Here is a 57671-nt window from a genome sequence, read left to right as displayed (position 1 = left end):
CAGACGTACTCGAACGGCGATCCGCAGCGCGCGAGCCAGCAAGCTTACCGCGTGATCGAGGCGACCTTTCAGCAGCAGCGGCAGACCCATGTGCCCATCGAAACGCGCGGTTGCGCAGCAGTCTGGGATGCCGGGCGCGACCACCTGACGTTCCACATCGGAACCCAGGTGCCGCATCCTTTGCGCACTCAGCTCGCGCAACGGCTCAGGCTCAGCGAGTCCCAGGTGACGGTGATTTCGCCCGATGTCGGCGGGTCGTTCGGCCAGAAAATCGCCTTGTACCGCGAAGAGTTGACCGTGGCTGCACTCGCGCGTCATCTGAAGCGGCCGGTGCGCTGGCGCGAAGACCGTCTCGAGAATCTGACCGCAGCGGCCAATTCGCGCGAAGACTTCTGCCGCACGCGCGCCGCGGTGGATGAGCATGGCACGTTGCTCGCGCTCGATCTGGAGATGCGCGAAGACTTCGGCGCGTATTGCTTCTTTCCGGCGAACTACCTCGCGCGCGTCGTCGCGATGGTGTTGAGCGGACCGTACCGGCTGCAGCACTACGCGTTCGACGTGAAGATCGTGCTCAGTCACAAGTGCGGCAATGCACCCATGCGCGCGCCGATGTCCATCACCAGCTGGGTCATGGAAGGCACGATGGAAGCGATTGCGCGCGAACTGAAGCTGGATCCGGTCGAAGTACGCCGCCGCAACCTGTTGACGCCGGAAGAATTGCCGTACCGCACGGCCACCGGCGAATTGCTGGCCGACATCACGCCGTCGCAAACCTTTGAGGCGGTGCTGGCGGCCTTCGACTACGACGCGTTTCGCGCACGGCAGCAGGCCGCGCGGGCGGCCGGCCGCTATCTTGGGCTTGGCTTGTGCAATGTGGTCGAGCCGACGACGTACGGTTCGCGCTTCTATAAATCGGCCGGCATTCCGGGCTCGGGACACGAGGCAAGCTGGATCCGTATCGAGCCGAGTGGTGTCGTGAACGCCTCGGTGGGTCTCGGCCCCAGCGGACAGGGCTATGAAAGTGCGATGGCCAACGCGGTAGCCGAAGGTCTCGGTGTGCATCCGTCGAGCGTGCGTATTCATCTGGGCCACACCGATATCGCGCCATACGGAATGGGCAGCCGCGGCGCCCGCAGTGGCACGGCGGGCGGCGGCGCGCTTTATTTGTGCGCGCTGGATGCGCGCCGCAAGGTGCTCGCCATTGCCGCCGGTTGTCTCGAGCTGCCGGACAGCGACTCGCTTCGGCTTGTCGATGCGCGCGTCGAGCGCCGTAGCGGCGACACGTGGGTCGACGCGGGTCTAACGCTCGCCGACGTGGCGCGGAGTGCCTACATGGATCCGACTTCGCTGCCGGAGGGCCTCACGCCTGGCCTCGAGTTTCACCTGACCTACGATCCGCCGCCGATGACCTACTCGAATTCGACGCACGGATGCGAGATCGAGGTGGACGTAACCACCGGTGCGATCCATTTTGCGCGCTACGTGATCGCCGAAGACTGCGGCACGCTGCTCAATCCCACCGTGGTGACAGGGCAGCAACACGGCGCAGTGGCGATGGGATTGTCCGGCGCGTTGTTCGAACATACGCGCTACGACGAAACGGGACAGAACGTGACCGGCTCGCTTGCCGACTACCTGATCGCCACGTCGACCGAATTACCCAACTTCGAGATCATCCCGTTGCATACGCCTAGCCGCGCGACGGCGGCGGGCATCAAAGGGATGGCCGAAGGCGGCGTGATGGGCGCGCTCGGCGCCTTGACCAACGCCGTGAACGACGCGCTAGCGCCATTCGGCGTGGTCGCCGACCGTCATCCTTTGACTCCTATGCTGTTGCGCGACCTGTTGCGCGACAAACTCTGACCGGATCAGACAATCATGAATCAATCTGCAATCAAACCTGCTATCGGCTTTATCGGCCTCGGCATCATGGGCGCCTCGATGGCGGCGCGGCTCGCCGCAGCCGGCTATCCGCTACACGTCTATAACCGTACGCGTGCGAAGGCCGAGCCGCTCATCGAGGCGGGCGCATCCTGGCACGCCACCCCGAAGGCGCTCGCTGAAGCCTCCGACGTGGTCATCACGATCGTCGGCACGCCTGACGACGTGAGCGCGCTGTACCTCGGCGACGACGGTCTGATCGCGAACGCGCGGCGCGATGCCGTGCTGATCGACATGACGACCTCGAGCCCGCAACTGGCCGAAGAGCTAGCCACGCATGCTGCAGCCCGCGGCGTGCACGTGCTGGACGCGCCGGTTTCGGGCGGCGATGTCGGCGCGCGCGAGGGGCGGCTGTCTATCATGGTGGGCGGCGCGGCCGATGTGCTCGCGCGGGTCGAGCCGATGCTGCGCTGCCTCGGCACGAACATCGTGCTGCAAGGCGGACCGGGTGCGGGTCAGCACACCAAGCTGTGCAATCAGATCGTGATCGCATCGACGATGCTGGGCGTGTGCGAAGGCCTGGCCTATGCGCGCAGCGCCGGGCTGGATGCGCAGACCGTGTTGAGCGCGATCGGCGGCGGCGCGGCTGGCGGCTTCCAGTTGAATAACATGGGGCCGCGCATTGCGAAAGGCGATTTCGCGCCTGGCTTCTTTATCGAGCATTTCATCAAGGACATGCGGATTGCGCATGAGGAAGCGGCTCACATGGGATGTGAGTTGCCGGGGCTGGACCTGGTGCGCAGTCTTTATCAGGAGCTCGCCGAGCAAGGTTTTACGCGCAACGGCACCCAGGCGCTCTTCAAACTCTACGAATGCTGAGGAGCCGCGATGAAGCTAGCTGATCAATGCATTCTCCCCGCACGACCCGAGGCCGTGTGGCGTGCGCTGAACGATCCCGCCGTGCTCGAGGCGTGCCTGCCCGGGTGTAAATCGCTCGCGATGTTGGACGACCGGCATTTCGAGTCGACCGTGCAGATTCGCGTGGGTCCGGTGGCGGCGACCTTCAAAAGCAATGTGGAGCTGTCGGATCTTGATCCACCCAGGGCTTACACGATCGTCGGCACGGGCAATGCGGGCGCAGTTGGCTTTGCGAAGGTCACCGCGCGCGTGCAACTCGAACCGGAAGCCGAGACCACGGTGCTCGCATACGACGCGGATGTCGAAATCGGCGGAAAGCTAATGAGCGTGGGGTCCCGCCTGATTCAGTCCGCGGCGGGCAAGAATCTCGACGCCTTCTTCGGCGCGCTGAAGGCGCACATCGAAAAGGAGGCGGCGCCCGTGGACGCCATGCAAGTTGTCGAGCCGGCGCCGCAGACACAGCCGGACGACGCGCCACTCACCCGCGGCGTGCAACCTCAGGCGCATGGCGACACGAAGCCGTCCGCCGTCACGCCCAAACCCGGCCCGGCATCGGGTCTGCGGGTCTGGCTGGTCGGTGCAGGTTCGGGGGTGCTCGGTTTGCTGGTGGGATTTCTGATTGGGCACGCGGCCTGACGGTCCGCGTTGCGATGGTGGCGCCCGGCCTGCATGCAGACCGGGCACCGCTTTGAGAAGTAAAGAGCCTCGGCGCTGCAATGCGTGAGCGCGCTGCGCGTGGATCACAAGCCGTTCCAGTGGCAACCTTGTTCGTTCTGTAGTTCAGCGTTTGATCAAATCAACTTTTTCATTCGACAGGATTTCTCGTGAGCAAAAAAATAGTTGTCCTAATAGCGCTGGCCTGCCTTGCAGAGGTCGCTCAGGCGCAAAGCAGCGTGACCCTCTACGGCGTCGCCGACGATGGCATTACCTACACCAACAATCAGGGCGGCCATGCCAATTACCAGACCTTCAGCGGTGGTATGGGCGGAAGCAAGTTTGGCCTGCTGGGCAGTGAGGATCTAGGCGGCGGCATGAGCGCAATCTTCCAGCTCGAGAGCGGCTATGACGTAAATAGCGGCAAGCTCGGCTATAACGGCCGGTTGTTCGGCCGTCAGTCATATGTGGGCTTGTCCGGAAACTACGGCAGCGTGCGCCTTGGGCGGCAGTATGACTTCATGGTGACCAATCTCCAGCCGCTGACTTCATCGCTGGCGTTCGGCGGCTCGCTGTCGTCGCATGCGGGCGATGTGGACGGAATCTGGGGCACGTATCCCGTCAGCAACGCGATCAAGTACGTGAGTCCGACGTATCGCGGCATCACGGCGGGCGCGCTCTATAGTTTCGGTGGCGTGCCGGGTTCGGTCGGCGACTCGCGGCAGTACGGCTTCGGCCTGAGCTATGCGAACGGTCCGCTGAAGCTGGCGGCCGCCTATCTCTATGTGAACAACCCGGCAGTGACGCGATTTGACGGCACCACGGGAGCGACAGCCGGCGAGGCGTTTACGAATCCTGTAACGAACCCGATTTATAGCGGCTACGCCACCGCGCACAGCATGCAGACGCTCGGAGTAGCCGGCAACTATCAGTTCGGCGCCACGACATTGGGCGCGCTTTACACCGACACGCGCTTCAGCAACGCAGTAGCGACCACCAGCACCACGTTCCAGGGTTCTGCGGCACTCGGCTCGTACGAAGCGTTCGTCAGTCATAGCTTCACACCGGCTGTCATGGCGGGTCTGACCTACGACTACACGTCGTCACCGCATGCGCACTACAACCAGCTGGCGGCGGGGTCCGAGTATTCATTTTCCAAACGTACTTTCACTTACCTGATCGTTGCCTGGCAACGCGCCAGCGGCGTCGATTCGACGGGACACGCTGCGGTAGCGGATCTGACTTATCTGTCACCTTCGTCGACGCCGAATCAGGTCGCGGTGCGCGTGGGCATCCGACACAGCTTCTAACCTGGAGTGGAGTACAGGGCTGCCGGGCGGCGCGACAGCGTGCTCGGCGGCCATCGTTTTGTGAGCGTTTGAATTGCAACAGGAGGCAATCATGTTGGTGGAAATGCGTACGTACCAGATTACGGCAGGAAAGGTGGGTGAGTTTCTGCAAATCTACGAGCGCGAGGGGCTCGCGATCATCAGTCAGTACGCGCGGCTCAAGGGCTGCTGGACAAAAGACTCGGGCACGTTGAATTCGGTCGTGTTCTGCTGGAGCTATGAGGACTACGCGCATCGCGCCGCGCAGCGCGCGAAGCTCGCAGCGGATCCGCGTTGGCAAGCCTTCACGCCTCGCATCCTGCCGTACCTGGTGCATCAGGAATCGGTGTTCCTTGCGCCCGTGCCGTTTTGCCCGGCTGACTGAAGCAGCAGAAAAGGTGAAGTTCTCTGACTGGGCGAGCGTCGTGAAGGCGTGTGGCGTTGCGCGCGTGTGAAGCCTCGCGGCTACCCCGGGCTCAGGTACGGCCTACATTCGGCTCCGCCGTCTTATCACGCTGACGCCGTGGTTTGGCGGCATCCTTGATCAACATCACGAACGCGCTCGTGCCAATCAGACAGAGGCCCATTACCAACAGCCCGGCGGAAAACGAGTGGGTAAATGAACGCGCGTAGCCGACGAAGTAAGGCCCTCCAAATGCCCCGATCATGCCGATACCGTTGATCATGCCGCTGATTCGTGCCGTCACTTCGGGCGGCACGAGTTCGGTGGCGATGGACCAGAGTACCGGCTGCGATCCGTAAAGTGTCGCGCCGGCGATCACGAGTAGCGCCATGTTCGCGACGAACGGATTGGACTCAAAGGTCTCGCCGCCAACCAGCAGGGCCAGGCCGGAAATGGCCAGCGGTATCGCGGAAAAGAGCCGCCGGTCCAGTTTGCGGTCGGACCAGTAAGTCAGGATCGGCATGAGCACGATCGCGAACGCGTAGGGAATCGATGAGAGCCAGCCGATGTCCGTCGACGAAAGCCCCGGCTGTTGATGAATCACGCTGGGCAGCCAGATCACAAAGCCGAGGAAGCCGGTGTTCCAAAGCAGGATCGCCGTTGCAAAGAGCCACACCGCCGGACGCCGCAACTGCGCGCTGAATGACACCGGTGTGGGGGAGGGGGCTTGCGACGTGTGCCATGTCTTTTCCGAGTCGAGGCGTTCGAGCAGTTGCGCGCGATCGGCAGCTTTCAACCATTTCGCGTTGCGCGGCGAATCGGCTACGCCCCACAGCCACACAAATACCCATACGAGCGGAAACACGCCCTCGATGATGAACAACGTGCGCCAGTCGCCGATCTTCAGGATGTAGCCGGCGATAGGACCGCTCGCCATCGCGGCGAACGGGTAACAAAGTTGCCAGATACCATTTGCGCGAGCACGCTCGGACGGTGCAAACCAGTTCCTCACGAACAGCAGGAACGTCGGGAATATGCCGCCTTCGAACACGCCGATCGCGAAGCGAACCGCGACCAGCTCCTGCGCGTTGTGGACGAAACCCTGCGCCATTTCGATCGCTCCCCACAGCACCATCAGCATGGCAATCAGCGCCTTGCCGTGGCCCTTGTCGGCGATCCAGCCGCCCAGAACCTGGGAGGCGCCATAGCCGAGAAACAGCACGCCTGACGCGAATCCGAGTATCGAGGCGGTCAGCCCGAGCTCCTTGCCCATCGACGGAATCGCAAAGCCGATGTTGGTGCGGTCCATGAACGCGATGATCAAGGTCATCATCATCACGGGCAGTAAGCGAAACCATCTTTGCTTCATCATCTGTCTCCATGTTTCGCGTGTATGCCGACAAGGCAGCAACCGGCCCTGCGCGACAGCACGTGTTTATTTTTGTATCGCTACGTGTTGAAAAATATCCCGGCGTGGCATCGCGACGATCCTGGCCGCCTCAGCATGCAATGCACTGCACGAAAACCTGCTCAGGCAGCGCAGGAGTTGAATCCGATCTGGCGCCGCCCTGCGAACCCGGGGTCAAACCTTCCGACTCACGCGTAGCGATGTGGCGCCGGTTGCCACTTCTTCCAGAAGTCGGGATCGTGGCAGATCACCAGTTCACCGCCGAAGAACTCACACAGCAGGCGCAGCCGCGCGATCGATGCGATCGCCTGTTCGGTCGTGTGCGCATTGCCGGGCGGCGAGTCGGGTTCGAGGTTGGCTGGGCAGAACACTGCATCACCGGTCATGAACATGAGCGTGCCCGACGGCAGACGCACCATCAGCGATTGATGTCCCGGCGTGTGGCCCGGTGTCGTGAGCACGGCCACGCCGGGCTTTATCACCTGATCGCCGCGCAACAATTCATAGTCGATGTCGCAATCGAAATAGGCGCGCTCGTACGGCCGCGCGGCAAAGCTGTCAGGCTGATACGCAAAGCGGTATTCCGAACCCTGTACCAGAAAGCGCGCGTGAGGGAATAACAGGTTGCCGCCCGAGTGGTCCCAGTGGAAGTGGCTGTTGATGACGATCTTGACGTCCTCTGGCGTACGACCGAGCTCGGCCAGCCGTGCGCGAATGTCGTCCTGTCGGTCATAGCGCGCGATCATTTCGGAAAAGCGCTTCATCGACAGGCAGCGGGCGGCGCCATCATTGCGTTCGCAGTTATGCGGCAGAAGACCGGTATCGAACAGAATATGTTCACCGTCCTTCATTTCGACAAATGCGCCGGTCACGGGAACCTCGACCCGCGTGCCCATTCCGCGGCGCATCGTCAACGACGACTGGTCGTTGATCAGTGTGCCGAGGTTGAACAGGGAAACGCTTTTGACCAGCGTTTCGGTTGTGCCGGACAGGCTGGCTGACACAGTCATCGTCTCCTTCCCTTTTGCCGGCCGATTCCGTCATGGTGGTGCCCCAGTTTGCCACTAGCAACCAGACACACCGGGGGGTGTTTGCAACGAGTATGCTAGTCGTCGCCCCTCAGAAGAAGCAGTTTTTTCTTTCTTCAAAACATAAAATTTCTTTCGATGGACTCCCGCTTTCTTCAGAGTTTTGTCTGCGTGGTTGAATCGGGGCAGACACCTCGCTCGATCTGTATCGGGAAGGCAAGGGAACGCTCATCTGATCTCCCGCGCCGCGCAGAGGCGGTCAATTCGCGCTGCGTTCCGTTGCTGTCGCGACGAGTGCAGGCGCTGCAGCCACTTGAGCGAGTTCATCGCTCGACCATCCACCGCCGAGCGCATGCAGCAGTTGCACATTCGCGCTCAGCTGGCGTGTCTGGATATCGAGCACGCTGCGTTGCGCCTCGAGCGAGACGGTTTGCGCCTGCACGACATCGAGGTAACCCACTGTGCCTTGGCGATATTGGCGTAACGCGAGGTCGACCGAGTACTGCGCGGCGTTTGCTGCATCCCGTTGGTCACTAAGCGCCGTGCCGAGATACGACAGCAGGGCGAGATTGTCTTCAACCTGCTGGAATGCAGACAGCACCACGCCGCGGTAAAGTTCTCCCGCTTCTTCGGTTGCGGCCTTGGCGGAATCGAGTTGCGCGCGACGATACCCTCCGTCGAACACGTACTGCACAAGCTGCGGGCCGATCGCCCAGAACAGATTGGGCGCGCTCACCAGGCCGGCATAGGCTGCGCTTTGCACACCACCCTGCAAACTCAGCGTGATGTCCGGGAAGTAGGCCGCCCGCGCGACGCCAATTTTTGCGTTGGCCTCAGCCACCCGGCGCTCCGCCGCAGCGACGTCGGGCCGTCGCTGCAGCAGCGTCGAGGGCAGGCCGGTTGGAATCGCCGGCAAGGCGATGGCGGCGGTTTGTTGCGGCAGGCTGAATTCGGACGCGGAGGTTCCAACCAGCACCGCGATCGCGTGTTCAATCAGAGCCCGTTGCGCCAGGTTCTGTGACAGCTCCGACTTCGCCGACGAAAGTTGCGTTTGCGCTCGGGAAACGTCGAGGCCCGACACGATCCCACTGTTGTGCAAGGTTTGCGTGAGTTGCAGGGCCTTCGCATACGCCACGACAGTCTCGTTCAACAGCTCGGTTTGCTGATCGAGGCCGCGCAAGCGGACGTAACTGTCCGCCAGTTCGACCTGCAGACTCAGCCTGACCGAGGCCAGATCGGCCTTGGTCGCCTGCGCCTCGTCTTTGCCGGCCACCACGGAGTCGCGCACGCGGCCCCACAGGTCGAGGTCGTAGTTGATTTCGCCGCCAAGCGTGACGGAGTTGTAGTCGTTCGGGCCGCCCGCGCGCAACGGCCGGTTATCGGACTGACGATCGCGCTGCGGCACGGCGCTGGCACTGATCGACGGGTACAGTCCCGATTCGACCTGCGCCACGAAAGCCTGCGCTTGCGCATAGTGTGCGTACGCCGCGCGCAAATCGGTGTTGTTTGCCAGCAGGCGCGCTTCGAGATCGTCGAGCTGGGCGTCGCCATACATTTTCCACCAGCCGTTGCGGTCTATCCGGTCGGCCGGCTGTGCCGTGGTCCACGGGCCAACTGTCTTGTATTGCGCCGCGATCGGTGTCGGCGGGACCTGATATTGCGGCGCGAGCGAGCACGCGCTGAGTGCGACGACGCTCGCGAGAAGCGCCGGAAGTCCATACTTAACCATGTGCCGCTGCCTTCTTGTCGGTCGCCGTCGCAACTTGCACGTTGTCGCCGTCGGCGAGTCCGTCGGGCGGTGTATCGATCACGCGATCGGTTGCGGCGAGCCCCGAGCCGATCTCCACTGAGTCGCCCAGATCGCGGTTGATCTTCACCTGCTTGAACCGCACGTGACCGTTCGCGCCAAGCGTGGCGACCACGACGCCGCGGCTATCGAAGACGAGTGCGCTGGCCGGTACACGGAGCGAATCGGCGGAGGCGGGCAACGAGAATTTCAGACTGGCGAACCCACCCGGCAGCAGCTTGCCGTTCGCGTTGTCAACCAGCAGTTGAACCAGCGTGGTTCCCGAGCTCGAGTTAACCGAGTCTGCCGCCGCAACGACGCGCGCGGTGAACTGCTGGTCGGGATACTCGGGGACGCTCAGGATGGCGGTCGTGCCGTCGTGTATCGCCGGCGCGTAATTCTGCGGCACCTGGACATACACGCGTAACTGCTTGACGTCGGAGACCGCGAACAGCTCCTGTCCTACCCCACCGCTGCCGGCGTTGACCAACGCGCCGACGTCGGTATCGCGGGCGGTCACCACGCCGTCGAATGGGGCGACGATGCGCGCGAAGGCCTTGGTGGCGACGAGGCGGTCGACGTTGGCCTTCGCGGCCGCAACGATCGCCTCCTTGGCGGTGTAGTCAGCGGTGCGTTGGTCGACATCCTGTTGGGCAACGGAATCGGTGCCGCTTAGCGCTTCCCAGCGCTTCGCCGTCGTACCCGCAACCAAAGCATTCGCCTGGGCACTCTGGAGATCGGCGCGTGCCTGCAATAGCTGCTGGTCGAGCTCAGGCGTTTCGATTTCGGCGAGCACCTGGCCCGCTTTGACCGGCGCACCGATATCGACACTCCATGATTTCAGATAGCCGCTGACCTGCGCAAAGATCGGCGCCCGCGTAAACGCTTCGAGGCGGCCGGGCAGTTGCAGCGAGGGGCCGTTGGCGTCGCGCAAGGGCTGGATCAGGTTGACTGTCGGCACGGCTTGGGCGTCGGTCCAGGTTTTCAGCTTGCGGGCATCGGCGGCTCGCAGCGTGAGGCCGGCAACGACGATGCCTAAGGCGACCAGCAAGCCGACCACGCCTGCTACCAGAAGCGGGCGGCGCGACGGTGTATTAGTGGGAAAAGTAGATTCAGATGACATGAGCAGGACCTCCCGAGACGGATGCCGGGGTAGCCGCGCGCCCGGGGCGCGCGTGCACGATACAAAAAATGACGGGGACGAGGAACAGCGAAGCGGTGGTCGCAAACAGCAGACCGCCGATTACGGCGCGGCCAAGCGGCGCGTTTTGCTCACCGCCTTCGCCGAGGGCGAGTGCCATCGGCGCCATGCCGATGATCATGGAGAGCGCGGTCATGAGCACGGGGCGAAAACGCGTGAAGCCCGCTTCGAGGGCGGCCTTGAACGGGTCGCCGTGTACGGCAAAACGTTCGCGGCAGAAACTGACGACCAGAATCGAGTTGGCCGTCGCCACCCCCATGCACATGATCGCACCGGTCAATGCGGGTACCGAGAGCGTCGTGTGGGTCGCGAACAGCATCCAGACGATACCTGCCAACGCGGCAGGCAACGCGCTTACGATCACGAACGGGTCGGCCCACGACTGGAAATTGACCACGATCAGCAGATAGATCAGCACCACCGCACCCAGCAAGCCGAACAACATGCCGGCAAAGGCGCTGTTCATCGTCTGCACCTGGCCGAGCAGCGCGACGGCCGAGCCCTTGGGCAAGGTGCTTGCGTTGTCGTGCACGATGCGCTGAATATCGGATGCCACCGCGCCGAGGTCGCGGCCCTGGGTGGTCGCGAAGATCTCGACCATGGGCTGGATGTTGTACTGGCTGACAACCTCATTGCTGCTGGTGCGTTCGACTGTCGCCAGACCACCGAGGATCTGGGCGGCGCTTCCGCCGCTGGCCGTGATCGGAAGATTTTGCAAGGCGGCGAGCGAATCGAGGCTGTATTGCGGCGTTTGCATCACGATCGGATAAGAGACACCGTTCGCGTTGTTCAGCCAGAACGTGGGCGCGATCTGGCTGGAACCTGCGAGGTTCACCACCATGCTGTTCGTCACATCGCGCTCGGTGATGCCGAGCAATTGCGCGCGTGTGCGGTCGACATCGACGTTGAAAGTCGGGTTGCCGTGCGACTGCGCGATCCGCGCATCGACCACGCCCGGAACATCGCGAACCTGGCGCAGCAGAGTGTCCGCGTACGCGTAGTTGGCGTTCAGATCATTGCCGCGAATCTGCAGGTCGATCGGCGCCGGTGAGCCGAAGTTCAGGATCTGACTGATGATGTCCGCCGGCGGGAACGAAAACGTGACGCCCGGGAATTCCCGCGGCAATCTCTCGCGCATGAGGCGAACATACTCTTCGGTTGGGCCATGCCCTTCGTTCAGCGCGATCTGGATGTCACCGTCCTGCGAGCCGACCGTACCGGTGTTGTTGTACGCGGTGTTGATACCGCTGACCGGCAGACCCATGTTGTCAACCACGGTGCCGAGATCCGCCGGCGGGACGATCTGGCGGATCGCGCCTTCGACGTCCGCAAAAATCTGCGCGGTTTTTTCAACGCGAACGCCGACCGGTGCGCGCACATGCAACAGGATTTGTCCGGAATCGACCGAAGGGAAGAAGTTGCGGCCGAGGAACGGCACCAGCGCGAACGAGAGGGCGACAAAGCCGAGGAAGCCACTGACGAACGGACGCCGGTGGGTCAGCGCGAGTTCGAGCAACCCACGGTAGACGCTACGCACCTTTTCAAAGCGCGCTTCGAAGCCACGCTGGAAACGCCCAAGCGGACCGGGGCTCCCGGTTTCATGGGCGTGTTCGCCTTTTACATGCTGTTTCAGCAGGTATTTCGCCATCGTCGGCACAAGGGTTCGCGACAGGATGAACGACGAAATCATCGCGAAGATCACCGCTTCAGCCATCGGCACGAACAGGAAGCGTGCGACACCGCTCAGGAAGAACATCGGCACGAACACGATGCAGATACACAGCAGCGAGACGAATGCTGGCGTGACGATCTGCGCGGCACCGTCGAGAATAGCCGTCTCCACCTCCTTGCCGTGCTCGAGGTGCCAGTTGATGTTTTCGATCGTCACCGTGGCATCGTCGACCAGAATCCCCACCGCTAGCGCGAGACCGCCGAGCGTCATGATGTTCAACGTCTCGCCGAGGGCGGATAGCGTGGCGATGGAGCCCAGGATCGCGAGTGGGATTGAGGTGGCGATGATGATCGTCGAGCGCCAGCTGCCGAGGAACAGCAGGATCATGAGGCTCGTCAGCACGGCCGCGATCACACCCTCGCGCGCCACGCCGGTGATGGCCGCCCGTACGAACAGCGACTGGTCGCCGATGGGCTCGATCTGCAGGTTATCGGGCCACGAAGCTTTCCCTGCAGCAAGGCGCTCCTTGATACCGGAGATGATGCCGAGGGTCGAAACCGAACCGTTCTTGAGTACGGACATCAGTACCGAACGCCGGCCGTCGACGTGCACGATATTCGTCTGCGGTGGGCTGCCGTCGCGCACATTCGCAATGTCACGAATATAGACCGTAGTGCCATTGGCCGCCTTGACGGGCAGATCGCCCAAGGCTTTGATTGCCGACGGCGCATTGTTCAGTTGCAGCGTGTACTCGTAGTCACCGATCTTTTCCGTGCCGACCGGCGTGATCAGGTTCTGGCCGGCAAGTGCGTTGGCGACGTCCTGCGCGGACAAGCCGCGCGCCTGGAGCGCCACCGGGTCGACGTCGATCTGCACCTGACGTGTCTTGCCGCCGAACGGGTAAGGAATCGCTGCGCCTGCGACCGTCGTGAGAATCGGGCGCACTGCATTCAGGCCAAGGTCAGCGAGGTTCTGTTCAGAGAGTCCTTTGCCGGACAGCGCCAACTGGATGATCGGCACGGTCGACGCGTTGTAGTTCAGGATCAGCGGAGGCGTCGTACCTGCAGGCAACTGCCGCAATTGAGTTTGCGCGACCGAAGTCACCTGCGCATTCGCCGTGCTGATATTCACCCCCGGCTGGAAGAAGATCTTGATGATCCCGAAGCCGGCGACCGATTCCGCCTCGATATGCTCGACGTCGTTCACGGTTGTGGTCAACGTACGTTCGAATGGCGACGTGATGCGGCCGGCCATCTGGTCCGGCGGCAGCCCCGTGTATTGCCACACGACACTAATCACGGGAATTCTGATATCCGGAAAAATGTCGGTAGGCGTTCTCATCGCGGACAAAGGACCGATGATGAGGATGAAGATCGCCAAGACTACGAAGGTGTAGGGTCGCCGAAGGGCGATACGGACTAGGCCGAGCATGAGAATTCCAGAGCTTGGGGTAAAACGTAAGAGTGTCTTGGTGGAGGCTAGCGCGGCATGCGATGACCCGAAAAGACACGCGCAACGAAGAAGTCTGCCTTGGGACAGGTGCCGATGTGCCGCAACGCAACTAAAGCGCGAATGTACACAAAGCTCAGCATTCCTGCTGAAGGACAAATGAAAAGTCAGGCACGTATGGATGCCGGGTAAGCTCATTTCGCTTTGCTTGCACGTACCGGGAATACCTTGTCGTTGCTGGACAGAGTGGTGCCTGGCAAGAACCGGACACAGACGCACGAGTGTCACTTCCGGCGAATGCTATTTCGTCAGCGTTTTTTATTACCAATTGTTCAAGAGGTCCATTCATGCGTCTGGACGCACGATAGACGCCATTCAAAGAATCAACTTTCATTCTGAAGATGGGGTTTTAACGTTGCTGTCACATCTTTTACGATGATCGTCACTGGCTAGCCGCGACGTCTGCTTGCGTGCCGAGTCGAACTACAACACAAACGTTATGTTCATGAAGAGGATTACTAATGGCATGTATGCAAAGCGTTTCATGAGCCGCTTCTGGGACGCTGGTCCGTGCCGACGCCGCGCCCGCAGGATGTCGCTAAACCTTGATCAACGAGATTTCACAGCTTCGCAAACATGGCTCGACACTCTGAACGCAGCGGCGCGCCGAAGCAGAGTAACGGGCGATAAATAGTTGTGAAAGCGATTTTTTGCGCAAAACAGTTGTGCGCAAAACAGGTGGACTGGGAAATGGGTTTCACGCCGCCGACGGCGTGTGGCAATCGCCATGCGCGAAACCGGTCCGTCGCGCCCGAGTTGGCACAACGTCTTTGGCTCTTTTCTGCGCACTGTCGTCGGCGCAAGGCCCGTCGTAGCAATTAGTTTCTGTGGGGAAAGTATGAAACCGTCAAGTGCCCTCTTGTGATCGCAAGAGGTGGCTGAAATAATCATCTCGCATGCTTGTTCAAACGGCATGCCTGACATCTTCGGACCGCATTCGATACGGGTGTAACGGGTACCCGGCAAGACCATAAAAGGTGGGACCTGAGAGAGACCGTTACGGCGCGCGGTCAGTGTGTGTCGCGCGCCCGTTAACGGCCAGGAATCAGCGAATGGCCTGCGTGGCGCATTGTCACCCGCAGGTGATTCAAACTTCATTTGCGCAATACCAGAAGCCTACAAAAAGCCGCGCAGTTCGATCAATGCTGGAACCACCATTCTCTGCATCCTGGGAGGAGGTGACGCATTGTTGCAATCCAACGGCGGGTTGTGCGGGACGGCCATTGGATATTCTTGATCCTCGCAGATACTACGATCACGGGCGGAAAGGATGACGAAGCGAATCGTTGTAGTAACGGGCGGTATGGGCGGACTTGGAGAAGTGATTAGCACGAAACTGCATGATGCCGGTTATGCCGTCGTAGTAACGCACTCGACGGTCAATACGGGTTCGGACGACTGGCTGGCTGGCATGGAATCTCAAGGGCGCAATTTTCGCGCATATCCGGTCGATGTGGCCGACTATGACTCGTGCCAGCACTGTGTAGCAAGAATTCAGGTTGAAGTCGGCCCGGTCGACATATTGGTGAACAACGCCGGGATCACGCAGGATATGACGCTCAGGAAGATGGATAAGGTCAACTGGGACGCGGTGATTCGCACCAATCTGGATTCGGTGTTCAATATGACCAAGCCGTTGTGCGAAGACATGGTCGCGCGAGGCTGGGGCCGAATCATCAACATCTCGTCCGTCAACGGTTCGAAAGGCTCGATCGGCCAGACCAATTACGCCGCGGCCAAGGCTGGCATGCACGGTTTCACCAAATCACTGGCGCTGGAGGTCGCGCGCAAAGGCGTAACGGTTAACACGATTTCGCCAGGCTATCTCGCTACGAAGATGGTCACTGCGATTCCGCAGGAGATTCTGGAAACAAAGATCCTGCCGCAGATTCCAGCCGGTCGTCTGGGCAAGCCAGATGAAGTCGCGGCCCTTGTGAGGTATCTGTGCTCGGACGATGCAGGTTTTGTGACCGGGTCCAATATCGCCATCAACGGCGGCCAGCATATGCATTGAGGCAGGGGCCTGTGACGTCGTAGCGTCATCGCCACAATCCGTCGTTCGGTTGTGGCGATGAGAAAGCGACGCGACTTAGTCGCTCATTCCGGGCTCGCGAAAGGCCAGGTGCGGTGTTCTAAGGCCATCGTCGGTACGCTTTCGTTGATCCATATGGTCACGTTGCCTCATACGATCCGTCCCGCGTTGGAAGCGCCTGATCGCCCACACGCCCGGCGACCGAACGCAGAATGGTGATGAATTCCTGCATGGGCTGCGACGGCAACTCGTACTTGCGCGTGACGATACCGTAGCTCGTCATGGTCCGCTTGATGGGAACGGGCAGGTGCCCGAGCAGACCCTTACTCACATATTTTTCGACGGCGGCACGCGGCTGCAGCGAGATCATATCGGTGGCCTGCAGCAGTTCCAGTGTCGAAAAGATTGACGGTGTTTCCACCATGCCCACCGGCGCAGGAATGCCCGCGCCGGCGAACGTTTCGTCGAACAGCTGCCTGATAGCCGTTGCTTGCGGATAGAGAATCCATGGCCACGTGCCAAGATCGGCCAACTCCAGCCGCCGCCGTTGCAGCAACGGATGATGCTGTCCGACCACCACCCAGACCGGTTCCCCAGACAGCACCTCGAAGTCGAACAGGACTTGATGGCGCGGCTCCGTCAGACGGCCGACCATGACGTCCAGCTTCTTTTCTTCGAGCCAGACCGCCAGTTGGTCGCTGCTCTGTTCGACTAGTTTGATAACCAGTTGCGGCCGCTGCTGGCGAATCTCCCTGATGCCCGTAATCACCACCTGAGCGGCCGAAGCCGAGATAGCACCCACTGTGAGATGACCGTAGCCACCGTCACTCAGGGTGCTGAACTCGCTCACGAACTTGCCCAGATCCGCTACCGCCGTGGTTGCGTAGCGCACGGACAATACGCCGAGATCGGTTGGGCGCATCTCCCGTGGCAACCGTTCGAACAACTGGGCGCCGAACATCGATTCGATGTCACTCAGGATTTTTGTCGCCGCAGGCTGGGTGATGAGCATCTGTTCAGCTGCGATGCGCAAGTTGTGCGTGCGTCCGAGGGCATCGAGCAGTTGAAGATGTCTGAAGCGCAGCCTTGCGAGGACGCTCGACGTACGCACGGTAAATTGTCTGGACATGGGGTAAACACGCAAGAACTCATAACCGGATGGAATCGATTGTACTGAATAAGAGATTGGATGTTTATCGGTTGGCTGCCTAGAGTGGCAACTGAAGTGGCAACTGAGCGAATCAAGGCGCGAACTGGCAGCAAGCCGCGAGCGCCAGACAAACATCCGTGGAGACAGACATGACATCCCCGCTTTCACTTAGCGTAACGGACACCCTTCCGTCGGACGGGTTGGCCGGCACACTTGTCGGCCGCGCCTGGGTTCCTGCCACGCAATCGATGCCCGCGGGTCCCGCCGTAGTCGTCTTGCGCGCCGACGGCGTGTTCGACATTTCCGACGCGGCACCGACCATCAGCAGCTTGCTGGAGCGGGAAGATCCGGTCGCGACAGTGCGAGCCGCGAGTGGCCGCTGGATTGGCAAGCTGGACACGATCATCGCCAATACGGCCGATGCAACGGGCGGTTTGGCGCGCAACCCGGGGCACGTCCATCTGCTCGCGCCTTGCGATCTGCAGGTCATCAAAGCAGCAGGGGTAACCTTTGCGGCGAGCCTGATTGAACGCGTGATCGAGGAGCAGGCAAAGGGCGACCCGCAAGGCGCGGTGCGCGTGCGAGACCAGATCAGGTCTGTCGTCGGCGATAGTCTCACCAGCATCCGGCCGGACTCCGCCGAGGCGCGCGAATTGAAGGCGCTGCTGATCGAGCAGGGACTATGGTCTCAGTACCTGGAAGTCGGAATCGGCCCTGACGCGGAAGTCTTCACAAAAGCGCCAGTGCTGGCAGCTTTAGGCACGGGCACGGAGATCGGGCTGCATCCGAATTCGGCCTGGAACAACCCGGAGCCGGAAATCGTGCTGTCGATCGACAGTCGCGGCCGCACGCTCGGTGCGACCTTGGGCAACGACGTCAATCTGCGCGACTTCGAAGGACGCAGCGCGCTCCTGCTTGGCAAGGCGAAGGACAACAATGGCTCGTGTGCGATTGGTCCTTTCCTGCGGCTTTTCGACGAGACTTTCTCGATCGATGATGTGCGCCATGCGACAGTCGATTTGCGCGTTGAGGGCAGCGACGGGTTTGTCTTGCGAGGGTCGAGTTCGATGGACCAGATCACGCGCGACCCGCTCGAGCTCGTTTCGCAGACGATCAGTTCGACCCACCAGTACCCCGATGGCGCGCTTTTGTTCCTCGGGACGCTTTTTGCACCGATCGAAGACCGCGACGCCGCTGGCGCGGGCTTCACACACAAGCTGGGCGACATCGTGAAGATTTCGAGCCGGCAGCTCGGCACGCTGGTTAACCGGGTCAACCACAGCGACCGCATCGAGCCGTGGACCTTCGGCGTGCGAGCGCTGATGGCGAACCTTGCTGTACGAGGACTACTCGACACTGCCTCTCTCTGATCACGTATGAACCCGCTCTAACTCGCCATAACAGACACAGACCGGCATACCCGGCTTCCCAAGGAGACAGACGAGATGCAGACTCAACACGTTACAGAAGAGCCGCTGGAAAGCGCAGTGCGCAAGGCGCGCCTGCGGCTCGCGCCCTTCCTCGCGCTGATGTTCGCGCTATCGATGCTTGACCGTTCGAACGTCGGGTTTGTCAAACAGGCCCTTCAAGTCGATTCGAACATCGGCAACGCGGCGTTTGCGCTCGGGGCCGGAATCTTTTTCATCGGCTATGCGGTGTTCGAGATCCCGAGCAATCTGATGCTGCACCGGGTGGGGGCGAAGATCTGGTTGAGCCGGATCATGGTCACCTGGGGGCTTGCGTCGGCGGCCATGATGTTTGCGCACAACGAGACCGCGTTCTATGCACTGCGTTTTATTCTGGGCGTGGCCGAAGCCGGTTTTTCGCCCGGCGTCATCCTCTATTCCACGTACTGGTTCCCCGCGCGCGAACGCGGCAAGGCGCTAGGCATCTACTACTTCGGTTTGCCCGTGGCGCTCGTGCTGGGCAGCCCGCTGTCAGGCTATTTGATGGAAGTCATGGGTGGCCGCCTCGGGCTGCACAACTGGCAATGGATGTTCCTCATCGAAGGTCTCGCTGCGTCAACTGCCGGCATCGTCGCGTTCTTCTACCTGGTTAGCAAACCGGGCCACGCGAAGTGGCTGACGTCGGCCGAAAAAGACGCCCTGGAAAACGCCATTGCAGCGGAAGACCGGCACAAGGTCGCGCATGGACCGGCTACTGCGTTGACCGCGCTGCGCAACTGGAACGTGCTTCGCTTTGTATCGATCTATTTCGCCATACAGGTCAGCGTGTATGGCGTCATCTTCTATCTGCCGACGCGGATTTCGGAGCTGACGGGTACCGCCATCGGCGCGAAGGTCGGCTTTCTCACCGCCATCCCCTGGCTGTGCGCACTCGTCGCACTGCGCTTTATCACCGGATACGCGGATGCGAAAGGCAAGCATCGGCAGCTCGCCGTCGCCATGCTGGCGATCGCCGCAGCGGGCATCGCACTATCGACCCTTGGTAATCACATCGGACCCGTGCTCGTCGCATTCTGTATCGCGACGGTCGGCTTTGTTGTCGTTCAGCCGCTCTTCTGGACCTTGCCGACGGCCTACCTGAGCGGTACCGCGGCAGCGAGCGGTATTGCGATGATCGGCGCGCTCGGCAATCTCGGCGGTTTCATCGCGCCGACGTTGAAGACGGCAGTGGAGACGCTCTTCCATAGCCAGCGCGCGGGCATGTTCACCCTTGCATTGGCAGGTGCCATCGGCGTGCTTCTGCTTCTGAGCATCGGCTTGCGTCCGCGCGGCGTACCTGAAGCGCCGATAGGCCCGGCCAAAGCGACGCTTCGTTAGGCACATGCAGACACGCTGCAGACGATTTAACCGGACACTCACATGACCATTCCCGGACAACATTTCATTGGCGGACGACGCGGCGCTTGCGCATCGAATCATGCGCTCGTCGGCCTTGGTGCCGTAACAGGCGAGGCAGTGCGCACAACACAGATCGAGGAGGCCACGTCATGACCTTCGACGCTGAAAACGCAATGGCCGATGCTTCGTCGACCATAGAGCCAGTCGTGCAACTGCATCCCGATGACGATGTCGTCATCGCGCGGCACCAGCTTATCGCGGGCATGCGTATCCGCAGTAGTCTTGCCGTACGCGGGTTGATCCCGGCAGGTCATAAGCTTGCCGTTCGCAGCGTCGAAGCGGGTGCGCCTGTACGGCGCTATGGGCAGATCATCGGCTTTGCGACACGCGCCATCGAAGCGGGGGAGCACGTCCACACGCACAACCTTGCGATGGGCGCCTTCGATCGGGACTACGCTTTCGGCGCCGATGCGAAGCCCACGTCGACGGTCGCAGCAGCGGCACGGTTCATGGGCATCGTACGCGCCGACGGGCGTGTCGCAACGCGCAACTACATCGGTGTTCTCACATCGGTCAATTGCTCCGCGACCGCAGCTCGCGCCATTGCGGATTACTTTCGTCGCGATATCCATCCGCAAGCGCTTGCGGACTATCCAAACGTTGATGGCGTGATTGCGCTGACGCACGCTCAAGGCTGCGCGATCGATTCCGAAGGCGAAGCGCTGGCAATGATCCGGCGCACCCTCGGTGGCTATGCGCGGCATCCGAATTTCGCTGGCGTACTGATCGTCGGGCTGGGCTGCGAAACGAATCAGATCGACGGGCTTGTGCAAAGCCAGGGTCTTACGCCCGGCGCGGCGCTGAAGACGATGACCATTCAGGCGACCGGCGGCACGGCGCGCACGGTGGCGGCGGGCATCGAACAGGTCAAGGCGATGCTCGTGGAAGCGAACAACGTACGGCGCGAGCCCGTCGATGCAAAGCACCTGGTGATCGGCTTGCAATGCGGCGGCTCAGACGGCTATTCCGGCATTACGGCAAATCCGGCACTCGGCGCGGCAGTCGACCGTCTGGTCGCGCGTGGTGGAACGGCGATTCTCTCCGAAACCCCCGAGGTCTACGGCGCCGAACATCTATTGACGCGCCGGGCGGTGTCACGTGAAGTCGGCGAAAAGCTGATCGAGCGGATTCACTGGTGGGAAGCTTACTGCGCGCGCATGAATGCCGATCTGAACAACAATCCATCGGCCGGGAACAAGGCCGGTGGGCTGACAACGATCCTCGAAAAGTCACTCGGCGCCGTTGCGAAAGGCGGCACAACCAATCTGGTTGACGTATACCGGTACGCGGAACTAGTCCGTGCACACGGTCTCGTCTTCATGGATACGCCGGGCTACGATCCGGTTTCGGCGACCGGGCAGGTCGCGGGTGGGGCAAACCTGATCTGCTTTACGACCGGTCGCGGCTCCGCCTATGGTTGCGCGCCGTCGCCATCGTTGAAGTTGGGAACCAATACCGCTTTGTGGCAACGCCAGGAAGAGGACATCGACCTGAATTGCGGCTCGATTCTCGAGGGCGAACGAACGGTCGACGAACTCGGTGAAGAGATCTTCCAGCTCATGCTTGCAACCGCGTCGGGCCAGGCATCGAAAAGCGAGATGCACGGATACGGCCAGAATGAATTCGTGCCTTGGCAGATTGGCGCCATCACATAGAGCGGCGATCGCGTAGCGCTCAAAAGTCAAAACCAGTTCTGCAGCCACTTGGGCAGCGTAAGTCCTCGTATAGGAGCCTAGTTCGACTGCATAACCCGGTACGCGTCCCGCTCCTGCTTCTTCGGCGGCACGATCATTTCGATTTTGCCGACGAGGAAGATATACGAAAGGATGCCCAAAACGGCGACGATCGACACGTACCACATCGCATAGTGGAAGCTATGCGTGCGCTGCAGGATCATGCCGAAAACGATGGGCGTAGTAATGCCGGACAGATTGCCGAACAGATTCAGGAAGCCGCCCATCGTACCGATGAAATTGCGAGGAATGACATCCGTAAACACCACCCAGCCGAGATTCGCGACGTTGTTTCCGAAAAAGGCTAGCGAAAGGATCCCGATCGCGATGATGGGCTGGTTCTCGAAAAAATTGACGGTGACGATCATGGCCGTCAACACGAGGCCGACTATCACCGGCAACTTGCGCGCGAGCGTGACCGATTTACCCTTTTTCAGGAGGCTGTCACTGAGAAAGCCGCCCGCCAGCATGCCGACCATCGCCATGAGATAGGGAATGGATGCGCCCAGCCCCGCTTTGGAAAGCGTGAGATTCAATGCCTTTTCGAGGTAGACAATGAACCATGTCATGAAGAAGATCAGTGTCGAGTTGTAGGCGAACTGCGTGATGAACAGACCCCAGACAGTTTTGTTCTTGAGGAAGTACAGGACGTCGTCTCTCGCGACCACAGCGCCGACCGTGGATTGATCCTGAGATCCGTAGCCACCGCCGGCCTTGATCAGGTCGAGCTCGGCCTGACCGGTTTTCCTGCTGTCTTTGGGGTCGCGATAAACGATCAGCCAGTAGACTCCAAAGACGATTCCCACTCCACCCGTTGCATAGAACACCATTTGCCAGCCGTAACGGCTCGTCAGAAAAGTCAGGACGGGCGTGAACAATGCAAGACCGATATATTGCGAACTGATATAGGTCGCCGTCGCCCGTGCGCGTTCGTTCTTCGGAAACCAGTTCGCGACGATCTTCGTATTCGAGAGATACGACGGCGCTTCAGCGAGGCCAATCAGGGCCCGGCAGACCAGCAGCACCGCAAATGAGGCGCCCAGGGTCGCGAAAAGATGATGTGAAGCAAAGCCCATTGCGAATGTACATGTGCTCCAGATGACGATTGCACTTCCGTATAGAACCCTCGATCCGATTCGATCAAGGAGATACCCGACGGGAAGCTGGGCGGCCGCATACGTCCACGTGAACATCGAAAAGAGCAGGCCGAGCTGGGTCGGAGAAAGGCCGAATTCCCCCTGGATCCTGCTGCCCGCGATCGAGAGATTCGCACGATCCATGTAGTTGATGGCCGTGACTACAAATAATAGAAAAACAATGAAATATCGGGTCTTTGTTGTTTTCATGATGTTGCATTCAAGAAGCCGTCTGGAGGCTCGCCCAAACATGCATTGCCCGCATGGGACACCGGCGACTCGTCGCCCTGCTCAGAGTGGGAGTTTTACAACCGCATTGTTCTGCGTGCTGCGATAGATGGCTGTGAACAGTTCTACGGTCTTCCGGCCGTCCAGTCCGTCGATCAAAGGCTTCGTGCCGTTGCCGACGGCAGTCAGGAAATCATCGATTTGCTGCTCGTGGTAGAAGTACAGCGACTCCGCGGAATTGAAATACTCCGCATCCGCTGTTTTCCACTCGGCGAGCATTCCTTCTTCGCCTTTAATCGTCCAGATATCGTTGTATGGCGGTTCGGTGATGGTTGAGACACCGGCGATGAACATCGCACCGCCGTCTGTCTGCACACCGACCGACGCGCCGTTATCTCCGTGGATATGGACCTTCCCGTACAAAGCAGGATTCTGTGCGTTGCTGACCAGAACGTTGGCAATCGCGCCGTTTTTGAACTTGATGATGGCCGCCGCAGTGTCTTCGACCTCGATGTAGTCGTGGTTGACGTTCTTCCACACGCCGTAGACCTCATCGATATCGCCCAGATACCAGAGCAGCAGATCGAGCTGATGAGGTGCCTGGTTCACGAGCACGCCGCCGCCTTCGCCAGCCCACGAGCCGCGCCAGGGATCGCTTTCGTAGTACTGGCGGTCGCGCCATCCAAGCATGACCACGTTGCCGATCGCAGGGCGGCCAATCTTGCCCGCATCGATGGCCTGCTTGATTCGCATCGCGGACGGATAAAAGCGCCGCTGGCACACGACGCCGACCGTACGCCGGTGTTCTTCGGCACATGAAAGGATGGCGTCGCAGTCTTCGAGCGAAGAAGCGAGGGGCTTCTCGATGAGAACGTGACAGCCGCTTTTCAAGGCGGCGATCGCAACGGGAGCGTGCTGAGGATGCGGAGTGCAGATGCATACCACGTCGACCTGCGCGGCTTCCACCATCTCTTCGACGCTATCGAACGCATGCACGCCATATTGTTCGGCGAAGGCCTTTGCTCGATCGAGAGAGGTGCTGCATACCGCGACAAAGTCCGAGTCTTCCAGATTGGAGAGTGCCCGGGCATGGAAATGACCGACCTTTCCACAACCGACGATGGCTGTTCTGAGTTTTTTCATGGTGATTCGGTGTTACGTCGTTAGCTTGAATGCGAGCGAGGCGCCGCTGCCACCGGCCCGGTGGCAGCGCACGATGTCGATCGCGGATGAGTGACGCCGGGAATGAAGGGGCATCCATCGGCTTGATGGCGCGGCAGGCTCATGACGGCGCGCCACGGTCAAGTGAAGTCGCTGCACGCGCGAGTCGACTTCACGATGGAGCTACTGCGATCCGGCCAAGGGGGACATCTGGGTATGACCTGCGATCCTTCAGGGCGGCCGGGGAGGGCGATCCCGGCCGCATCACACGCTACGCCTTGAGATGGGGTCCCAGCAGGGACAGGTCCGCAACTGAAAGACGATCGTGCGCGGTTTGCACCTGATGCCAGTACGGGTAGAGGAGGGGCGGCGCGCTCACCTTGTCGAGCCGCTCGCGCTGTTCGGCGCTCAGCCTGAGGTTTGCCGCGCCGAGGTTGTCGAGCAGTTGCTTTTCGTTGCGCCCGCCAATGATGACCGACGTGACGGCGGCGCGCCCGAGCGTCCATGCGAGCGCGACCTGAGCGGCCGAGACATTCTGCTCGCCGGCGATCTCGACAAGCGTGTCGACAATCGACCACAGTCGTTCGGCGTCGCGGATCGGCGGCTCCGTCCAGCCGGCGAGCTGACGCGTGCCCTCGGGCGTCGCGTCGCGGCGGTGCTTACCCGACAGCAGGCCGCCTGCGAGCGGGCTCCAGACGAGAATGCCCAGGCCTTGATCGAGTGCGATCGGCGCGAGTTCGTATTCCGCTTCGCGTGCTTCGAGCGTGTAATGGATCTGCTGGCTCACGAAGCGCGGCAGGCGATCGCGCTCGCTCACATGCAACGCCTTCATCAGGTGCCAGCCTGAGTAGTTCGAGCAGCCGACATAGCGGACCTTGCCGTGCCGGACAAGCAGGTCGAGCGCTTCAAGCGTTTCTTCGAGCGGCGTGAGTCCGTCCCATTCGTGCACCTGGTAGAGGTCGATCACGTCGGTCTTGAGACGGCGTAAGCTTGCCTCGCAGGCTTCTATCAAATGATGTCGTGACAGACCCCGGTCGTTCGGGCCGTCACCCATGGGAAAGCGGGCTTTCGTCGCAATCAGTACGCCGCCTTTGCGCTTGCCGCCGAGCACCTCGCCGACGATTTCCTCCGACGCACCGTTTGAATAGACGTCCGCAGTATCGATCAGGTTGACACCCGCGTCGATGCACATGTCGATCTGTCGGCGTGCCTCGTCGAGGCCAACCTCGCCGACGCTCGCGAATTTGCCTTTGCCGCCCATCGTCATCGTGCCAAGCGTGATGGTCGACACTTTGAGGCCCGAACGGCCAAGTTGACGGTAGTCCATGATGAAACAATCTCCATGTATGTTGCGAGGATTCACAGCCGGCGTGCGGTCGTTAAGTCCCATTGCGCCCGCATTTCGTGCCCAGTGTTCCTTGACGTCCACAGACGTCCGACGATAGCGGAGATTGAATTACCATTCCAATAGAAAGATATGATTCAATTGTGCAGTTTTCGTGATTAATCGTCTCTGCAGAAAGAGTGCCAACGTGGATTTGAAGCAGCTGGAACATTTCATGGCGGTCGCAGAAGAGCGGCATTTCACGCGCGCGGCGCGGCGCCTCAACCTTGTGCAGTCCGGATTGTCTGCGTCGATCCGCTCGCTGGAAGAGGACCTGGGCGGACCGTTGTTCAATCGCAGCACGAGGCGCGTCGCCTTGACGCCTGCCGGCGAAGTGCTGTTCGCAGAGGCGCAGCGGGTACTGGCTGCCGCGCGCGACGCGCGGCACGCCGTCACGCAGGTTCACGGGCTCGCACGCGGCCGGCTGAGTATCGGTGCGATTCACGGTCTCGCGCCTTTCGTCGACCTGCCCGCTGCTCTGGGACAGTTTCGGGCCGCGTTCGGTGGGATCGATATCGAATTGACACTGGACGGCTCGCGCGCGTTGATTGACGAGGTGCGGGAAGGGCGCCTCGACCTCGCGTTCACACAGCCGCCGGATACGACGCTCGACGATCTCGGATCGCATATGTTCGCATGCGAAGCAATGGTGGTCGTCTGCGCGGCGCAGCATCGACTTGCGGGCGCCAGCGGGCTGGCGCTGGCCGATCTCATCGACGAAACATTCGCTGACCTGCGCCCGGAGTGGGGCGTGCGGCGGCTCGTCGATCGATCCTTTGCGGCCGCAGGGCTGCAGCGCCGGACCAGCTTCGAAGTCAACGACATGCCAATGTTGCTTGAACTGGCCGCACATGGGCTTGCGATCACCATGGTGCCCGAATCCGTGGTCGCCGCAAGGGGCAGCAACACGCGCGGCGCGCGGATCGCAACGGCGCGCCTGCGCGAAGCCGAGGAGCCATGCTGGGAACTCGCGGCCGTTTTTAAGGGAAGTGCGAGAGAACCGCTCATACCCGTCGCCCGTGCTTTCCTGGACTTGCTCAAATTGCCCGTGGTGGCGACCTGACGCTCGACTGGCGCCGCGCAGCGATACCGCCGCCATGCTTAGGACCGCTTGTCAGCGGGAGCCCGCTCGGTCACGCAAAAAAAATGTTCATGCTAGGATCGCCGCCTCACTGTTTCAACGGATCGGGATCGCAGTCGCTTGTTGGCGCCGCGATTCCAGCACCCACGAGGATTCTGATGACTCATTCTGCCCTGACGCCGGGCGCCGTCGCCGTGATCACCGGCGGCGGCGCCGGCATTGGCCTGGCTGCTGCCAAACGTTTTGCACAGCTTGGGCTGCGCATCTGCATTGCCGACCTTGGCGCCGAGCGCCTCGCGCGGGCGGTGGAGGAAATCGCCGCGCTGAGCGCAAACGGCGCGCAAGATGTCTTCGCGGTCGAGACTGACGTCAGCGTTGCCGACGACGTTCGCCGCCTGCACGCAACCGTCGTCGAACGCTTCGGTGGAACCGATGTGCTGATGAACAATGCCGGCATTCAGCCCGGCAGCGGGATATTCGGTCCAACCGAGAACTGGGAGCGCGTGCTGGGTGTCAACCTGTGGGGCGTGATCCACGGCACGCAGATCTTCGTGCCGGACATGATCAAGCGCGGTCGTCCGGGGCTCGTGATCAACACCGGCTCAAAGCAAGGCATCACAACGCCGCCGGGCGACCCGGCATACAACGTTGCGAAGGCCGGTCTGAAAGCGTTCACCGAGGCGCTGCAGCACGAACTGCGCAACACCGCCGGCAGCCAGATTAGCGCTCATCTGCTGATTCCTGGCTTCGTGTTCACGGAGTTGACACGCAACGGCCGCGTGGAAAAGCCCGCCGGCGCATGGACGCCCGAGCAGACCGTCGATTTCATGTTCGAGCGTCTCGATGCCGGCGATTTCTACATCCTGTGTCCCGACAACGACGTGCCGCGTTCACTCGACGAACTACGCATTCGATGGGCGGCAGGCGATATCGTTGAGAACCGGCCCCCGTTGTCGCGCTGGCATCCGGATTATGCCGGGGCATTCGAAGCGTTTATCAAGCAGCCCCGTTGACTGAAAGGGTCGGCACGATGTGGCAACAAAGTGAAACCTATCCCGATCCCGCAGTGGAAGTGCTCGATCCGCGCTCCCTCAAATACCGGATCACGAACGCGGCGGTCGAGCGGCTTGCGACTGGCATGCGCTTCGGCGAAGGACCGGTGTGGTTCGGCGACCGCCGCTTCCTGCTGTGGAGCGATATTCCGAACAACCGCATCATGCGCTGGGATACGGGTTCAAGGCGTGCGCTGGCGCTCGCTAAACGGAATGCCGCCCCTTGACTTGGAGTCTGGTGAAGACTCCACGATCTGCACGACAACCTGTTCAGCGGCGACACCGAAGCTGTCAACCACAGCTTTGGTAATCCCCGTCATCAGCGCTTTCTTTTGCTCGGGTGAGCGCCCTGCTACTGCGTAAACAACGACTTCTGGCATAATTTTCTCCAACGGGTTGGCAAGGAATGGCAGCGGCAATCATAGCGGCACTGCACGACATCTGCTTAAGCTTGTTCAATAGAAGCGCTGCGTGAATGCTACCGGCCTTCTTCAAGAAATTCCTTCGTGTAGGTGGCCTTAGGGATTCGGTTCATCGATACCTCCATTCCTCAATTGTACGGAGCGTCGGCCGCCACTTTTCCCGGTCCACCTCACGCGCGGCTCATTGCTCGACAGCGGGCGGCATCCGCTCATGCCAGTCAGTCGCCTGCTGATAAGCCTGGCCGATACGCAGCGCCAGCGATTCTTCATATCCACGGCAAACGATTTGCAGCGAACTCGGCAAGCGCTCAGCAGTAAAGCCGTTTGGCAGCGACAGCGCGCACTTATCGAGAAGGTTGACGAAGCGCGTGAGGCGGGTCGGTTGCCCCTGTTGATCCACCTCGTCGAGCGGCAGGCACGGATCCTCGACGAGATGGCCGTCAGTGAAATAGGCCCCCGACAGGCTCGTATAGGCGGCGCTGAACGCCGCGCCTCGGTCTTACTGCACACTGACCAGAATCAGATCAGTCAACCAGGACTGCGCGGGACGAAGCCGTGCACTCGCTTGCTGAACGCGCGCGGGTTCATGTCGTGCACGATGTACAGCCACGGCGGGTCGCCCACCAGACGCTCGTTCGCTGCGCGGTAGGAGGCCTGGATAATTGCCGGGTCCGTTTCGTTGGACAAGGTATCCAGCGCTGTCTCAAACCTGGCGTCCTTCCATTGCTCGAAATTGTTGCCGGCCGGCGGGACATTGGCTGCAGTGATGAAGCGCGCCATCATGCCGATGTCGGTCGTGGGCGCGAGCGAGGGCTGCGCGGGGCCGCCGAGATCGGGCATCTGTTCCAGTATTTTCGACATCAAGCATGTGCATTAAATCAAATGATTGAATTTTGAATGCAATCTATTTGCCATGGGTTTCTGAGCGCCGGCGGAATCGTGCGATGGTCAGTGATAGGGGAGAACCGCGTTGCGCACCAAGCAACGCTTAGCTTATTTGTGGGACGGTTTAAGCACTGCGTGAAAGCGTGAATGCACGGAAGTGCGACGCTTTGCACCATGAATAAGCGTTATAGATGAACAACCGCTAATTTTTCTGACCACTGACGCTGTTTGTCAGACCACCGGCATTTGGACGTCATCATCAAAGCAGACGCTTAGCGTGCGTGCGTAGTTTCCGAGGTTGGAAAGGATCAGGCACATGTGCATTCGGGCGAGAGTTTTGATCATTGAATGCAAAATGCAACATGGCGTGTTAAATTGCAGGTGCCGCGATCCGCGAGACGGACTGACCTCCCGTGGGCATCCGGTCTCCCTCTCACCGAGCTTTGATGTCTAGTCTGGCTGCGGGCAGGCAGCATTGCGTCTGGACAACGGCGCCTATGCCGCCGCGCCCGATCACCGCAAGGATGGATATCCGGTGGGACTCTAGCGGAAACCGGAAGACCCTCTGGCTCGCCGTATCCGGCACGCTGCAGCGCTATTGCCTGTCGCGCTTCTGAGGAAGCGCTGGCGCTGACACATCGGCCAAGCCTGTCAACAGGCGACTGACTGCCATGAGCGCCTGCCGCTCGCGCAGCCGATCGGAGCGGACTCGTCCCTCTGCGACGCGACCAAGAACTGAACGCCTATGAAACCTGATTGCATTGATCTCTACAGCGACACCCAGACCCGGCCGACGCCCGGCATGCGTGCCGCCATGGCACAGGCGGTGGTCGGCGACGAGCAATCCGACGACGACCCGACCACATTGCAACTGTGCGAAACGGTGGCGGATCTGCTGGGCCTGGAAGCCGGCGTGTTCATGCCGTCGGGCACCATGTGCAACCTGGTGGCCATCCTTACCCACACCCGGCCGGGCGACGAACTGATTTGTGACCATCAATCGCACATCTATGGGACAGAAGCGGCGGGTGCCGCCGCGCTTGCCGGCGTGTCGATTTGTGCACTGCCGTCGCCGCACGGCATCTTCGACGTGCAGCAGGTCATCGATGCGATACGGCCAGCTACCCGAACGGCACCGCGTTCGACCCTGCTCACGGCCGAACAGACCACGAACTTTTCCGGCGGCGCCGTCTGGCCCTTGCCGCAACTGCAAGCGGTGCGTGATGCTGCCCACTTGCACGGCCTGAAATGTCATCTCGACGGCGCCCGACTGCTGAACGCGACCGCAGCCACTGGTATCGCCGCCGCAGAATACGCCGCCGGTTGGGATAGCGCGTGGATCGACCTCAGCAAAGGGCTAGGCTGCCCTGTGGGAGCCGTCTTGTGTGGCAGCGCCGACTTTGTGCGTGATGCCTGGCAATGGAAATACCGTTTGGGCGGCGCAATGCGGCAATCCGGCATACTCGCCGCCGCCGGCCTTTATGCGTTGGAGCACCACGTCGAGCAACTCAAGGACGACCATGCGCACGCACAAGCGATCTGGCGCAGGCTGTCGGCCTGCGATCTGTTCCGCTTCGATCCGGCGCGGCCGAGTACAAACATCCTGCGCTTTACCTTCGACCCGGAATCCATCAACGCCGAACGCTTCGCCGAGCGATGCCGGTCCGAAGGTGTGCGGGTGCGTGCGATCGGCGGCAACTTCATTCGCGTCACCACGCATCTTGACGTGACGGCCCAGGATGCGGAGACGGCATCGCAAATCATGTTGTCCGTGGCACGGGCGATGGCCATGCGCGCTTGAGCAAGCCTTGCCGTTACGCATACTCTCCCGGAGAAACCTCATGATGTTGTCGAAGCAATGGTCCGCTGTACTGTCTGCTGTCCTGGCATGCTCGTTCGTCGGGCACGCCTTCGCCGCGGACAAGCAAGTCGTGGTGTCGCAAGGCTTCCAATCGATGCTGTACCTGCCGCTCTATGTCGCGATGGACGGCGGCTTCTTCAAAAAAGCAGGACTTGAGGTCACCAAGCAAACCGCCGGTTCCCCGAGCGCAGCGCTGACCGCCGTGATTTCCGGCAGTTCGGACTTCTCGATGCATGGACCCGAATGGACCGCAATTGCAGCGTCGCGGGGCGCACCCGTCAATGTGATCGCCGACGTGGCGAACGGCGCAGCGGACTGGATCGTCACGACGCAGGACGTCAACTTCAAGTCGGTGAAAGACCTGCAGGGGCAAACAGTGGTATCGGCCATGATGCCGACCACGGGCACGTCGCTCTTTCTGAAACTGCTCAAGGAAAACGGCATGGACCAGAGCAGTGTGAAGCTGGTCCAGGTTCAGCAAGGCACGGAAATCGGACCGTTGTTCGCGGGTCAGGTGAAAGTGGGCGTGATGTCCGAGCCCAACCTCGATCGCGCCGTGGCGCATGGCATGAAGGTCGTGGTCGGCTTCCCGAAACTGTATGGCGACTACACGTTCGCCGCCATTACCGCCCGCAAGAATGTCGACCCGGATGCCGCGCAGCGGCTCGTCAATGGCTTGCAGGAAGCGATCGTGTACATGCAGTCCAATCCCACGGCGGCGGCCGCGATTGCGAAGAAGGAATTCCCGACGCTTGAACCCGCTGTCGTCGATGCTGCCGTGCATCGCATGCTGACGGAAGGTGTCTATCCCAAAGGCGTAGAGGTTTCGAAAGCTGCGTTGCAGACCGCGATGGCAACGCAAATTGCGTTGGGCAATCTGAAGGCCCAACCGGATTACTCGGAATTCGTCGTGCAGAAATACACTCGCCAGGCGATGGCGGCGAAATAATTCGCGGTGCATTCCCTTGATTCATCGACCAGTACGTTATGAAATCCTCAGATTTCCAGCAGGCTGTGCGATTTTCCATCGATAGTGAAACGCACTGGGACCGCGATGTCGACGGTGTGTGGGGTGTACATCCAAACGACCCACCGCCTTGGAACCGGCTGCTCGGCCCCGTGCATGGGCGCGGCCCCGTCTCCGGCGTGATCGCACTCGACGGCCGCACGTTGACGTCCTGGGGTGAGCCCGACCGGCCCGACCTGACGTTTAGCATCGCCAAGACATATCTCGCGCTGCTGGCCGGCGTCGCGCACGATCGCGGCCTGCTGCCCGATGTCGACGAACCTGTGCGCGCTCGCGTACCGGGCATCGGTTTCGACGACGCACACAACGCGAGCGTGACGTGGGCGCATCTGTTGCAACAGACCAGCGAATGGCAAGGCACGTGTTTCGGAATGCCCGACCAGGCCGACCACTATCGCGCCTCGGCATTCGGCAAGGCACCCAATGGCCAGAAAGGGGCGCTGCGGCCGTTGCAAACCTCGGGCACGTACTGGGAATACAACGATGTGCGTATCAACCAGTTCTCGCTCGCGTTGCTGCATCTATTTGGACGCCCATTGCCCGAGGTGTTTCGCGAAGCGATCATGCAGCCGCTTAACGCGAGCGAGAACTGGCAATGGGTCGGCTACGACAACGCGTGGGTGGAGGTGGGCGGGCGGCGTGTTCAGTCCGTGCCGGGCGGCACGCACTGGGGCGGCGGCCTGTCCATCAGTGCCAACGATCAGATCAAGGTGGCACGGCTGTTCGTCGATCAGGGCAAGATCGACGGCCGCCAGATAGTCTCCAGCGAGTGGCTGCAGCGCATGGTCACGCCGTGCGCGATTGCACCGTACTATGGCTATCTTGTCTGGCTCAATCACGAGCGCGCCGTCTTTCCGAGCGTGCCTGCTTCCAGCTATTTCGCAATCGGTGCGGGCAGCTCTTTCACCTGGATCGAACCTCAACGCCGCCTGTCAGTCGTGGTGCGCTGGCTCGACCCGGCGCATGCTGACAAATTTTTCGGGCTGGTGCTCGAGGCAGCCGATGCGATCGCTACGACGAGCGGTGTGGGGTCTCAGGACAAGAACCGCTGACTGGCGTCGACCCTGTTCCTGATCCTCGCTGTCAATATCCGCCGGCCCGTACTACGGCCGCAAGCGTACCTGAGTGAGCTCTTCGCACACTTGCCACAAACGGTCGGCATTCGAAGCGTCCTTTGCCTGCCTGGCGACGCTCGCCTCGCCAATCCTGCTTCCACGTGCCTCCAGAAAGCCTTGCGGACCATAGTAGCCACCGTCGCTGACGTCACGCGAAGTGGCTGTGTAAAGGGTCGGCAGGGCGCCTGCGTAATCGGTGTTCAGCACGGCGCCGATGAAATGACTAAGGAGCGCGCGGGCAGCGCCTGAAATCGCGGAGCGATCCCCGCCCCGAAACAGATTGGTGTTGGCGACGCCAGGGTGAGCGGCGACCGACATAACACGGGAATTCGCAGCCTGCAAACGACGGTCGAGCTCGAACGCAAACATCAGATCCGCGAGCTTCGACTGCCGATAGGACTGCATCGGCGAATACGTCTTTTGGGATTGGAGGTCGTTGAAATCGATCTGTCCGTGCTTGTGTGCGATGGATGCGATCGTGACGATGCGCGGTCGGTCAGGCGAACCAGTCGCAGCGAGTTCGAGAGCGGGCATCAGGAGCGCAGTCAACGCGAAATGACCGAGTACGTTGGTGCCAAATTGCAGCTCGAAGCCGTCGGCAGTCTCGAGCCGTTTCGGCGGCGCCATGACGCCAGCGTTGTTGACCAGAACGTGAATGGGACGTTGCTCGGCGAGCTCACGCTGTGCGAACTGATGTACCGACGCGAGGGATGCGAGATCGAGAATCGCGAGTTCGGCACGAGCGTCGGGTGCGGCGGCGTTCAGACGGGCTAAGGCCTCTTCTCCGCGTTGTTTATCGCGGCACGCAAGTATGACTTGTGCTCCTTTGCGCGCCAGAGTCAATGCGGCCTGGTAGCCAATGCCGCTGTTCGCGCCAGTGATGAGAACTCGCTTGCCGATCTGCGGCGGAATATCGTCTATGGTCCACTGTTTGTTCATATTGCTCCGGGTCAGCATAGTTGTAGTCGGCCTCGAGACTACCACTAGAAAGTCTGGGGCGTCGCGACATGGGAACCGTCCTCGACGGGCAGTCCAGTAGAACGTTTCGATCTGCTGAAGAGAAACTCGCATGATCGGCGATTTCTATCGGTCGATCGGCTCACTTTTGATTATCTCCGATCATTTTTCCCTGCTTACACTTGAATCACCTGATCCACCCGATATGCGGTATGGCCGGAGGAGGTCGCCGCAAGGACGACGATCCGGCGTCGCATTGTGGGGATCTGAAGCGAAGTTCTGCGTCCTCGGGGATACGCTGCGAAGAGCAGACAGCCGCTGCGCTGGACACCGTGGTTAAGGTTCTGGCCGACGCCGCCGGCCTATTGAGGAGGGAGTGATGAAAAGCCCGCGCATTGCCATTCTTGGCTTCGCGATCGAGTCGAACCGGTTTGCGCCGGTTGCCACGCGTGCCGATTTCGTATCGCGTGCTTACCTGCGGGATACCGCGCTGCTCGCTGACGCCAGAAGCGATGCTCCGGTGATGACGCCGGAAATCCCGGCGTTCGTTCGTACGATGGATACGATCCGTCCGTGGACGCCTGTCCCGATCCTCTTTGCCAATGCGGAGTCGGGCGGCCCGGTCGAGCATGAATTCTTCACCGACACGCTGCGCGAGTTCGAACAGCGCTTGCGCGCGGCGTTGCCGCTTGACGCGGTCTATATCTGCGAGCACGGTGCGGCCATCACGACAGAAGAAAACGACCCCGACGGCGTGGTGTTCACGCTCGTGCGCCGCGTGGTCGGAGCCGCAGTCCCGATCGTCGCCACGGTCGACCTGCATGCGAACGTGTCGGACCGGATGGTGGACGCGGTCGACACGCTTGTCTCGTACCGCCGAAATCCTCACACGGACATGGCCGAGCGCGGCGCCGATGCAGCCCGTATCCTCACTGAACTGGTGGACGGCATGCGCACAGCCGTCGCGCATGTGCGGATGCCCGTCTGTGCGCCGCCGACCCAGTTGCTGACGGCCCCGGGAACCGGGCCGTATGCGGAGATGATCCGACGCGCCGAAGCACTCGACGATCCGCGCATCGTGAACGTGTCGATTGTCGGTGGGTTTGCGTTTGCGGACACGCCCAAGAATGGCTTGACGGTACTCGTCACCACGCGCGGCGATGCGCCGCTCGCGGCTCAGATTGCGAACGATCTCGCGTCGTACGCCTGGCAAGAGCGCGCCGCGTTTACGCCGCGGCTCACGCCCGCCGAGGATGCGGTCCGCCTGGCGAAGATAACCAGCGACGATCCTTCGCGCGCGCCCTTGCTCCTTGCCGACGTGGCCGACAATCCAGGCGGCGGTGGGCGCGGCAACACCCCGTTCGTGCTCAAGGCGCTGCTCGAGCACGAAGTTCGCGGTGCGATCCTCGGTGTCGTCACCGACCCCGAGCTGGCGGCAGACGCGCATGCGGCGGGCACCGGGCAAGCGTTCCATGCGCGCTTTAATCGCGCCGAAACCACCGCGTATTCGGAACCGTTCGAGGCGCCGGCCCGTGTGTTGCGCTTGCACGCCGGCAAAGGAGTGGGCCGGCGCGGACAGCTTGCCGGCTGCAGCTTCGACCTCGGGCCGTCGGCCGCACTGCAGGTGGGAGGCGTGACCGTCATCGTCATCAGCAAGCGGCATCAGTGCCATGAGCCGATGTTCTTCGAGATGTTCGGCATCGACATCGCTCGCGCGCGCGTGGTGGTACTGAAGTCGCGCGGGCATTTCAGGGCGGCGTTCGACGAATTCTTTTCTGACGCACAAATCATCAGTGTCGATGCCCCAGGCCTGACCTCGCCAATCCTGTCGCGCTTTGATTTCAAAGGGATGCCGAGACCCGTCGTACCGCTGGACAACATTGCAACGTGGACGCCGAAGGCCCGTACCGTTCTGCCGGGGAGCAACGCGATTGGATGATTTTTGCAACCGGAGCGCCGGCCTGCGGCCGCTTGACGCACAGGCTTTGCCGTGTCGTACCCGCACGGCTTGCGCTGACCGTGCCTCATCACAAGAGAGGACTGTCACATGAACGATACCTTGAACGCGGTACGAATCAAACCGCAGATCACCCGGAAAGTCATCTGGCGCCTCGCGCCACTGCTGATTTTGCTCTACGTCGTCAACCAGATGGACCGAGCCAATGTCGGCTATGCCGCATTGACCATGAATCGCGAGCTCGGCATGTCGGTCTCGCAGTTCGGATTCGCCGCGGGCCTCTTCTACGCGGGCTACATTCTCGTTGCCGTGCCAAGCAACCTGATGCTGGCCAGGTTCGGTGCGCGGATCTGGATGACGCGCATTCTCGTAACGTGGGGCATTGTCGCGTCGCTGACCGCGTTCGTCGACAGCGCGCACACGCTGTACGTACTGCGCTTTCTTCTCGGCGTCGCCGAGTCCGGCTTTTTTCCTGGAATGGTGCTGTATGTCACGTTCTGGCTGCCCCGGCAGGAGCGGGTGTGGCTGATGTCCCTGCTGTTTCTCTCTATCCCGCTGTCGAACATGCTCGGCGCGCCGATTTCGACCTTCGTGATGGAGCATGCGCACCTCTTCGGATGGTCCGGCTGGCGCTCGATGTTCTTCATTGAAGGACTGCCGGCGATCGCGCTAGGTGTCGTCACCTTCGTCTTGATGAAGGACCGACCGGACGATGCCGCATGGTTGACCGTTGACGAGCGCGCAGAACTGAATCGGGCGCTTGCAGCGGAGCGGCAGGAGGCAAACCGCGTGTCGCCGCAAAGCGCGTGGCGTGCGCTGCTGGATCGGCGAGTCCTCACGTTCGGGTTGATCTATTTCGGCATCAATATTGGCGTCGTCGCGCTCTCGTTCTTTCTCCCGCAGATCGTTGCCGAGTTCTCGCGGATGTTTGCTGTCAAGTATTCCGTGTTCCAGATTGGACTGATGACGGCCATTCCGTTTGCGGTGTCGGCAGTCACCATTTTGCTCTGGGGACACTATGCGCGGCGCACAGCTGTCAGCGCGTGGCATGTTGCGATTCCAACCGCGGTGGGTGGCTTATCGTTTGCCGCGGCGCTGTTCCTGTCCTCGCCCTATGAAGTGATGGCGGCCTTTACGCTGGGCGCGGTCGGTGTCTATACGCCGCATGCGTCGTTCTGGCAGTTGCCTCCGCGTTATCTCAGCAATGGGGCTGCCGCGGCGGGTATTGGGCTCATCAACACGATTGGCACGCTCGCGGGTTTTCTCGGACCCTATGCGACCGGCTGGCTGCACGATGTTACGGGCTCCTATCGCGTCCCGATGCTCGGCGTTGCCGCGCTGATGTGCGTGTCTGCAACGACGGTACTGCTCGTCGAACGCACGAGCCGCGGGGCGGCGCCGCTGGTGACTGCGCGCTCGCGCGGTATTCCTTGACGCCGGCCGCGCCAGGGAACTCGGGTTGCGGCGCATTGAAACAAAAAACCCCGTAAGACGTTGATCTTACGGGGTTTCTCGAACTACTTCGGCTTACGCCGGAACAACTGTTGGTGCCCAGGAGAGGACTCGAACCTCCACGGTGTTGCCACCGCTAGGACCTGAACCTAGTGCGTCTACCAATTCCGCCACCTGGGCACGTCTTCAAGCTAGGCCGCTATTTTAGCGTGATGATGCAGCGTGTCAATCCCTACATGCAAATTAACTATCGCTTCATCAATCGCCCGGTTGTGCCATGCAGTGAAGCAAAACTTCGCTGCTGAGTCACCGCGAGTCAACCGTCCTGCCAACCACGGATTCCGATCGAAAAAACCAGAACCGGATCACGTAGCTTCACACAAAAAGTAAAGCCGCCTATGTGAAACATCAGGCGGCTTTACTTTTGAATCTGGTGCCCAAGAGAGGACTCGAACCTCCACAGTGTTGCCACCGCTAGGACCTGAACCTAGTGCGTCTACCAATTTCGCCACCTGGGCAGGTGATGAACAGCAAAGAACGCAATTATAGCGACAGATTCAGGGCTGTCAAGCGTTTCTCAAAAGTCGCTTAAACATCGCCGCAGCGAGCCTGCATGCGGCTCACAGCGACTATTGACGGGCCGCTTGGCGCGCAAGACGGGTGTTAGAATGCCTCGCAGTAGTTCGTTGGCACGGTGCACACGCCCGTCGGACTCAGACTTGAACGAGCCGGACCCGAGCAGTCATTCCAGTGCAATCGCAAGTGCAACTTAAGCGCAACCCAAACGCTTCTTAAGCCGAGCCACATCGCCGACCGACGTCCATGCAACGAGAAAAAATCATCGACAAGCCCTTGAGCAAATTCCCGTATCCGATCCCGAGCCGCGAAGAAATCCTCGGCGTCCTGCGCACGAGTGAAACGCCGCTTGCTGCGAACGACATCGCCGAAGCCCTGTCGATCAAGCGCCAGGAGCGCGAAGGGTTTTTCAAGCGCTTAGGCGCCATGGAGCGCGACGGCCAGATCCGGCTCGATCAGCGCAATCTCTATCAGCTGACCCATCCGTCGAACTTCGTCGGGGGCCGCGTGCAGGGCCATCGTGACGGCTTCGGTTTTCTCATTCGCGACGACGGTCAGGACGATCTGTTCCTGCCCACCGGCGAAATGCAGAAGGTCATGCACAACGATCGCGTGCTTGCGCGCATCGTCGGCTATGACCGCCGTGGCAGGCCGGAAGGGCATATCGTCGAAGTCACGGATCGCGCCAACAAGCGTGTGATCGGCCGCCTGCTCAACGAGAACGGCGCGCTGATCGTCGCGCCTGAAGACAAGCGCATCGGTCACGACATTCTGATCCAGCAGAACACCAAGAAGGCCAAGGTCGGCCAGGTGGTCGTGGTCGAGCTGACCGATTTCCCGAGCCGTCACTCGCAGCCGCTCGGCCGCGTGGTGGAAGTACTCGGCGATATCGACGACCCTGGCATGGAAATCGAAATCGCCGTGCGCAAGTACGGCGTGCCGCACGAATTCGGCCAGGCCGCGCTCGACGAAGCCGCCAAACTGCCCGACGAAGTCCGGCCGGTCGACGCGCGTCATCGCATCGATCTGCGCGACGTGCCGCTCGTCACGATCGACGGTGAAGATGCCCGCGACTTCGACGATGCGGTCTATTGCGAACCGGTTCAGGTCGGTCGCGGCGAAGGCTTCCGCCTGATCGTTGCGATCGCGGACGTCTCGCACTATGTGCATCCGAAGAGCGGGCTCGACGCCGACGCGCTCGAGCGCAGCACCTCGGTGTACTTCCCGCGCCGTGTGATTCCGATGCTGCCGGAAAAGCTGTCGAACGGACTGTGCTCGCTGAATCCGCACGTCGACCGTTGCGTGCTGGTGTGCGACATGATCGTCACCGCGCGTGGCGAAGTGAAGGCGTATCAGTTCTATCCGGGCGTGATCAACTCGGCCGCGCGCCTCACCTACACTGAAGTGGCCGCGGTACTGAAGAACACCAAGGGTCCGGAGGCCGCGCGCCGCGCCGCCTTGCTGCCGCAACTGCAGAATCTGTATGGCGTGTACAAGTCGCTGTTCGCCGCGCGCCAGAAGCGCGGCGCGATCGACTTCGATACGACTGAGACGTACATCGTCTGCAATGCGCAGGGCAAGATCGAACAGATCATTCCGCGCACCCGCAACGACGCACACAAGCTGATCGAGGAATGCATGCTGGCCGCGAACGTCTGCGCGGCCGACTTCCTCAAGCGTAACAAGCACCCGGGTCTGTTCCGCGTGCACGCCGGGCCGACCGCCGAGAAGCTCGAGAATCTGCGCACCTTCCTGCGCGGCATGGGCCTCACGCTCGCCGGCGGCGACAAGCCGCACGCCAGTGATTACGCCGCGCTGATGGCGCAGATTCGCGAGCGGCCGGACGCGCAGATGTTGCAGACCATGCTGCTGCGCTCGATGCAACAGGCTGTCTACAGTCCGGATAACATCGGCCACTTCGGTCTGGCGTATGAGGCTTATGCGCACTTCACGAGCCCGATTCGCCGTTATCCCGACCTGCTCACGCACCGCGCGATCTACGCGATTTTGCAAGGCCGCAAGTATCAGCCGGAGCCGCCGCAGGGCGTCGAATTGAATACGGCGCTGTCGCCGCGCGCCCGCGCAATGCAGCAAGCCGACGAGGAAAAACACGGCGCCCGCAATCGCTCGAAAGACGTGGCGATCTGGGAAGAGCTCGGTCTGCACTGCTCGGCCAACGAACGCCGCGCGGACGAAGCATCGCGCGACGTCGAAGCGTGGCTCAAGTGCTACTTCATGCGCGACAAGCTCGGTGAAGAGTACGGCGGCATGGTGAACGGCGTGACGTCGTTCGGCATTTTCGTGCAGCTCGACTCGCTCTTCATCGAAGGCCTCGTGCACGTCACCGAACTGGGCTCGGACTACTTCCAGTACGACGAGATCAAGAACGAGTTGCGCGGCGAGCGCACCGGCATTCGCTACCGCCTGTCGGATCGCGTGCGGGTGCAGGTGAGCCGCGTCGATCTCGATGCGCGCAAGATCGACTTCCGCCTTGTGCGGGATACGCCGATCAAGCCACCGGCGAGTCGTCCGGCGCTCGCCGACAAGGCATCCGGCGAAAGCGGCGGCGCACGCGTGCGTTCGTTGCCGCCGGTGGACGGTGGGGCAGGCGGCGCGGCGGCGGGCGCGGGTGGACGTCGCAAGAAGGCCGCGCCGGCGCAAACCGCGGCCGTCAAGGAAGCGCGCGCGGCACGCGGCGCGGCGAAGAAGCACGGCGGCGCGCCGGCCAAGTCGGCATCGAAACCGCAGGCCCGCAAGAAGCGCTGAAGTCGTATGACGGCTTGAACCGCGCGCATCGGGTACGTTGAAACGTACCGGTTGCGCGCGGTCTTCGTTTCATCGCAATCAAGTCAAGTAGCGAGACAAGCTACTCAAGCAACACAGTAAGCAGGCTCGCATTCATCACAGCAGCGCGCGTTCAAGGCGCGCTCAATCAAAGGTTTTTCAGTCATGTCACGTCTCAAGGTTCTATACGGTTTCCACGCAGTGACCGCGCGCATGCGGCACGATGCGTCGACGGTCGAAGAGGTTTATTACGACGCGACGCGCAAAGACCGTCGCATGACCGAATTCCTGCATGCGGCGAAAGAAGCCGGCGTGCGTCTGATCGCCGCCGACGAAACGCGTCTGTGGGGGCTCGCGCATACCGAGCGTCACCAGGGCGTGGTCGCGCGTGCGACCGACATGCCGCTTGCGCAGAACCTGGCCGAACTGCTCGACGGCATCAACGGTTCGCCGTTGATTCTGGTGCTGGACGGCGTGACCGATCCGCACAATCTCGGCGCCTGCCTGCGCGTGGCCGATGCGGCCGGCGCGCACGCAGTGATCGTGCCGCGTGACCGCGCGGTGGGTTTGAACGCGACGGCTGCGAAGGTGGCGAGCGGCGCAGCCGACACCGTGCCGTACATCACGGTCACCAATCTGGCGCGCGCGCTGCGAGAGTTGAAGGACGCGGGCGTGTGGGTGATCGGTACCGCCGAGGAGGCCACCAAGAGCCTCTACGAGACCGAACTCGACGGTCCGGTTGCACTGGTGATGGGTGCCGAAGGCGAGGGCATGCGCCGTCTCACGCGCGATACCTGCGACGTGATCATGCAGATTCCGATGGCGGGTACGGTCGAGAGCCTGAACGTCTCCGTGGCGAGCGGCGTTTGCCTGTTCGAAGCGGTGCGTCAGCGGTCGGTGAAGAAGAAGTAAACAGCCGCCGCCTCATTCGACGCCGGTCCGTTCGCCGAACCGTCAACGTTCATGGCAGGGCCGGCTCGCATGGCACGGGCAAAAGCGGCGTTCCGGTGCTCGCGGCGACCATTTTTAGCGGTCACCGTGCCTGGTAAATCCGGCGCTCGCTCGCCACTCCGGTAAACTTGTGGTTTTTACTGCTCGCCTGCATTCCCCATGACCCAAGACGAACTCAAGCAACTGGTCGGCCAGGCCGCCGCCGACTATGTGAACGCCAACGTGCCGGAAGGCTCCGTGATCGGTGTCGGCACCGGCTCCACCGCGAACTGTTTCATCGACGCGCTGGCCGCCAGCAAGACCCGCTATCGCGGCGCGGTGTCGAGTTCGCTCGCCACCACCGCGCGTCTGCAATCGCACGGTTTCAAGGTGCTCGACCTGAACGAAATCGATTCGCTGCCGGTGTATGTGGATGGCGCCGATGAAATCGACCACAGCGGCGCGATGATCAAGGGCGGAGGCGGCGCGCTGACGCGCGAGAAGATCGTCGCCTCGGTGTCGGACGTGTTCGTTTGCATCGCCGATGCGAGCAAGCTGGTCGACACGCTTGGCAACTTCCCGCTGCCGATCGAAGTCGTGCCGATGGCGCGTACCGCGATCGGCCGCCGCGTGACGGCGCTCGGCGGCGTGCCGGTGGTGCGCGTGACCAAGGAAGGCGTGCCGTTCATCACCGATAACGGCAACGAGATCATCGACGTCAAGGGTCTGCGCATCAGCGACCCGCGCACGCTGGAAATGCACATCAATGCATGGCCGGGCGTAGTGACGGCGGGCCTGTTCGCGGGCCGCGGCGCGAATCTGTGCATGCTCGGCACGGATACGGGCGTCGAAACGATCGAATACAGCAAGAGCTGATCACCGCGCTTCTGCAGCCGCGTGCGAGCCTGCTTCAGCGGGCTCGCTCTTGCGCATTGCCCTGCGTCGACCAGCGCTAACTTGCGCCGACCTCCATTAGCGCTCGGCTTGCCCGATCGCCTGCATCATCCGCTGCAAATACGGATCCACTGAGAATTCAGTTTGCTCATCGGCGCGCAATGCGTCGATCGTCGGGCGCATAAAGTGCGAAGTCGGGCGAAGTGATTGAACGCGTCGTTCGCAAGAGGCGAACAGCGCGTCCTCATTATTCGCGGACTGTCACGCGTCGAATGTGGGCATACGCACGCACGGCAAATGATGCGGCACATACACTCGTTGGTATGGCCATGCGGCGCTTATCTACAGGCGGGAGATCATGAAAGTGGCGATCGTGCACGACTGGCTCGTCGCACCCGGCGGCGCAGAGAAAGTGCTCGAACAGATCATTGAGTGCTTTCCCGATGCCGATCTCTTCAGCATCGTCGATTTCCTCGAAGACCGCCGGCCACTGGGCGGCAAACCCGTCACGACGTCGTTCATCCAAAGCCTGCCGTTTGCGCGGCGCCGCTATCGCGCGTATCTGCCGTTGATGCCGCTGGCCGTCGGCCAGTTCGATCTATCGGGCTACGACCTGCTCATCACGAGTTCCTATGCGCTCGCCAGGGGCGTGCTGGTCGGCCCCGATCAGACGCACGTGAGCTACGCGCATTCGCCGATGCGCGACGCGTGGGATCGGCAACACCACTATTTGCGTGAAGCGAATTTGACATGCCGGCCGGGGTCATGGGTCGTGCGTGCATTGCTTCATTGTCTGCGCGGCTGGGATTCGCGCTCGGCGAACAGCGTCGACCGTCTGATCGCGAATTCGCAATTCGCCGCGCGGCGCGTGATGAAAATTTGCCGGCGCGATGCGGCGGTGATTCCGCCTCCCGTCGACGTGCACAAGTTCGAACTGTGCACGCATAAAGCGATGCATGAACCGCGGTCGATCATCTCTTTATTCGCATATTGAGAACTTCGCAATATGCGAATAAAATGCTTTCGTCGTACCGTAGTAAGCCGTAGCTGGCGGTTCGGTCTATGCCGTCCGGCTGACTATTGGCGTCGATCCCGTCCCATTAGCCTTGCAGGTAGAGCGTGCATGTTCAGTGCGCGAGACCATGCGAGGAAATTCGATGCGGGTCATTTCAAAGAAGGCGTTGCTGGACTTTATAAAGAGACATCCGGAGGCGCGCAGTGCGCTGTTGACGTGGTACGCACTGGCGCAGGCTTGCCTCGCGTATGGCTATAACGACCTGAAGCAGACGTTCGCGGGCGTGGACTATGTGCCTCCGCAATACACTGTTTTTAATGTAGGCGGCAACCGGTTCCGGATCATCGCGGCGATTCACTACAACAGGCAGTCGTTGTTCGTTCGTCACGTACTGACGCATGCGGAATACGACCTTTGGACGAGGAAGAATTTAAACTCATGAACGCCGATCGCCTTCCGGGAGCCTTTCCCGACATCGCTCAAACCTGGGCTGCCCTGCAAGCCCAGTTGCCCATTACGCCGATTCGCAGCGAGCTGGACTATCAGAAGATGGTGCGGCTCGCCAATGCGCTCGCCGATCATCTGAACGGTAACGCGGAGGATCCGCTGGCTGATCTGTTCGCGATCGTCACCGACCTGATCGAGAACTGGGAAGCGAGCAACGTGACAATCCCGAAAGCGGAGCCGCGTGAGGTGTTGCGGCATCTGCTGGAGACGCACGGGCTCAGGCAAAAGGATTTGATCGGGATCGCATCGCCCACCGTGGTGAGCGATATTCTCGCGGGCCGGCGCGCCATCAGCAAAAAGGTGGCAAAGGCGTTGGCTCTGCGTTTTCATACCGACGTCAGCGCGTTTCTGTAAGCAGGGCGCAGCGCCAGCCTTGTGCCTGGCGCTGTGCTGACGATTGTCATATCAGCCGCGCTCCCGTTCTATACGCGTGAGCCGTGCGCCAATGCAAAAGGGCTGCGCCTGGATCCGGCGCAGCCCGTTCGTTGTACAGCCTTTAACCCGATTTATCGTGATCTGTAAGCAACCGGCAGAGGCCCCGGAGCGGCACAGTCAGAAGGCGTTGCGGCCGACGAATCCCTTGAAAATCGTGATGAACACGATCTTCATATCAAACCAGAACGACCAATTGTGGATGTAGAAGAGATCGAACTTGACGCGCGTCTCCATCTTTTCGACCTTGGTGGTGGCGCCGCGATAGCCGTTCACCTGCGCCCATCCGGTGATGCCCGGTTTGATCCGGTAGCGGTTCATATAGCCGTACACCTGGTCCTTGTAGAGATCGTCGTGCTCGACCGCATGGGGACGCGGACCGACCACCGACATCTGGCCGAGCAGCACATTCAGAAATTGCGGCAATTCGTCGAGACTGGTGCGGCGCATGAAGCCGCCGAGCTTCGTGATGCGCGCGTCGTTGCGCGCGGCCTGGGTGACCTGGCCGTGGGCTTCGTGGTGCACGGTCATCGAACGGAACTTGTAGATGGCGAACGGCTGGCCGTCCACGCCCTTGCGGGTCTGGCGGAAGAACACTGGCCCCGGCGAGCTCAGCTTGATGCCGATCGCGAGCACGATGAACACGGGCGCGAGCGCCAGCAGCGCGGCCGCCGCGAACAGGCGGTCGAAGATCAGCTTGGACCACATCTGCGGCGGCGAGACGGGGGTCGCGCTCAGATTGAGCGTCGGTAAACCGACGACATTGACCAGCGCGTGGTTGAAAAGCGAGAGGCTGCGTACATCGGGAATGAAGCGCAGATTCACGAAGTCATGCCTGAAGATGCGCGTGAAGCGATAGATCGTATGTTCTTCGGAAAGCGGTAAGGCGAGCCACACCTCGTTCACATGCTCTTCGCGCACCTTGGCGGCGAATGCATTCAGATCGGTCAGCACCGGCAGGCGATTCAGACGCGCGCCATACGTGCCGGCGGGTTCGATGCTGGTGTCGAATATGCAGACCGGCTTGAAGCCGGCTTGCGGCGCATGGTCGAGATGCGCCAGCAACGTACGCGAGAAACCGGGCGCACCGACGATCGCGACCGTGCGGAAGTTCATGCCGCGCCGGCGCACACTGCGCAAGGCCACATGCACGAGGCACTTGGTGACGATGATCAGCGCGCCGGAAATCAGCGTCGAGTAACCGAACCACAGCCGCGAAACCGCATCCATGCGGTGCAAGGTGAACGCCAGCACAAGGGCGGTGGCAACCACCACCAGCCACGCGGCGGCAACTCTTAACAGCATGGAAGACAGCGCCTTGCCGCGCCACGGTTCATAGACGCCGAAGCCGGGAAACAGCAGCAAGACGAGCACACAGTTAAAGGCGATCAGGAGATGCTCGGTGTCCGACAACGCAATCGGCGTCGAAAAACGCATCCAATGAGCGAGCAGGCCGCCCGCAATCACAAAGAGTGCATCGAGACATCGCGCAGTATTCCTGAACATGATGATCCACCCTGTAATCGGGCGATGCAGCCTTTGGTGCGCTGCTTATTCGACCGTTTCAGCCTGGCGCAGGCGCGGCAGCAGGCGGTCGAATTCGCGTTTGACGAGGCCGTAGCATTCGCAGGCGCGCGCTTCGAGACCTTTGCGATCGAGTATCTTGATATGACCGCGGCTGTGATGAATCAGACCGTCGTCGTGCAACTTGCCGGCTGCTTCAGTGATGCCTTCGCGGCGCACGCCGAGCATGTCGGCGATCAGTTGCTGGGTGACCGTCAGATCGTTCGATGCCACGCGGTCCACTTCGATCAGGAGCCACCGGCACAGTTGCTTGTTCAACGCGTGGTGGCGATTGCAGGCAGCGGTCTGCGCGACTTGCGTGAGGAGGGCGTGCATGTAAAGCAGCATCAGGCGGCGCAGGAAGTCAGAGCGTGCGAAGTGCTGCTTGAGTGCCTGTGCGCTCATCCGGTAGGCGAAGCCGGCGCATTGCACCTGCACGCGATTCGGCATGGTTTCGCCGCCCGTGAGCACCGGCACGCCGGTCATGCCTTCGCGGCCGACCGCGGCGATTTCGACCGAACTGCCGTCTTCCATCGTCGAGAGCATGGAGATGATCGCAGTGGTCGGGAAGTAGACGTGATGGATGCGTTGACCTGAATCGCACAGCAGTTGTTCGGTGCGTAGATGAACCAGTTCGAGATGAGGTGCAAGTGCTTGCCATTCGTGGGACGGCAGTGCGCCGAGCAAATGGTTGCCGTGCAGATCTGATTGAAGTGTCAACATGATCGGTCCTCGCTGAAGCCGCGCGTCGCGTGGCTTCGTGTTTTTGATCCGATGCCTGCATCCTTTAATTGACGACATGCTGCCTGGCGAGCAGCGAAGGGATGAACAGGAACGGCCCCGTATTGGCCTGATGCGCCACCGCCGTTCTTCTAGATCCAGTTGCGGCGCCGCGGTGTTGCGCTTTCTCTTTAGCGAGGAGCGTGCCAACCGTAGGGGAAACGAGCGCTGGTGCGGCGCAGCGAAGAAAGCCTTAGCGGTGCGCGAAGCCAAACGCGATTTTTTGTTTCAATTCTGTACAACGTCTGTCTAACGCGCGCCGCCTTCGGAGGGTATTTTTATTCGAGCCAAGTCATTGATCGGATTGGGTTAGCGCTTGACGAGCATCTCTTTGCGGCGGATGTCTCAGAGACGGAATCGCCTTTGCGTAAGCGTTGTCGGGGGCCGTCCGGGATGTGCCGGAATTGATTCAGATGTGTTCTATACGGCAAGTACGGCACCGTACAAAGTGTCCTTTTTGAAGACCGGAAAGTCGCAAATAAACCAACAGTGATTCCGCAGACCAGACAGTGGATTCGCGCAGTGCGAGGTTTTCCGCGCCTTGCGAAGCGATAGCTAGTTCAGAGACGACATTCAACCGTAGAAGCTGGCGGATATCGCATTGATCGCGCGGACTTCGCCGGCGGGTGCCTCGTATGTTGCGTCAGCGTTAAACAGTGCATTAGATGCATGTGCAACGATTTTCTCAACGGGGAGGAGCGACACGGTGCAGAGGCGGTTTGGCGGCGGATGGAACCAGTCGTGCGCGGCGTGGTAATGCGCGTCAATGATATGAACGAAGCGCGCAAAGCGCTTCGCTTCGATAATCACCTGCCAGCCGTCAGCGGCGCGCTCGGCGCGGACCGTCAGGCCGAGAGCGTGACAAACGCCTGCACGCCGCTGCGGCAGATGAACCGCTTCTGAAACGATCCGGCTGCTCATCAAAGCCCAGCGTCAGTGCGATGCCGCACGGAAACACGCGTTTCGCGGACGTACTGTGTAGCCATGACAACAGACCGGCGTGCGACGCCGTCCTCGCTGAACTTATTTATCGCTGGGGAACGTGATGAACTGGAAAACGCTGGATTTCGAGCAGCTTTCGGCACGCGAGTTGTATCTGATCTTGCGGGCGCGCAGCGCGGTCTTCGTGGTCGAGCAATCACACGTCTGTCTTGACGCCGATGGCCACGACGAGAACGCGCTACATGTCTTCGCGGTCGAGGATATGGCGCGGCCCATGCCGATCCTGGCCTACGCGCGCCTGCAACCCGGCGACGCCGAAGATCCGGAGATCACCATCGATAAGGTGCTGACGAGCCCGTTGCGGCGCGGCGACGGCACCGCCGAACTATTGATCGAGCGGGTGCTGCAGGCGATCGCCGAGCGTTGGCCGGGACACGCCGCGCGCGTGAGCGCGCCGCTCGGTCTGCGCGATTTCTACGAACAATTCGGTTTTCGCAAGACTGAAGGGCCGTACCTCGAACATGGTGTGCCGTTCATCGGCCTGACGCGCCAGGTGCGCGGCAGCCAGCCGCTCTTTGGGACGCGGCGCCGCGAGCGCGACGGCGCGGCATTCGTCAACACGTTCGAGCTCCTGTGATCAACTGGCTGTATCCCGTCATGGTGGCGTCCTGTCTCACCGTTACGTGATGCCACTGTCCGGACTATCGGCGGACTCTCCTGAGGACCTCGTATATGGCGGACTCCTGATGAGTGTGTACGGTCTGCGCGAGTTCGTTCCACCTATGCCGTGGGACGCGTCCTGGCTGATCTCCTCGAAGAGGCTATCCGAGGGGCAGCCAGTGCCCTTCGCCGTTTTGAGACACCACTTACATTGCCGCTTGCGATACCGGTCACAACGCCGCTCACGACTGGCACGAACTGAAGCGGCAAGCTCGTCGCGTTTCCTTTCAATTCGCCCGTGTTTTACGCATTCAATTGCCGACGATGCTCGGTGCCTGACCCACCGCATCGTTACACCAGTCTTTTCGCGCCTGTCCGAAACCGCCGACGAGGTGAGGATCAGACAATTCGCTCCACTACGTGCGTCTTCGCACTATGCAAATTTTGCGGCGCAGGCACGCTTGAGACGCAAGCTTATGGCCCGTCAAAACATGCGGCGTTACACGGAAGAAACAATTCTTCAGAGGGATAACCCTCTCAGGAAGTTTCCCAACTGGCGCAACCGTTTTGAAGCTAGCAACGTATCGTAAAAGAGCAACTACACACCGATAAAACGACACACCAGGGCTGCTTGATCAACAGGCTACGCGGGGGCAAACACCGCTTCGGGGAGAGTGTCAAATGGAACAGGCAAACAAGGATCGATCGCTGGTCAGCAAAGTCATGGACGGGCTCGTGACCGGCATTGTCGAAGAGAAGTACGGCGCCATACTGCCACCGCAGGATGTGCTGTCGAAGGAGTTCGACGTCAGCCGCACCGTCATGCGCGAGGCGCTGTCGATGCTGCTCGCGCGCGACATGCTGGACGTGCGGCCGAAGATCGGCACGCGCATCCGGCCGATGAGCGATTGGCGCATGATCGACGAGGACGTCGTGAACTGGCGTTTTCGCGCGAAGCCCGATCCGCTGTTTCTGCGCGACGTGATCGAGTTTCGCATCCTGATCGAACCGCGCGCCTCGGCGCAGGCGGCCGCGCGGGGGAGTGCCGCCGACATCGCGGCGATTCGCGAGGCCTTCGAAGCGTTCCGCGCGATCCGGCCGGGCGAGCCTGGCTATCAGGCTGCCGACGAGCTCTTCCACGCGCGCATCGTAGTGGCGAGCGGCAATCAGTTCTTCAAGCAGATGGCGGCGATCATTCGCGGCGCGCTGTCGACCGTCAACCCGATCATCAGTCAGAAGGACGGTATGTGGGAGAAGGCGGTAGGCACGCATCAACGCGTGGTCGAAGCGATCGAACGGCGCGATCCGAAGGAAGCGGAAATCGCCTCGCTGGCGATGATCGACTACACCGCGGAAGAGATCGGCAGCAAGTTCACTTCGGAACCACCGGTGCGCGGCTGAGTGCGGCCGCTACGGCGGCGGCTCAGGTTGCCTTCCCGAGAGAGGCCCGGCATAACGAACGGTGCGGCAGCATGCCCGCGCACACGCGCGCGGCTTGCGTCACAATAGCGCCTGTTCTGAACTGCACGGACTTTAAGGGACGATGACAATTGCAATGCAAGAAGCCTCCTCGGGCGGCATGATTCGCTGGGGGATCGTCGGGACGGGCCGCATTGCCGGTCGCTTTGCTCAAGGACTCGCTCATGTGCCGCATGCGGCACTGACCGCGCTGTGGTCACGTCGCGCGGAACCCGCATTGGCCTTTGCTGCAGAATTCGGCGGCGAGGTATGCGCGAGTTTCGACGCGCTGCTCGCGAGCGGTATTGACGCGCTTTATATCGCCACCGTGCAGGACAGTCACGCCGACTATGCAATCGCCGCGCTGCAAGCCGGTCTGCACGTGCTGTGCGAAAAACCCGCCACCATCAACAAGCCGCAACTCGAGCGCGTGCTCGCGGTCGCGCGCGCCGAGCAACGGCTTTTCATGGAAGCCATGAAGCCGCCGTTTTATCCGCTCTACAGAACATTGCGCGCGCATCTGGATGCCGAGCCGATCGGCGAAGTGGGTCTCGTGCGCGCCGGCTGTTCGGTGCCGGGCGTGCCGGACGACCATCCGTCCATGTCGTTCGAGCATGCGGGCGGCGCGCTGCTCGATATCGGCGTCTACGAGATGTTTCTCGCGGTCGACTGGCTTGGTGCGCCGCGTGAGGTGCAGACGCTCGGGCGGCTCGGCTCGACCGGCGTCGATACGTTCGCGAGCCTGAACAGTCAGCATGAGCGCGGTATCGCCCAGCTGTTTTGCGGACTCGACCTGCATGGCAAGGGCGACGCGTTGCTGATGGCCAAAGACGGGCATGTCACGATTCATGAGCCCTGGTGGAATCCGGCGCGCGCGACAATCCGGTACGCCGACGGTCGTGTGGTCGAACTCGACGAACCGTTCGAGGGTGGCGGTTTGAACTACGAGACCGCGCATTTTTGCGAGCTGATTCGAGCGGGGCAGCTTGAGAGCCCGCTGATGCCGCATAGCAAGTCGCTGCAGATGATCGAAATGGCCGACGCCGCGCGCGCCGCGTTGGGGCTCAAGTTCGCAGGGGAGTGAGGGGCGCTGGGGGCGACTGCCAGCGATTGCGAGCGATTGGGGGCGGCAAGCACAGGTGCGACGAGGGCACATGCACGGCGCTGAAGCAGCAATGCGCACGGGGCGGCTCGAGCGGGGCATGGCGTTGCAGTTGCCGCGCCGCTTCAAGCAGCGGTGGTACGATTTGCGCGGGCGTGCGGACTCGAATAAAAAAGGGCCCGCCTACCCACCGCTTTCGATCACCTTCCACTGGAGCCGCCTGCGATGCGCATGTTTGGAAAATTGTGGCGCGACAACAAGAGCCTCGTCGCCTTTCTGTTTCTGATGGTGCTGTTCCGCAGCGCCGTGGCCGACTGGAACGTCGTGCCGAGTGGTTCGATGTTGCCGACGATCCGCGAAGGCGACCGGATTTTCGTCGACAAGATGGCCTACGATCTGCGCGTGCCGCTTACCCACATCACGATCGCGCATCTGCACGATCCGCAGCGCGGCGATATCGTCACGATCGATTCTTCGGCGGCGCATGAGTTGATCGTCAAGCGTCTGATCGGCTTGCCCGGCGACCGTGTCGCCATGCGCGACAACGTGTTGTACGTGAACGGCGTGCGCGCGGATTATCAGCCGCTGCACCTGAAGCCGCTGCCGGGCGATGCAACATCGCGAGGCGACTATCTGGCTGAGCGCTTCGACGGCGTTGCGCACACGGTGCGGCTTGCGCCCGAGGCGCCGAGTCCGCGCAATTCGTTCGGGCCGGTGGTCGTTCCGCAAGGTGAATATCTGATGCTCGGCGACAATCGCGACGACAGCGCCGACTCGCGTTACTTCGGCTTCTTTCCGCGCAGGGAACTGATGGGCCGCACGCGTCACGTCGCGTTTTCGCTCGACCCGGATCACTACTACAAACCGCGCTTCGAGCGCTTCGGCGCGCCGCTGGATGCGGCGTCGCTCGCCGCCAGCCGCTAGGCGGCGAGCGAAGGGTGGATGAGTGGCGTGCGCAATGTGGCGTTGAGCGAGGGGCGAGGCGGCGCGCCAGGTTGGGTGCTTATTGACGTGCTCAGTGACGTGCTCAGTGACGTGCTCAGTGACGTGCTCAGTGACGTGCTCGGTGACGTGTTCAGTGCGTGCTCAATGACGCGCCGGCAGCGCGAGGCGCTTTTCATACCAGTGCTGCACCCACTCGAGCACCTGGCACAGCACCCAGTAGACCGCGGCTGCCGCGAGGTACAGCGGCAGCGGCTGATAGGTCGACGCGATGATCTCCTGCGCGCTGCGCAGCAATTCGGTCACGGTAATCACCGACACCAGCGACGTATCCTTGATCAGGCTGATCAAGCTGTTTGACAGACTCGGCACGGCGATGCGCAAGGCTTGCGGCGCGATTACATAGCGCAGCGTTTGGCGTCGCGAGAGTCCCAGGCTATAGGCGGCTAGCCACTGGCCGTTGGGAATGCCGAGAATCGCGCCGCGCATGCTCTCCGACAGATACGCCGCCACATTCGCCGACAACGCGATCACGCCCGCGGGGGTGGGGTCGAGCGAAATGCCGAGACTCGGCAAGCCGTAATAGATCACGAAGATCTGCACCAGCAGCGGCGTGCCGCGGAACACGCTCACATAAACGCGCGCGATCCAGTTCAGCGCGCGGTTGTGGCTGACGCCCATCACCGCGAGCACAGCGCCGGCAAAGAGGCCGAAGATCATCGACAGAACCGCGAACTTGACCGTCAGGACGGCGCCCTGTGCGAGCACAGGAAGCGATTGGACGAGCAGGGAAGTGGTGGACATGGGCGGTTGGTAGGGTTGGCGCGCATAGGCGCACATCATGGACAAAAGCGAAGGGCGGCATCATCGACGATGCCGCCCTTCGTTCATCCAGCGCGCGTTACTTGATCGGCTTGCTGACGTCGATACCGAACCATTTGTCCGAGATCTTTGAGAACGTGCCGTCCGCTTCGAGCTGGGTCATTGCGTCGTCGATCGCCTTGGCGAACTTCGGATTGCCCTTTTTGAACGGAATGCCCGACGGGTTGCCCGCGCCGACCGTCGCGCCCGTGCGCAGCGGCAGTTGCGAGTTCTTCATCAGATACGCGAGCATCAGGCGGTCGTTCAGCGCCGCGTCCAAACGGCCGGCGGCCAGGTCGCGCAGGTATTCAGGCGCGCCCGGATACGTCTTCACGTCGATGCCCGGCACCGACTTCGCCATGTCCATGTAGTTCGTGCCCAGACCGACGCCGAGCTTCTTGCCCTTCAGATCGTCGAGCGATTTGAACTGGCGCGTGTCGTCCTTACGCTGGATCAGTTGCGCGGCCGAGTACGTGTACGCTGGCGAGAAGTCGAGCGCCTGCTTGCGTGCGTCGGTGATGCCGACCTGGTTGACGATCACGTCGAACTTGCCCGCCTGCAGACCGGCGATGATGCCGCTCCACTCGGTCGTGACGAATTCCGGTTTTACGCCGAGTTTGGCTGCAACGGCCTTGGCGATGTCGACGTCATAGCCGACCAGTTCGCCCGACGGCGCTTTCGAATTGAACGGCGGGAAAGTGCCTTCCAGACCGATGCGCAGCGTGCCGCGTTGCTTGACCTGGTCGAGCAGGTCATCCGCGTGGGCAGTGACAGCGGTGAACGACGCGCCGATCAGGCCGGCGACGAGCATCTTTTTCAACAAGCCAAATTTCATCCTGTTCCTTTTTTCGTCTGGCGTTTCAACAGACGAAAGGATAACAAAGCAGACTATCGGAACGTAAATATCGTTTGTTTATGTCTATATTACGGATGCGGATTGGGTGATGGCGGGGAGCGGACCGGCTTATGCCCCGCTTATGTCCCGCTTATGTCCCGCTTATGTCCGGTTTGTGCCCGGTTTGGGCCGGCTGCGGCCCCGGCACTGGCCGGCGGCCTAAGCCGGCCCAAGTCGGCTCAAGCCGGCCCGAAACCACGCACGAACCCGCGAGGCCCTAAGACCACGGCTCAACGTTCGCCTTAGCGCAGCGCCTGCGCGCATTCGGCCACGAGCGCCGGTCCGCGGTAGATGAAGCCGGTGTAGAGCTGCACCAGCGAAGCGCCCGCAGCGAGCTTCGCGCGCGCGTCCTCGCCTGAGAAAATCCCGCCCACGCCGATGATCGGAACCGCTTCGCCGACTTCGGCGCGCAGCTTGCGGATCACTTCGTTCGACGCGTCGAACACCGGCTTGCCCGACAGGCCACCGGCTTCGTCGCCGTATTGCATACCGGTGACGGCGGTACGCGACAGCGTGGTGTTGGTGGCGATCACGCCTTCGAACTTGTGGCGCAACAGCGTATCGGCGATCGATTTGATCTGTTCGTCGTCGAGGTCCGGCGCGATCTTCAGCGCCAGCGGCACCAGCTTGCCGTGCATGTCGGCCAGACGCTGCTGCTTGTCCTTCAAGGCGGCGAGCAGCGCATCGAGTTCGCCCGCGCCTTGCAGCTGGCGCAGATTCTTCGTATTCGGCGAGGAGATGTTGACTGTCACGTAGCTCGCGAACGGGTACACGCGTTCGAGGCAGTACAGATAGTCTTCGGCGGCGCGCTCGATCGGCGTGTCGGCGTTCTTGCCGATGTTCAGCCCGAGCATGCCGCGATAGCGCGCGGCCTGCACGTTCTTGACGAACTGATCGACGCCCGCGTTGTTGAAGCCCATCCGGTTGATCACGGCATTCGCCTGCGGCAGGCGGAACATGCGCGGGCGCGGATTACCCGGCTGCGCGCGCGGCGTGACCGTGCCCACTTCAATGAAACCGAAGCCGAGCGCTGCCAGACCGTCGATGCACGCGCCGTCCTTGTCGAGCCCAGCGGCGAGCCCGACCGGGTTCTTGAACGTCAGCCCCATCACGGTGCGCGGCGCATCCGGCACGCGTGGCGCAAGCGCGCCGGCAAGGCCGGTGCGGCCGGCGGCGCCGAGGATGCGCAAGGTCAGGTGGTGAGCGTCTTCCGCGTCCATGCGAAAGAGTTGGGCGCGTACGAGCGGGTAGAGGGAACTGAACACGGGACGAAGCCGGGCGGCCGGAAAATGGGAACCCGCCATTTTACCGGCTTTGGGACTTTAATGAGACTAACTGGAAGTGGGCCAAAGGCGTGAGCCGGTGCGAGCGGCGCTAGTCTTGTGCGACCGGCCGCCGCGCGTACCTGCTTGGCTCCGTCGTGGGGGCCGCACCTGCTTGGTGGACGAGGCCCGCGGACATTACGGCCGCAGCGGCCCGCGCCTGCCCTGAATCGCCAGATCGACCGGCGGCAGATCGATGCTGGCGGGATCGAGCACTTTCCAGGCGCCGTCGATCAGGCCTTCGAGCGGCCGGAAATTCGCCTTGTACGCCATCTTCGGACTCTCGCGAATCCAGTAGCCAAGGTAGACGTAGGGCAGCTTGAGGCTCTTCGCCTGCTCGATCTGCCAGTAGATGTTGTAGGTGCCGAAGCTGGTGTGCGGCAGGCCCGGTTCGAAAAACGTGTAGACCGACGAGAGCCCGTCACCGAGGATGTCGATCATGCTGATCATGCGCAGAATGCCCGGCGCTCCCGGATGATCCGGCAGCGGCTCGCGAAACTCGACCAGCCGCGAGTTGATCCGGCTCTGCAGCAGGAACTGTTCGTATTGATCGCGACTGTCGCGGTCCATGCCGCCACCGGCATGCCGAGCCGACTGATAGCGCATGTACAGCGCGTAGTGCTCTTCGTCGTAATGCAGTGGGGCGACGGTTGCGACCAGCTCGCCGTGCTTCTTCCAGACCCGGCGCTGTGTGCGATTCGCCTCGAAATGATCGACCGGCACGCGCACCGGCACGCAGGCGCGGCAGCCATCGCAATACGGACGGTAGGTGAACACACCCGAACGGCGAAAGCCGGCCTTGACGAGATCGGTATAGACGTCGGAGTTGATCAGATGGCTGGGGGTGGCGACTTGCGACCGCGCGATGCGGCCATCCAGATAGCTGCAGGGATAGGGCGCCGTTGCATAAAATTGCAGCGCTGAAAGCGGGGAAAGAGGCAGCTCGTTGGGATGAGTCACGTTGGCAGCTCTCGAAGCGTCTCTGGTATTGCAAACCCGGCGTGCCTGACGGCTCGTGACCCGCGGCTCGGTAGGCGACGGATCCGGATTCGGCCTGATTCTTTCTACGCCGCCGGCGCGACGACATCGCGCAATACGGTCTTGTCGAAGCGCCAGGGAATCGGCGGTGCATCGACAGACGCGCGAACATGCGCAATGAACGCTTTGCGCGCGATCTCGCGGCCGCCCAGCGACGCCAGATGCGACGTGTTCTGCTGGCAGTCTATCATTTCTATTTCGTGACGGCGCAAGTGTCCGACAAGCGCGGCCAGCGCCATTTTCGACGCATCGGTTACCTCCGCGAACATCGATTCACCGAAGAACATCCGGCCGAACGACACCCCGTACAAACCGCCGACGCGCCGGCCTTCGAACCAGGTCTCGATGCTGTGCGCATCGCCCACCCGATGCAGCGATGAATACGCCTCGACCACGTCGGCGGTGATCCACGTGCCGCGCTGGCCGTGCCGCGGCGCCTGCGCACAGGCACGCATCACGGCGGCGAAATCATGGTCGACACGGATTTCCCAGGCGTCTTCTCGCAGCACGCGCTTTAGCGTTTTGCGCAGCGACGGCGACAGTTTGAATTCGGCGGGGCGCAGGACCATGCGCGGGTCGGGGCTCCACCACAACACCGGCTGGCCGTCCGAATACCAGGGGAAGATGCCGCGCCGATAGGCGTCGATCAGCCGCGACGGCAGCAGGTCGCCGCTGGCGGCGAGCAGGCCGGGTGCGCCGCTGGCCGCGCCGAGCGCGCGTTCGACGGAGGGAAACGGTTCGTCAGGTCCGAGCCAGGGAACCATGCGCGCCGCTCAACCTTCGCGCAGCGAGCGGAAGATATCGCCCGTATGCAGGCCGAAGCTGCCGGCGGCACGGTCGGCGAAAAAGAAACGCAAGGTCTGGCCGACGGTCGGGAAGGCGATTTCGTCCCACGGAATTTCGTGTTCCTCGAAGAGTTTCACTTCGAGGCTTTCCTCCCCGGCCGCGATGTCGAGATCGAGCAGGCGCGCCATATAGAACAGATGCACCTGATGCACGTGCGGCACGTTCAGCAGCGAGAACAGGCTCTGCACCTCGACGCGCGCGCCGGCTTCTTCCAGCGTTTCGCGCGAAGCCGCTTCGGCGGTGGTTTCGCCCATTTCCATGAAGCCTGCCGGCAGCGTCCAGTAGCCGTAGCGCGGTTCGATCGCGCGACGGCACAGCAGCACTTTGTCGTCCCAGACCGGGACGGTGCCGACCACGTTGCGCGGATTCTGATAATGCACCGTGCCGCAACTGCCGCATACGAAGCGCTCGCGGTTGTCACCCGGCGGAATGCTCAGGCTGACGCCGTGGCCGCAGACAGAACAGAATTTCATAGGAAGGGGACGAGAAAGAGTGATGGGAGTTTATCACTGGGGCGAGTTTTGTCGGGAGCGGGCCATGGTGGTGTGTGCCAGTCAGTGCGGGGTGAGGATATTTCACTGGTCAGGCCCTCGCTGGCGCGTGTGCCTGCCACTACCGTTGACGAAGAATGCGGTTCTGTTTGGAGTCCAGATCAATGAGGGCGAACAGGAGTGGCGGTGTGCTCGCGCGGAAGCTGCGGCGCTGAGCGTGATCAGGGTTGCCAAAGATTTGGGTGCTTGTCCGGCTACGGACAGGAGCGCGGGAAGGATGCGCAATTCGGCGTGCGGAACGCGCGCAACTACGTGGCAGAAAACGAGAGGCAGAAAACAAAAAAGGCC

General features: G+C 61.5%; 48 protein-coding genes, 2 tRNA genes and 1 pseudogene (1 of these 51 running past the window's edge). 28 read left to right on the top strand and 23 right to left on the bottom strand.

Annotated elements, in window-relative coordinates:
- From HHL24_RS16900 to HHL24_RS16880, 5 genes are all read left to right on the top strand, one after another.
- A protein-coding gene (locus tag HHL24_RS16900) for a xanthine dehydrogenase family protein molybdopterin-binding subunit (protein WP_169486581.1) crosses the window boundary here: on the top strand, positions 1–1863 show its 3' portion. The gene continues 492 nt to the left of window position 1, outside the view; only the last 1863 of its 2355 coding nucleotides appear in the window; its start codon lies beyond the left edge, outside the window; the stop codon is at positions 1861–1863.
- A 15-nt stretch (positions 1864–1878) separates the two neighbouring features.
- A complete protein-coding gene (locus HHL24_RS16895) occupies positions 1879–2760 on the top strand; it encodes an NAD(P)-dependent oxidoreductase (protein ID WP_169486580.1) in 882 nt (293 codons plus the stop codon).
- A 9-nt stretch (positions 2761–2769) separates the two neighbouring features.
- Complete coding sequence (locus tag HHL24_RS16890; RefSeq protein WP_169486579.1) at positions 2770–3435, top strand: CoxG family protein; 666 nt, start codon at positions 2770–2772, stop codon at positions 3433–3435.
- A gap of 188 nt (positions 3436–3623) precedes the next feature.
- A complete protein-coding gene (locus HHL24_RS16885; protein ID WP_329606682.1) occupies positions 3624–4763 on the top strand; it encodes a porin in 1140 nt (379 codons plus the stop codon).
- 91 nt (positions 4764–4854) lie between these two features.
- Positions 4855–5166, top strand: a complete 312-nt coding sequence (locus HHL24_RS16880; protein ID WP_169486578.1) for an NIPSNAP family protein — start codon at positions 4855–4857, stop codon at positions 5164–5166.
- Positions 5167–5257: 91 nt separating this feature from the next.
- Here the strand turns inward: HHL24_RS16880 and HHL24_RS16875 are convergent, their stop codons facing one another.
- The 5 genes from HHL24_RS16875 to HHL24_RS16855 all read right to left on the bottom strand — a co-directional run bounded on the left by HHL24_RS16875 (position 5258) and on the right by HHL24_RS16855 (position 13710).
- A complete protein-coding gene (locus tag HHL24_RS16875) occupies positions 5258–6556 on the bottom strand; it encodes an MFS transporter (protein WP_169486577.1) in 1299 nt (432 codons plus the stop codon).
- Between the two features lie 224 nt (positions 6557–6780).
- Entirely contained in the window at positions 6781–7602 is an 822-nt protein-coding gene (locus HHL24_RS16870; protein WP_169486576.1) for an N-acyl homoserine lactonase family protein, read from the bottom strand.
- A gap of 277 nt (positions 7603–7879) precedes the next feature.
- Positions 7880–9349: an efflux transporter outer membrane subunit gene (locus HHL24_RS16865; RefSeq protein WP_169486575.1), complete on the bottom strand. Its 1470-nt coding sequence runs from the start codon at positions 9347–9349 to the stop codon at positions 7880–7882.
- Positions 9342–10529, bottom strand: coding sequence for an efflux RND transporter periplasmic adaptor subunit (locus HHL24_RS16860; RefSeq protein WP_169486574.1), 1188 nt, complete (start codon positions 10527–10529; stop codon positions 9342–9344). The genes HHL24_RS16865 and HHL24_RS16860 overlap by 8 nt, the downstream gene beginning before the upstream one ends.
- Positions 10519–13710 carry an efflux RND transporter permease subunit gene (locus HHL24_RS16855; RefSeq protein ID WP_169486573.1) on the bottom strand — a complete coding sequence of 1064 codons (3192 nt, stop codon included), beginning with the start codon at positions 13708–13710 and terminating at the stop codon, positions 10519–10521. The genes HHL24_RS16860 and HHL24_RS16855 overlap by 11 nt, the downstream gene beginning before the upstream one ends.
- 1348 nt (positions 13711–15058) lie before the next feature.
- Here HHL24_RS16855 and phbB point away from each other — a divergent pair.
- The gene (gene phbB / locus HHL24_RS16850) at positions 15059–15802 is read left to right on the top strand and encodes an acetoacetyl-CoA reductase (RefSeq protein WP_169486572.1); all 744 of its coding nucleotides are present in this window, start codon (positions 15059–15061) and stop codon (positions 15800–15802) included.
- A gap of 157 nt (positions 15803–15959) precedes the next feature.
- On the opposite strand, the gene HHL24_RS16845 is transcribed toward phbB, so the two are convergent.
- Positions 15960–16949: a LysR family transcriptional regulator gene (locus tag HHL24_RS16845; RefSeq protein ID WP_169486571.1), complete on the bottom strand. Its 990-nt coding sequence runs from the start codon at positions 16947–16949 to the stop codon at positions 15960–15962.
- A gap of 170 nt (positions 16950–17119) precedes the next feature.
- Here HHL24_RS16845 and HHL24_RS16840 point away from each other — a divergent pair, with 170 nt between their 5' ends.
- The 3 genes from HHL24_RS16840 (at position 17120) to HHL24_RS16830 (ending at position 21489) form a co-directional block, all read left to right on the top strand.
- Complete coding sequence (locus HHL24_RS16840; RefSeq protein ID WP_169486570.1) at positions 17120–18340, top strand: fumarylacetoacetate hydrolase family protein; 1221 nt, start codon at positions 17120–17122, stop codon at positions 18338–18340.
- 75 nt (positions 18341–18415) lie between these two features.
- Positions 18416–19753, top strand: coding sequence for an MFS transporter (locus HHL24_RS16835; RefSeq protein WP_169486569.1), 1338 nt, complete (start codon positions 18416–18418; stop codon positions 19751–19753).
- Positions 19754–19923: 170 nt separating this feature from the next.
- The gene (locus tag HHL24_RS16830; RefSeq protein WP_206002891.1) at positions 19924–21489 is read left to right on the top strand and encodes a UxaA family hydrolase; all 1566 of its coding nucleotides are present in this window, start codon (positions 19924–19926) and stop codon (positions 21487–21489) included.
- Positions 21490–21566: 77 nt separating this feature from the next.
- Here HHL24_RS16830 and HHL24_RS16825 read toward each other — a convergent pair whose 3' ends face one another.
- From HHL24_RS16825 to HHL24_RS16815, 3 genes are all read right to left on the bottom strand, one after another.
- On the bottom strand, positions 21567–22913 hold the full coding sequence (locus tag HHL24_RS16825; RefSeq protein WP_169486568.1) for an MFS transporter: 1347 nt from the start codon (positions 22911–22913) through the stop codon (positions 21567–21569).
- An 81-nt stretch (positions 22914–22994) separates the two neighbouring features.
- Entirely contained in the window at positions 22995–24074 is a 1080-nt protein-coding gene (locus HHL24_RS16820) for a Gfo/Idh/MocA family protein (protein ID WP_169486567.1), read from the bottom strand.
- 289 nt (positions 24075–24363) lie between these two features.
- Entirely contained in the window at positions 24364–25419 is a 1056-nt protein-coding gene (locus HHL24_RS16815) for an aldo/keto reductase (protein ID WP_169486566.1), read from the bottom strand.
- A gap of 172 nt (positions 25420–25591) precedes the next feature.
- Between HHL24_RS16815 and HHL24_RS16810 the strand changes: the two genes are divergently transcribed.
- The 3 genes from HHL24_RS16810 (at position 25592) to HHL24_RS16800 (ending at position 27836) form a co-directional block, all read left to right on the top strand.
- Positions 25592–26539, top strand: coding sequence for a LysR family transcriptional regulator (locus HHL24_RS16810; protein WP_329606681.1), 948 nt, complete (start codon positions 25592–25594; stop codon positions 26537–26539).
- A gap of 176 nt (positions 26540–26715) precedes the next feature.
- Positions 26716–27570 (top strand): SDR family NAD(P)-dependent oxidoreductase, encoded by an 855-nt coding sequence (locus HHL24_RS16805; protein WP_169486564.1) that lies wholly within the window; start codon positions 26716–26718, stop codon positions 27568–27570.
- A 17-nt stretch (positions 27571–27587) separates the two neighbouring features.
- Positions 27588–27836, top strand: a complete 249-nt coding sequence (locus HHL24_RS16800; protein ID WP_407947510.1) for an SMP-30/gluconolactonase/LRE family protein — start codon at positions 27588–27590, stop codon at positions 27834–27836.
- On the opposite strand, the gene HHL24_RS45075 is transcribed toward HHL24_RS16800, so the two are convergent.
- From HHL24_RS45075 to HHL24_RS16785, 3 genes are all read right to left on the bottom strand, one after another.
- A complete protein-coding gene (locus HHL24_RS45075; protein ID WP_169486563.1) occupies positions 27792–27989 on the bottom strand; it encodes a tautomerase family protein in 198 nt (65 codons plus the stop codon). The genes HHL24_RS16800 and HHL24_RS45075 overlap by 45 nt on opposite strands.
- A gap of 223 nt (positions 27990–28212) precedes the next feature.
- Positions 28213–28431 (bottom strand): hypothetical protein, encoded by a 219-nt coding sequence (locus HHL24_RS16790; RefSeq protein ID WP_206002889.1) that lies wholly within the window; start codon positions 28429–28431, stop codon positions 28213–28215.
- Between the two features lie 128 nt (positions 28432–28559).
- Positions 28560–28892 (bottom strand): periplasmic substrate-binding domain-containing protein, encoded by a 333-nt coding sequence (locus tag HHL24_RS16785; protein WP_169486562.1) that lies wholly within the window; start codon positions 28890–28892, stop codon positions 28560–28562.
- A gap of 769 nt (positions 28893–29661) precedes the next feature.
- Between HHL24_RS16785 and HHL24_RS16780 the strand changes: the two genes are divergently transcribed.
- The 3 genes from HHL24_RS16780 to HHL24_RS16770 are packed head-to-tail and all read left to right on the top strand — an operon-like array spanning position 29662 to position 32856.
- The gene (locus HHL24_RS16780; RefSeq protein ID WP_169486561.1) at positions 29662–30717 is read left to right on the top strand and encodes a threonine aldolase family protein; all 1056 of its coding nucleotides are present in this window, start codon (positions 29662–29664) and stop codon (positions 30715–30717) included.
- Positions 30718–30757: 40 nt separating this feature from the next.
- On the top strand, positions 30758–31726 hold the full coding sequence (locus HHL24_RS16775) for an ABC transporter substrate-binding protein (RefSeq protein WP_206002888.1): 969 nt from the start codon (positions 30758–30760) through the stop codon (positions 31724–31726).
- A gap of 38 nt (positions 31727–31764) precedes the next feature.
- Positions 31765–32856 carry a serine hydrolase domain-containing protein gene (locus HHL24_RS16770; RefSeq protein ID WP_169486560.1) on the top strand — a complete coding sequence of 364 codons (1092 nt, stop codon included), beginning with the start codon at positions 31765–31767 and terminating at the stop codon, positions 32854–32856.
- Between the two features lie 51 nt (positions 32857–32907).
- On the opposite strand, the gene HHL24_RS16765 is transcribed toward HHL24_RS16770, so the two are convergent.
- The gene (locus tag HHL24_RS16765) at positions 32908–33858 is read right to left on the bottom strand and encodes an oxidoreductase (RefSeq protein WP_169486559.1); all 951 of its coding nucleotides are present in this window, start codon (positions 33856–33858) and stop codon (positions 32908–32910) included.
- Between the two features lie 397 nt (positions 33859–34255).
- On the opposite strand from HHL24_RS16765, the gene HHL24_RS16760 reads away from it, so the two are divergent.
- Positions 34256–35815 (top strand): M81 family metallopeptidase, encoded by a 1560-nt coding sequence (locus tag HHL24_RS16760; RefSeq protein WP_169486558.1) that lies wholly within the window; start codon positions 34256–34258, stop codon positions 35813–35815.
- A 108-nt stretch (positions 35816–35923) separates the two neighbouring features.
- Positions 35924–37267: an MFS transporter gene (locus HHL24_RS16755; RefSeq protein WP_169486557.1), complete on the top strand. Its 1344-nt coding sequence runs from the start codon at positions 35924–35926 to the stop codon at positions 37265–37267.
- 111 nt (positions 37268–37378) lie between these two features.
- Here HHL24_RS16755 and HHL24_RS16750 read toward each other — a convergent pair.
- Positions 37379–37465: transfer RNA gene (locus HHL24_RS16750), tRNA-Leu, on the bottom strand.
- Between the two features lie 251 nt (positions 37466–37716).
- Positions 37717–37803 (bottom strand) — tRNA-Leu (locus tag HHL24_RS16745).
- 304 nt (positions 37804–38107) lie between these two features.
- Between HHL24_RS16745 and rnr the strand changes: the two genes are divergently transcribed.
- From rnr to HHL24_RS16715, 6 genes and pseudogenes are all read left to right on the top strand, one after another.
- The gene (gene rnr, locus HHL24_RS16740) at positions 38108–40627 is read left to right on the top strand and encodes a ribonuclease R (RefSeq protein ID WP_169486556.1); all 2520 of its coding nucleotides are present in this window, start codon (positions 38108–38110) and stop codon (positions 40625–40627) included.
- Between the two features lie 183 nt (positions 40628–40810).
- The gene (rlmB, locus tag HHL24_RS16735; RefSeq protein ID WP_169486555.1) at positions 40811–41557 is read left to right on the top strand and encodes a 23S rRNA (guanosine(2251)-2'-O)-methyltransferase RlmB; all 747 of its coding nucleotides are present in this window, start codon (positions 40811–40813) and stop codon (positions 41555–41557) included.
- A 198-nt stretch (positions 41558–41755) separates the two neighbouring features.
- Entirely contained in the window at positions 41756–42451 is a 696-nt protein-coding gene (gene rpiA, locus HHL24_RS16730; RefSeq protein WP_169486554.1) for a ribose-5-phosphate isomerase RpiA, read from the top strand.
- A gap of 376 nt (positions 42452–42827) precedes the next feature.
- Positions 42828–43418, top strand: a pseudogene (locus tag HHL24_RS16725) (glycosyltransferase); the annotation flags it as partial.
- Between the two features lie 208 nt (positions 43419–43626).
- Positions 43627–43926, top strand: a complete 300-nt coding sequence (locus HHL24_RS16720) for a type II toxin-antitoxin system HigB family toxin (RefSeq protein ID WP_169486553.1) — start codon at positions 43627–43629, stop codon at positions 43924–43926.
- Positions 43923–44345: a helix-turn-helix domain-containing protein gene (locus HHL24_RS16715; protein WP_169486552.1), complete on the top strand. Its 423-nt coding sequence runs from the start codon at positions 43923–43925 to the stop codon at positions 44343–44345. Before HHL24_RS16720 ends, HHL24_RS16715 begins: the two co-directional genes overlap by 4 nt.
- Before the next feature lie 198 nt (positions 44346–44543).
- Here HHL24_RS16715 and HHL24_RS16710 read toward each other — a convergent pair whose 3' ends face one another.
- A complete protein-coding gene (locus HHL24_RS16710; protein WP_169486551.1) occupies positions 44544–45929 on the bottom strand; it encodes an undecaprenyl-phosphate glucose phosphotransferase in 1386 nt (461 codons plus the stop codon).
- A 45-nt stretch (positions 45930–45974) separates the two neighbouring features.
- Positions 45975–46709, bottom strand: a complete 735-nt coding sequence (locus HHL24_RS16705) for a Crp/Fnr family transcriptional regulator (protein ID WP_169486550.1) — start codon at positions 46707–46709, stop codon at positions 45975–45977.
- A gap of 726 nt (positions 46710–47435) precedes the next feature.
- Between HHL24_RS16705 and HHL24_RS44800 the strand changes: the two genes are divergently transcribed.
- From HHL24_RS44800 to lepB, 5 genes are all read left to right on the top strand, one after another.
- Positions 47436–47669, top strand: a complete 234-nt coding sequence (locus HHL24_RS44800; RefSeq protein WP_169486549.1) for a hypothetical protein — start codon at positions 47436–47438, stop codon at positions 47667–47669.
- A gap of 142 nt (positions 47670–47811) precedes the next feature.
- Positions 47812–48345, top strand: coding sequence for a GNAT family N-acetyltransferase (locus HHL24_RS16695; protein ID WP_169486548.1), 534 nt, complete (start codon positions 47812–47814; stop codon positions 48343–48345).
- A gap of 704 nt (positions 48346–49049) precedes the next feature.
- Entirely contained in the window at positions 49050–49769 is a 720-nt protein-coding gene (locus tag HHL24_RS16690) for a FadR/GntR family transcriptional regulator (RefSeq protein ID WP_169486547.1), read from the top strand.
- Between the two features lie 154 nt (positions 49770–49923).
- Positions 49924–50910 (top strand): Gfo/Idh/MocA family protein, encoded by a 987-nt coding sequence (locus tag HHL24_RS16685; protein ID WP_329606680.1) that lies wholly within the window; start codon positions 49924–49926, stop codon positions 50908–50910.
- A 243-nt stretch (positions 50911–51153) separates the two neighbouring features.
- Positions 51154–51852, top strand: a complete 699-nt coding sequence (gene lepB / locus HHL24_RS16680) for a signal peptidase I (protein ID WP_169486545.1) — start codon at positions 51154–51156, stop codon at positions 51850–51852.
- 162 nt (positions 51853–52014) lie between these two features.
- Here lepB and HHL24_RS16675 read toward each other — a convergent pair whose 3' ends face one another.
- The 6 genes from HHL24_RS16675 to HHL24_RS16650 all read right to left on the bottom strand — a co-directional run bounded on the left by HHL24_RS16675 (position 52015) and on the right by HHL24_RS16650 (position 57305).
- Positions 52015–52674, bottom strand: coding sequence for an amino acid ABC transporter permease (locus tag HHL24_RS16675; protein ID WP_169486544.1), 660 nt, complete (start codon positions 52672–52674; stop codon positions 52015–52017).
- Between the two features lie 97 nt (positions 52675–52771).
- Positions 52772–53566: a cystine ABC transporter substrate-binding protein gene (locus HHL24_RS16670; RefSeq protein WP_169486543.1), complete on the bottom strand. Its 795-nt coding sequence runs from the start codon at positions 53564–53566 to the stop codon at positions 52772–52774.
- A gap of 302 nt (positions 53567–53868) precedes the next feature.
- Positions 53869–54846, bottom strand: coding sequence for a quinone-dependent dihydroorotate dehydrogenase (locus HHL24_RS16665; protein WP_230417490.1), 978 nt, complete (start codon positions 54844–54846; stop codon positions 53869–53871).
- Between the two features lie 240 nt (positions 54847–55086).
- Entirely contained in the window at positions 55087–55908 is an 822-nt protein-coding gene (locus HHL24_RS16660) for an arginyltransferase (RefSeq protein ID WP_169486541.1), read from the bottom strand.
- A 104-nt stretch (positions 55909–56012) separates the two neighbouring features.
- A complete protein-coding gene (gene aat, locus HHL24_RS16655) occupies positions 56013–56750 on the bottom strand; it encodes a leucyl/phenylalanyl-tRNA--protein transferase (RefSeq protein ID WP_169486540.1) in 738 nt (245 codons plus the stop codon).
- A 9-nt stretch (positions 56751–56759) separates the two neighbouring features.
- Complete coding sequence (locus tag HHL24_RS16650) at positions 56760–57305, bottom strand: NUDIX hydrolase (protein WP_035550671.1); 546 nt, start codon at positions 57303–57305, stop codon at positions 56760–56762.
- Positions 57306–57671 lie beyond the last annotated feature (366 nt).

The organism is Paraburkholderia polaris, from assembly GCF_012927345.1.
Lineage (GTDB): Bacteria > Pseudomonadota > Gammaproteobacteria > Burkholderiales > Burkholderiaceae > Paraburkholderia > Paraburkholderia polaris.
This window is presented reverse-complemented; position numbering and strand designations above follow the sequence as displayed.

Excerpts from the sequence above, each read along its gene's own strand:
- HHL24_RS16855 (WP_169486573.1), bottom strand. The coding sequence starts at position 13,710 with ATGCTCGGCCTAGTCCGTATCGCCCTTCGGCGACCCTACACCTTCGTA.
- HHL24_RS16650 (WP_035550671.1), bottom strand. The coding sequence starts at position 57,305 with ATGAAATTCTGTTCTGTCTGCGGCCACGGCGTCAGCCTGAGCATTCCG.
- aat (WP_169486540.1), bottom strand. The coding sequence starts at position 56,750 with ATGGTTCCCTGGCTCGGACCTGACGAACCGTTTCCCTCCGTCGAACGC.
- HHL24_RS16800 (WP_407947510.1), top strand. The coding sequence starts at position 27,588 with ATGTGGCAACAAAGTGAAACCTATCCCGATCCCGCAGTGGAAGTGCTC.
- HHL24_RS16780 (WP_169486561.1), top strand. The coding sequence starts at position 29,662 with ATGAAACCTGATTGCATTGATCTCTACAGCGACACCCAGACCCGGCCG.
- rnr (WP_169486556.1), top strand. The coding sequence starts at position 38,108 with ATGCAACGAGAAAAAATCATCGACAAGCCCTTGAGCAAATTCCCGTAT.
- HHL24_RS16805 (WP_169486564.1), top strand. The coding sequence starts at position 26,716 with ATGACTCATTCTGCCCTGACGCCGGGCGCCGTCGCCGTGATCACCGGC.
- HHL24_RS16715 (WP_169486552.1), top strand. The coding sequence starts at position 43,923 with ATGAACGCCGATCGCCTTCCGGGAGCCTTTCCCGACATCGCTCAAACC.
- HHL24_RS16815 (WP_169486566.1), bottom strand. The coding sequence starts at position 25,419 with ATGGACTACCGTCAACTTGGCCGTTCGGGCCTCAAAGTGTCGACCATC.
- HHL24_RS16755 (WP_169486557.1), top strand. The coding sequence starts at position 35,924 with ATGAACGATACCTTGAACGCGGTACGAATCAAACCGCAGATCACCCGG.
- rpiA (WP_169486554.1), top strand. The coding sequence starts at position 41,756 with ATGACCCAAGACGAACTCAAGCAACTGGTCGGCCAGGCCGCCGCCGAC.
- HHL24_RS16685 (WP_329606680.1), top strand. The coding sequence starts at position 49,924 with ATGCAAGAAGCCTCCTCGGGCGGCATGATTCGCTGGGGGATCGTCGGG.
- HHL24_RS16690 (WP_169486547.1), top strand. The coding sequence starts at position 49,050 with ATGGAACAGGCAAACAAGGATCGATCGCTGGTCAGCAAAGTCATGGAC.
- HHL24_RS16845 (WP_169486571.1), bottom strand. The coding sequence starts at position 16,949 with ATGTCCAGACAATTTACCGTGCGTACGTCGAGCGTCCTCGCAAGGCTG.
- HHL24_RS16705 (WP_169486550.1), bottom strand. The coding sequence starts at position 46,709 with ATGTTGACACTTCAATCAGATCTGCACGGCAACCATTTGCTCGGCGCA.
- HHL24_RS16670 (WP_169486543.1), bottom strand. The coding sequence starts at position 53,566 with ATGAAATTTGGCTTGTTGAAAAAGATGCTCGTCGCCGGCCTGATCGGC.
- HHL24_RS16875 (WP_169486577.1), bottom strand. The coding sequence starts at position 6,556 with ATGATGAAGCAAAGATGGTTTCGCTTACTGCCCGTGATGATGATGACC.
- HHL24_RS16765 (WP_169486559.1), bottom strand. The coding sequence starts at position 33,858 with ATGAACAAACAGTGGACCATAGACGATATTCCGCCGCAGATCGGCAAG.
- HHL24_RS16785 (WP_169486562.1), bottom strand. The coding sequence starts at position 28,892 with ATGTCGAAAATACTGGAACAGATGCCCGATCTCGGCGGCCCCGCGCAG.
- lepB (WP_169486545.1), top strand. The coding sequence starts at position 51,154 with ATGCGCATGTTTGGAAAATTGTGGCGCGACAACAAGAGCCTCGTCGCC.
- HHL24_RS16770 (WP_169486560.1), top strand. The coding sequence starts at position 31,765 with ATGAAATCCTCAGATTTCCAGCAGGCTGTGCGATTTTCCATCGATAGT.
- HHL24_RS16710 (WP_169486551.1), bottom strand. The coding sequence starts at position 45,929 with ATGTTCAGGAATACTGCGCGATGTCTCGATGCACTCTTTGTGATTGCG.
- HHL24_RS16880 (WP_169486578.1), top strand. The coding sequence starts at position 4,855 with ATGTTGGTGGAAATGCGTACGTACCAGATTACGGCAGGAAAGGTGGGT.
- HHL24_RS16865 (WP_169486575.1), bottom strand. The coding sequence starts at position 9,349 with ATGGTTAAGTATGGACTTCCGGCGCTTCTCGCGAGCGTCGTCGCACTC.
- HHL24_RS45075 (WP_169486563.1), bottom strand. The coding sequence starts at position 27,989 with ATGCCAGAAGTCGTTGTTTACGCAGTAGCAGGGCGCTCACCCGAGCAA.
- HHL24_RS16675 (WP_169486544.1), bottom strand. The coding sequence starts at position 52,674 with ATGTCCACCACTTCCCTGCTCGTCCAATCGCTTCCTGTGCTCGCACAG.
- HHL24_RS16825 (WP_169486568.1), bottom strand. The coding sequence starts at position 22,913 with ATGAAAACAACAAAGACCCGATATTTCATTGTTTTTCTATTATTTGTA.
- rlmB (WP_169486555.1), top strand. The coding sequence starts at position 40,811 with ATGTCACGTCTCAAGGTTCTATACGGTTTCCACGCAGTGACCGCGCGC.
- HHL24_RS16870 (WP_169486576.1), bottom strand. The coding sequence starts at position 7,602 with ATGACTGTGTCAGCCAGCCTGTCCGGCACAACCGAAACGCTGGTCAAA.
- phbB (WP_169486572.1), top strand. The coding sequence starts at position 15,059 with ATGACGAAGCGAATCGTTGTAGTAACGGGCGGTATGGGCGGACTTGGA.
- HHL24_RS16840 (WP_169486570.1), top strand. The coding sequence starts at position 17,120 with ATGACATCCCCGCTTTCACTTAGCGTAACGGACACCCTTCCGTCGGAC.
- HHL24_RS16720 (WP_169486553.1), top strand. The coding sequence starts at position 43,627 with ATGCGGGTCATTTCAAAGAAGGCGTTGCTGGACTTTATAAAGAGACAT.
- HHL24_RS16835 (WP_169486569.1), top strand. The coding sequence starts at position 18,416 with ATGCAGACTCAACACGTTACAGAAGAGCCGCTGGAAAGCGCAGTGCGC.
- HHL24_RS16775 (WP_206002888.1), top strand. The coding sequence starts at position 30,758 with ATGATGTTGTCGAAGCAATGGTCCGCTGTACTGTCTGCTGTCCTGGCA.
- HHL24_RS16820 (WP_169486567.1), bottom strand. The coding sequence starts at position 24,074 with ATGAAAAAACTCAGAACAGCCATCGTCGGTTGTGGAAAGGTCGGTCAT.
- HHL24_RS16760 (WP_169486558.1), top strand. The coding sequence starts at position 34,256 with ATGAAAAGCCCGCGCATTGCCATTCTTGGCTTCGCGATCGAGTCGAAC.
- HHL24_RS16890 (WP_169486579.1), top strand. The coding sequence starts at position 2,770 with ATGAAGCTAGCTGATCAATGCATTCTCCCCGCACGACCCGAGGCCGTG.
- HHL24_RS16830 (WP_206002891.1), top strand. The coding sequence starts at position 19,924 with ATGACCTTCGACGCTGAAAACGCAATGGCCGATGCTTCGTCGACCATA.
- HHL24_RS16665 (WP_230417490.1), bottom strand. The coding sequence starts at position 54,846 with ATGGACGCGGAAGACGCTCACCACCTGACCTTGCGCATCCTCGGCGCC.
- HHL24_RS44800 (WP_169486549.1), top strand. The coding sequence starts at position 47,436 with ATGTGCAACGATTTTCTCAACGGGGAGGAGCGACACGGTGCAGAGGCG.
- HHL24_RS16895 (WP_169486580.1), top strand. The coding sequence starts at position 1,879 with ATGAATCAATCTGCAATCAAACCTGCTATCGGCTTTATCGGCCTCGGC.
- HHL24_RS16695 (WP_169486548.1), top strand. The coding sequence starts at position 47,812 with ATGAACTGGAAAACGCTGGATTTCGAGCAGCTTTCGGCACGCGAGTTG.
- HHL24_RS16860 (WP_169486574.1), bottom strand. The coding sequence starts at position 10,529 with ATGTCATCTGAATCTACTTTTCCCACTAATACACCGTCGCGCCGCCCG.